Genomic DNA, 57,671 nt, shown 5'->3' on the forward strand with positions numbered 1-57,671 from the left:
GGTTTAGCCGCCGGGCTCAAGATTGATGATTTCGCGCCACAACTGTCGTTCTTTTTTAACGCGCACATTGATTTCTTCGAAGAGATCGCTAAGTATCGGGCAGCACGTCGTATCTGGGCGCGCTGGATGCGCGAGCATTACCATGCAGAGGATCCCCGATCTTGGCTACTTCGATTTCATACCCAGACTGCTGGCGTCTCTTTGACTGCCCAGCAACCTGAGCTCAATATCGTTCGCACGGCGATTGAGGCGTTAGCGGGAACACTTGGAGGCACGCAGAGCCTTCACACCAACTCGATGGATGAGGTGCTCTCGTTGCCTACGCAAAAGGCGGCCCGGATCGCACTTCGCACCCAGCAGATCTTGGCCTATGAGACCGGCGTGACGAACGTGGTCGACCCATTGGGTGGATCTTATTTCGTCGAAGAGTTAACCCGAGAGATGGAGCGACAGGCCGAGGAGATTTTTGCCGAGATTGCTGAGTTGGGTGATGGGTCCATGCTCGAGGGCGCGCTACTTGGCATTGATACGTTCTATCACGTGAACCGGATCGCTGACTCCGCGTATGAGCTTGAAAAAAAGATCTCTGCTGGAGATCGCATTGTGGTCGGCGTGAATAACTTCGTCCTTGAGAACGAGGAGCCCATCGATACCTTGGTGATCGGTCCAGAGGTAGAGAGACTCCAGGTACAGCGGCTCCACGATGTCCGCCAGCGGCGAGACTCTGATGAGGTCGCTCGCGCGCTTGCCGAATTGCAGGCCAATGCACGAGACCCTGAGGTGAACCTGATGGAGCCGTTGATCCGTGCGTCACGGGCGCGGGTCTCGGTTGGAGAGGTCATGGAGGCGCTCGCCGAAGTCTTTGGTTATTACGAGGAGCCTGGCATCTAAGCCATCCCTCGCTCTTTGTTCACGGCTGAGCATGGGTCGGTACCGAGCGGGAGAGGTTGTGTGGGAGAGGCTGTGGTCGAGCGCGAGCCTGCCAGAATCGATTACTCTCGCGTCGCCATGTCTTCGAGCAGAAGATAGCTCCTTTAGCTAGGGAATTCGATCTGGTTACGTGATAATCGGAACGGATTCCATAGCAATGCTGCTGGTGCTTGCTGGCTACATCCGCGTACTGAGCCTTGACGGTCCGACCGATAGGAGTGTCAGATCATCATGCGGACTCGTCGTTGAGCGCGAGATGCGACTATCGAGCATGCAACCGATTCGGCAGAGCGCCGGCGGGTGCACCAGTTCAGTGTGAGGGTGGTTAGCCCTTTGGAATGAAGGCATCGACAACGGCTAATGCGCGTCGTACCGTAGCCTTGGCGTCGATCACCTTGTCGGCAATATCCTGGGTGGCGCTCAACATGGTGAACAAAAGCACGGCTGTGCTCTCCGGGTCGGTGAGCTTGAGTAGCTTGAGCGGTTCGACCAAGGGACGCGACAACTCGAGATAGTACTCCTTGACCTTGCTGGCAATCTCAGGAGTGCGATCTCGGTTCTCAAGGTTCCGAAGCACCTCATGGGCGAGACGCGCATCCGATGCCGTGACGACCTTGGCAAAACCAGTGATCTGCTCACGCGGCTCACGGTGCCGTTTCATCGCAGCGACGAGTTGTTCTTGGTATCCTGGCAAAACATCCTCTGCGAGTTCAAGCGCCAGATGGTTTTCCGATGGAAAGTACAGATAGACACTGTTGCGCCTCAAGCCGGCTCGAGGTCCTACGGCCTCGAAGTTTACCGACCTGATGGTTGGATTAAGCAACGACTCCTTGGCGGCATCAAGCAGCGCCTGTCGTCGTTGAGCGTGATGTTCCTTAACTGTGGGGGCCATGATCTTGGGCATTGATCAAAGTATATAGCTGTTTTGCTTCCGTCTACCCGAATATCAAATTTCTCTGTCAGAGTCTCGAACTACAGTTCGCTTATGATACAAATGCGAACCGCCCCCATGGTGGCCGATCGATCTCGAGCCTATGAACGCCCACGTCAAGTGCTATTGCGGTTGTTGATCTTGACGATCGTTGTGCTTGCGGTAATGGTGGTTCTCACCCGGGTTGTTGGTCCACTAGTCGATAGTTCGCATGCCTCTTCCGAGGTTTTCGTCGTTCGTCGAGGTGATACGCTGGTTTCAATCGCTGAGCGAGTAGATCCGAATATGAATCCGTATCCAATCGTGGCACAGATGGAGGTACAGACACACGGTACTTTCCTCGTGCCCGGAGAACGAATCGTCGTCCCTATAGCAGCACCATAATGACCTTAGGCGAAGTACCTGTTGGGTTGGGAGGTATCGTTGGGTGCCATGGCCGCCAGGCTGTGACACGGTTCGAAGGGCGCTCTCGGTGTTGTTCTCGCTAGTCGGTCGTTAGGATGAGTTTTCCGAATTTCCCAGGTTGGCGGAAACGTTCATAGGCGGTTTCCCCCTCGGCGAGATCGAACTGGTGCTCGACGATAATCCGATACGCGCCGGTGGCAAGGTGTCCGAGAAGGTGGTGCTCGACGTCGGCTGCAAGCAGTGACTTCTGCTCCCAGCTGCGTGCACGAAGTGTTGATGCACGTAGCGTCCCACGCTTGCTCATCAAGAGGCGGAGATCGATCTCTGGTTTGGCCGAGCTACCGACGCCGATCATGACAATCCTGCCCCCAAGGGCAAGCGATTCGAGGTTGGTTGGAAGATTCTCGCCGGAGACGAGTTCGATGATGACGTCATAGGGCCCGAAGTCGACGATCTCGTCGGGAGTCACGCTCGTGTGGCAGCCCAGCGAGAAGACTTGTGCGTCGCTCTCGTGACTGCGCACCACGGCGGTGACATGAGCGCCGAGCAATGCACCAATCTGTACCGCTGCGTTGCCGACTCCGCCGAGGGCACCATGCACTAGCAGTCGATCGCCGATACTGAGGTGCACCTGACGTATCAACGCGTCGAAGGCGGTGAATGCTGCCTCTGGGTAGCCACCGGCGATTTTGGGATCGATGCCGTCCGGGACCGGAATGCATGCGCTTGCTGGTATGGTCAGGAAGTCGGCGTGAGCTCCCCCTCCGGTGATCCCCATCACGAGTTGACCAGGTTGTCGTGTGGTGACCGTGGAGCCGACCTCTACGACTTCTCCGGCGAATTCCAGCCCAAGCCGTTCAGGGTCAAAGCCTGCTGGGGGAGGGTAGTGGCCGCGCGCTTGGAGCAGATCGGCAGCATTGATACCAGCACTTCTTACCCGCACGAGGACTTCGTGAGGGTCAGGTTGTGGTGTTGGCACCTCTGCTACCCTAACGGATCCGTTCTTTGCAATGAGTGCGCGCATCGCTTCTCCCTCTGTTGGTGCATCATCGGCGATCACCGTCAAAACTAAGCCTAGTGTCGGTGAACAACGGGTGGGGAGCACGCTGTTCGAGCGGGTGTCAAGTGGATTTTGGAGACCTACTCCGGTAGCGTGGTGGATGCAACAGCTGTTCTAACCAGGGAGGTACTGATGACGGAAGAGATGCGAATCGAACACGACTCGATGGGCGAGGTTGAGGTCCCAGCTGCTGCGCTATGGGGCGCGCAGACGCAACGTGCTGTCAACAATTTTCCGATTTCGGGACAGCGGCTCCCAATGTCGCTCATCAGAGGTCTTGTTTGGATCAAGTGGGCTGCTGCGAGCACCAACGTAGATTTAGGTATCCTTGACTCCGCGATTGGGGACGCCATCGTCAAGGCCTGCCAGGAGGTGCTCGAAGGCGATCACGACGATCAGTTTCCTATCGATATTTACCAGACGGGATCTGGAACCTCGTCGAATATGAATGTGAACGAGGTGATCGCCCGCCTTGCTAGTGGTCACTTGGGTGCGCCAGTGTTACCCAACGATCATGTCAACGCATCGCAGTCGTCCAACGATGTCTTCCCAACGGCGATGCACCTGGGAATCCTCCTTGAACTCTCGGGATCGCTGCTTCCTTCGCTTCATCGACTCGCCGATGGCCTTGATGCGAAGGCATCGGAGTTCTCCGAAGTGGTGAAATCGGGCCGTACCCATCTCATGGATGCAACCCCGATCACGCTTGGCCAGGAGTTCTCTGGTTACGCAGCGGCGGTTCGCAAGGGGATCGGTCGCATCGAGCTTGCGAGAGATGATGTTGGCGAAGTTCCTCTAGGAGGAACCGCCGTTGGCACCGGACTCAATGCGCCCCCAGGATTTGCGGGGGGTGTGCTGGCGCGGCTGCAGGACCGGCTTGGGGTACCTATCCGAGAGGCAACGAATCACTTCGAGGCCCATGGTGCACGAGATGCTGTTGTCTTCCTCTCCGGCGCACTCAAGACGTTGGCGATGGCCTACTACAAACTAGCCAATGACCTCCGATGGATGTCATCAGGACCACGCTGCGGCCTCGGCGAGATCCATTTGCCTGATCTCCAACCTGGTTCATCGATTATGCCTGGCAAGGTGAATCCGGTGGTGCCCGAAGCGATGGGTCAAGTCGTCGCCAAGGTCATCGGCAACGATGCGACGATCGCCTTTGGGGGAGCGGCCGGAAACTTCGAACTCAACGTCATGCAGCCAATTATCGGAGTCGCTATCTTGGATTCGATTCACATTATGAGTACTATTGCGGAATCGATGCTCACCAAATGTATTCTTGGCATCGAGGCCAATGTCGAGCGCTGTCGCATGTATGCACTCTCCTCGCCGTCAATCGGAACTTCCTTGAACCCCTATATCGGATATGAACAGGCGGCAAAGGTGATTAAGGAAGCGCTCGCGAGCGACAAAGACTTGCGAACCGTGGTGCTTGAGAAGGGTCTCCTCTCCGAAGCAGAGGTCGATGTCGCACTTGACGTCATGGCAATGACTAAAGGAGGTATTGTCCGCTAGTGCTCGGAGTCGCTATGGGACAATAGCGCGACCATGTGATGTGTATCTACAGCGTCGGTAGCCATGTGTTGGAGTGGCCACGGCTGCGGTTTGTCCAACCGCAGCCGTGACACCCGGGTTTAGCGAAGATATCAGGCGACTCGTTTGAGGTCGCTGCGCTCGAGTTGGACAGCTTGATCTTCAATTTTGCGATGTAACCCAGCGAAGAACCCTACGATCGCATCAAAGAAGAAGGCGATCCCACCAAGCGCCAGACCGGTGATGGTGACGCCTACCCAGTCGGCTCGTAGATGGCCGATGGCGAATCCAGTCCATAGATTGAGGTTGGCGATCCAAGCGAGTGCGACTCCCAAAATGAGTTGCACAAGTGGTTTGAGTTCTCGGGTGTGCCCATAGGCGCGCTCCCCAAGGAGACTCAACCCGTAGATACCAAGGCCGAACAGGATGACAAGCCCAAAGAAGTGCATTTGATCCTCCTTTCAACTTCTGTTGGTTCGTAGGCGTCAACACGCGGACCGCAAGGTTGTATGCCAGCCACATTTCAGGTATTTTTTAGCTTGTGGCTTCGGTCATAGTACTGGGAGGGTGTGCCTAAACGAACAACGCGGGTGGTGTGCGAATGCGTCTGGCTGGAATCTCGTACCTAGGCACGGCATAGGCGGCCTAAAGGCACACACTCCGTTCCCTGACCCTTGGAGGTGTATGGGCGGGAGACGACGGCTGTCGGCCGAAGGAAGGCTGTGAGTTCGTCATGTGAGAGGGCAAGAATGAACAAGCGCGAGAGTTGGTGCCAAAATCGCCGCTGGAGCGAGAGGTCGAGCAAGACGAACAGCCGCTCGTAGACTCTTTGGTATGGCACTTTTGGAGCACTTTCGGTACCTGGCACGCTACGCGATGTTCGATGATCCCGATATCGTGACCGAGTTTGGCTATCTTCTGGCGGAAGGAGCAGACGACCCCGCCGAGCTTAGTCCCGCATTAGTTCAGTTGTTGAAGGGAATGCCTCAAGCGATCGAGATTTGGAGTGTCACGAATGCGCTGCTCGGGGCCGTTGACCTCGCGGGCGCTGCCGCCGAGCTTGGCTGGGCACTGATCACACACGTCAGCGGGTGCGAACTTCATCGATCCCCGATCATGCCGCTCGCGGTCAGCGCGCGGTCCGCGCTTCAGATTGGTGCCCTGCAGGAGTGTCGGACGTGTCGCTTTCGACTGCTCCCTGATGCCTTACTCCACCGATATGCGACGCATTATGGATACCCTGTGGAGGCACTGGGATCCCGTCCGGTCTATGTTGATGGCGTCAGAGTTCTCTCAAAACAGTATGAGTGGCCGAGCCTGGCTCCAATATTGGCCGATCATTAACTGGTCCACCTGGTTAAATTGGTAAGGGTCAGCACAGATTGATAGAATTAGCCCTCGTCTCATCCGAGTCACTACTTGTGTGAGCGCCAAGATGAAGCTATGAAGTCTCTATCTCTGGAGTATCTCTGGAGTATCTCTGGAGTATCTCTGGAGTCGCTTTCTCATCCGGCATAGATCAGGTCAGTAATCGCGGTCCGTTTTGTGGTGGTTCGGACACGATTAGTGAGGCTATATCGCACTATAAGGATGCACTCTTCTGGGCATGAGGAGCACATAGACTTTTTGTCACCCCAAAACGGTATGCAGCGGAGCAAGCTGCAAAAATTATTTGGTGGTGATATTTTCGTGATGAACTGGTGTTTCTTCGCGATTGTGCTGCATACTAATACAATGGATAGCACATTATACGGTAGATCTTGCTAGCATCCTTAGAAGGGGCATAGCAAAATCTAACGTACCTAGGGGGTGCTCATGGCTCAAACAACGGATAGTTCGACGGATAATTCGGGAGAGGCTGGTGGATCTCTTCGCAAGGGAATCTCGCTTCTACCGATGATTATTCTTGGTGTTGGAGGCGCAGTCGGAACGGGGGCCCTCTTTAGCGGTATTGGAATGGCAGCAGTCGCCGGACCCGCAATGATCGTCTCATGGGTGATCGGGTGTGTGATATATACCTTCATCGGTATTACCTATGTGGACATGAGCGTTCGTTTTCCTGAGGCAGGTGGACCTGCACGCTACTCGCTCTACACCCATGGTTGGGTGGCAAATCTGGTGAATTCAGTGGGCAGTCTTGTGTGGTACCTCCTCATCCCGCCGATCGAGGCGATCGCTACTGTTACAGCACTCAGCTACTTCGATTCGGGGCTTTTGAATGCGAAGGGCGATCCCACGCTCTCGGGTGCGCTCGTTGCACTGGTACTCCTCGTGGTCTACATCCCAGTGAACTTCTACGGTGTGAAGATCCTGGCTCGCATCAACAATGCGCTTGGGGGTGTCAAGATCGTACTGTACTTGCTGTTGGCGGTCGGTTTTATCCTTGTCATGGGGAGAGCCTCGAACTTCAGTGCTTTTGGCGGCTTTGCGCCGTACGGGATTGGTCCAATCTTTGCCGCTGTGCCAATCGCGATGTTTGCCTTCGGTGCGATCCGAGTGATTCCTGATTTTGCCGAAGAGGCAAAAGATGGCCGCACCCTGAAGGTAGGAATCATCTACACCTTGATCGTGCAGTTCGTCATCTACGTACTCTTTAGTGTTGCACTGATAGCTGGACTCAGCTGGGGCACCCTCTCTACCAAGGTTGGCGAGTGGACCGCTCTCACCAAAGTGACGGCGAACCCATTTATTGCCCTCACCACCAACCGGGGCGTGGATTGGCTCCTCGTTGTGGCCGTCATCGTTGGCATCCTTGGTCCAGGGGTAGCTGGCTATGTCTACCAGGGCGCGGGATCGCGGGTCCTTCTGGCGATGGCTCGTACCGGTTATGTCCCCAAGCGTTTCAAGGAGATCCACGCACGTCACAAGACGCCAGCGCTTTCCTTGATCGTAGTCGCGTTGATTGGTGCGGCACTTGCCCTGCTTGCGGCGCCAGTTCCGCGCATCATTAGTCTGATCGATGATGCGGTGGTCGGAGGCTATATATCCTTTGGAGCGGTTCCCGCAGCGATGTTGGCAGTGCGTAAACAACGCGGTGAATCATTCAGTGTCGGTTCCACCATTATCGCAGCGTTGGGCTTTGGTGGGGCCTCGCTTGTGGTGTATTGGTCCGGTTGGCCTGCCGTTCCCTATGCGGTGATTCTCATCGCTATTGGCTCTGTGCTGCTTGGATTTGCGCAGAACTTTAAGCAGCTGCTCCATTCGTTGTGGTACATCGTCTGGATTCTTTTCCTGACGGTGATGGCCGCGATTGGAAGTGTCGGGAAGGGCAATGAAATCTCCTTCGATCTCTCTTCGGTGCTGGTAGCGATCGTCTCGGTCTTTGTGATCTTGCCTTGGGCGGTCCACAGCAGGTTATCGGTTGATGAGGTTGAGCAGCTGGAAGCCTCCTAAAACGTCCGGCCTATCCGTACACACTTTGGGCGGCCCACGGTTGGATGCTAAGCTGGGACCAGTCTAAGGTGCACTGGTCGGGCATTTGGCTAGCGCCGAATCGTTCCCTCGGCTAGCGGGTGAGGGTAGTCGGTGGTCCTCTGGTTCTGTCTTGCAAACCGTGCACGCGAAACCAGGTGCGTGGGCGTTGGGGGAGCGTCCATGTCGATTGACCCAGCACGCGTCGCCGGGACGTTTGGGAGATCGAACGAAAGGAGGGTGGGCATGGGAAACCGTCGCTCGTCAATCACCATGACGGATGCTGAGCGCGAAGCCTTTCTGCGTACCGGTCGGACGTTAAACTTGGCGTCGATTGGCCTTGATGGTCGTCCTCATCTAGTCGCGATGTGGTATTGCCTCATCGAGGAGACGATCTGGTGTTGGACGTATGCCAAATCGCAGAAGGCGTTCAATTTGAGGAGGGATCCTCGCGTCACAGGCTTGGTCGAAGCAGGAGAACACTACGAGGAACTCCGAGGTGTGACGCTGTATGCACGCGCTCGTATCACTGAAGATCTGGAACAGATACAACGGGTAGGCGCTAGCCTCTTCGCTCGCTACCAGTCTGGGGACTCGACGGTGACAGAGGAGACATTCTTGGGTTCTGCTCCGAAGCGCATTGCGTTTGCTTTGGTGGTTGAGGAGTTCGTGAGTTGGGACCATCGTAAGCTACACGGTGGGTACTGAAGTGTTGAGAACCGCAGATTCGTACTCTGTAGTATGGTTCGCGGCTATCGTCTGGCGACTTGCTAGGATTTGACCATGGGCGAAATGATTACTTTTCCTAGCAATGGACATGAAGCATCCGGATATCTAGCCATACCGGAGGCAGGTGTTGGACCTGGCGTTATTGTTATCCAGGAGTGGTGGGGTATCAACAGTCATATCAAGGATGTCTGTGATCGCTTCGCGGCGCAGGGATTTCTCGCGCTGGCTCCAGACCTCTACAATGGGCGCGTCGTCGCCGAGCCCGATGAGGCTGCGAAGGCGATGATGGCGTTACAGCTTCAGGATGCCTCCAAACAAATGAAGGGAGCGGTCAAGGAACTCCTGCGGCGCTCAGGGGGCAGTGGCGTAGGCGTCGTCGGGTTTTGCATGGGCGGGGGATTGGCCTATGTGCTTGCGGCGAACCAACCGGAACTGGTGAAGGCTCTGGTCCCCTTCTATGGCGTGATCCCTTGGCCTGACGCGGAGCCCGATTATGCCTTGATTCAGGCCCCGATCCAGGGTCACTATGCCGAGCACGATGATGCGTCGTCTCCCGAGATCGTCCGCCAACTTGAGCAACGCTTGCGATCGATGGGCAAGTCGGTAGAGTTCTTCATCTATCCAGGTACTGAGCATGCCTTCTTTAATGACGATCGACCTGAGGTCTACCATGCACAGTCCGCAATGCAGGCGTGGGACCGAACCACACAGTTTCTGAGGGATACGCTGGACGCCTAAGCCTGTGTCGGGAGCTGTTCCTCTCGCGTACAGCTCGCTAGCTGATGGTATGTCGCTTAGTTATCAACCTTGCGGCTAGGCTGGTGGACTGTGGTGCCCTCTGATTACGTGCGTCGATTGCGAGCACACGTCGGACACGATTGGTTATTATTACCAAGTGCGGTAGCGCTCGTTGAACGCCATTCTGGTGAACTACTCCTTGTTCGGCAGGCTGATATGGCCGATTGGTCGCTCCCGGGCGGTGCGATAGAGCTTGGTGAAACGCCGACGCAGGCAGTCGTCCGTGAGGTCGCCGAGGAGACCGGTTTGGATATTGAAGAGGTCGAACTCGTGACGGTCGTTGGCGGTCCGCGTTACCGGGTGGTCTATGCCAGTGGTGACCAGGTAGAGTACACCTCGGCGATCTATCGCAGTCGATGTCGAGCCGACCAAGAACCCGTTCCCGATGGGGTTGAGCTGGCGGAACTCTGCTGGTGTCCACCAGAACGGCTGGACGAATACTCGATGATTCCCTACGTGCAGAACCTTCTTGTTGATCTTGGCCTGTTGGCGGATACGACAGGACACCGTCAAGGACCAGCAGCTAGCTCCGAGGGTGCATGATCTTCGGGTCCACCTATCGGGGTATATGGTCGCGTCGCGAGGCCCAAGAGGGATGAGGAGGTGAACCACGTGTCTTGACCCAAGTCCCACCATACGAAGGGCATCCAACGCCTCGCGATTGGCGCGAGCACGTTCTTGTTCTCCTTGTTCGACCTGACGACTCGGTTGTTCTGCATTTGGAGTTGCTCCTCTAGGAACATCGAGCATCTCTTGCTGTAGTGATCGATGCAAAACGTTTGCGTTGCTATCTTGTCTGTGGTCCGCTGCGAACGGGTATGAGCGAGCAGAGGAGCGCAATGCCCCATAATGGTCCAAAATGGTCCAAAATGGTCCACTTCACCTCCATCGTTGAACGTTGGTGTGAGCCACTGCCACGCACTCGTGGCACGGGCAGCGACTATCTCCTGGCGCTACGATCGCAACTAACATGGGTCGTTGGAGTGTTGCAAAGGAGGACGTCATGCGGGCCTATCGTATTGAGCACTGTGTGGGCCTCGACGGCAGCCTTGCTGTACAGGGTGCAAAGAACTCGGTGCTCAAGCTCATGGCAGCAACCATTCTGGCCTCTGGCGTGCATGTGCTCGACAATGTGCCGAGGATCACCGATGTGGAAATTATGCGTCGGATTCTTGACTCGCTTGGTGTAACGAGCGCTTGGCGAGGACCTCATCGACTTGAGGTCCGGGTCCCGGAGTCACAGGATCTTTCCAGTCGGCCTGATCACGAACTCGTCAAAAGCATTCGCGCATCGGTCGTGCTGTTGGGGCCGATCCTTGCCCGAACCGGCGAGGTAGTCCTGGCGACACCCGGTGGTGATGATTTTGGCGACCGACCAGTTGATATCCACGAGCTCGCCCTCACGGCATTGGGGGCAGTGGTGGAGGCGGTTGACGGACAGTTAATCGCCAAAGCTGATCATCTTGTCGGCTGCGACCTTGTCCTTGAATTTCCTTCGCACACGGCAACGGACAACGTTTTGATGGCGGCGACCACCGCGAACGGTGTGACGACCATCGACAATGCGGCGAGGGAGCCAGAGGTCATTGATCTGGCAAATGCCCTGATTGAGATGGGTGCCCATATCGAAGGAGTGGGCACTTCTCGTATCGTGATAGAAGGCGTGGAGCGGCTTACCCCGATGCATCATCGTGTCATCGGCGATCGAGTGGTGGCAGCGACGTACCTCACGGCAGTGGGGGCAGTCGGAGGTCGAGTTCGGATCGAGGGTATTGCGCCGTCGAACATGTTGATTCTCCTCCGCAAGCTGGTGAGCGTCGGACTGACTATCGAGGTTGGGGATGAATGGATCGAGGTTGCCGGTGATGGGCATCTTCGGGCGGTAGATATTCAAACCCTTCCATACCCCGGGGTGGCAACGGACTATAAGCCAATGTTGGTGGCGATGCTCTCCATCGCCGATGGCGCCAGCGTGGTGAGCGAGAATCTCTTTGCTGGCAGATTTCGCTACCTGGACGAACTGCGTCGATATGGCGCGAATCTGCGCGCTGAAGGACACCATATTATCATCCGTGGTGTTCCTAGACTCCTCGGAACTGAGGTAACGGCCCATGACATTCGTGCCGGCGCAGCGTTGGTGGTCGCCTCGCTGGCAGCGTGGGGAGAGAGTCAGATCAACGCGGTGGCGCACATCGAACGGGGCTACGATGCGCTTGCTGAGACGCTGGTGACTTTGGGGGCAACGATAGAAACGATAGAGGTATAGGTGGACAATTCCAAGGAGCTCATTGCGAGGGTGCTAGACGATGACGATAAGGGTGCAATCGCGAGGTTGATCTCCATCGTCGAGCGGCCAGCGTCTAGGGAGCGTGAGGAACTTGAGCTATGGCTTGCGGGTCAGGCTGAGACAGGTTTCGTAGTCGGTATGACCGGTGCCCCTGGTAGTGGAAAGTCGACGCTAGTCGATCGTCTCATCAGCCAGATTCGCACGAGCGATGAACGTGTCGCCGTTCTGGCGGTCGATCCTTCATCGCCATTTAGTGGTGGTGCCATACTCGGTGATCGGGTGCGTATGCAGAACCACACCCAGGATGCGGGGGTCTATATCCGATCGTTGGCGACTCGAGGCCACCTCGGCGGTCTCACCGTGGCGGTACCGAGGATCGTTCGTCTCCTCGAAGCGCTGAGGTTTCCTTGGGTGGTGATTGAGACCGTTGGGGTTGGTCAGGTGGAGATTGAGATCACTGGGGAGGCCGATGCGACAGTGGTGGTCATCAACCCAGGCTGGGGCGATTCCATCCAGGCGAATAAGGCTGGGCTCATGGAGATCGCTGATATTTTTGTGATCAACAAGGCGGATCGGGCGGGTGTTCGCGACACGCGTCGGGATCTGGAAAATATGTTGGAGTTGGGTGCTCATGACCGTCGTCCACCGATTGTGGAGACCGTCGCAACGGGAGGGGATGGAGTTGAAGCCCTGTTCGAAGCGTTGGTGCAATTGAAGGTAAGGCTCCAGGAGAGTGGTGAGCTCTCGAACCGTCGCGCGACACGACGCTTGGCAGAGTTTGATCGACTGGTGATGTCAACGCTTCGGAGCACCGTGGAATCCGTAGCAGAACGGACTAATCTGCGTGATCGTGTACGCGAGGGTTCCATGACCCCGGTGACGGCGGCAGCCGAGCTTATCGAGATGATCAAGATATCCTCGAATGAGGAAGAAGGAGGGCGATAATGGAGGAGTTTCTTATTCGGGAGGAGACCGAGGACAATGTCGTCATACTGCGTCTCAACCGGCCAAAGGCGAACGCGCTCTCCAAGGGGCTCCTTGAGGAGTTGTGGACCTATGCCAATGCGATGGCCTTGGATCCGCCGGCCGCGGTGGTGATCACCGGGTCGAAGCGCATCTTCGCGGCTGGTGCCGAAATCGGTGAGTTTGGCGGCATGGCGGTCGGGCGTGAGATGGGGCAGTACTTTCATTGGGCGCTCAATGCGCTCAGCACGCTACCACGAGTGGTGATTGCAGCCATCGAGGGCTATGCCCTTGGTGGTGGGCTCGAGCTCGCACTGTCTTGTGATTTTCGGGTTGCAGGCAGCGGTGCGAAACTCGGACAACCCGAGATCGCTCTTGGCATCATCCCCGGCGGTGGAGGGACGCAGCGTTTGCCACGTCTCATCGGAGCATCGAGGGCAAAGGAGATGATCCTCGGTGGTCAATCGGTCGATGCTGATCGGGCGTTGGCGTGGGGTTTGGTCGACCGTGTCGTCGCTGATGGTCAAGCCGAAGCGGCCGCGGTCGCCTGGGCGACGGAGTTCGCTCGAGGCCCACTCGTGGCGCAGTCGTTTGCAAAGCGAGCCATTGACGCCGGACTCTCTGGCAGCCTAGCTGAAGGTTTAGAGCTCGAGAAGTCCTTCTTTGGTCAAGTCTTTGGGACAAGGGATGCAGAGATTGGCATTCAGTCGTTCTTCGAGAATGGGCCCGGCAAGGCCCAATTTGAGGGTCGTTAGGTGCCTGATCCTTCCCGAAGGATCCTTGCTGGTGGGGATGAGCGGACGTGGTTCCAGCGAGCGGTGTTCTATGAGGTCTATATCCGTGGATTCTATGATGCCTCCGGTGATGGTCAAGGCGACGTCCGCGGAGTAACCTCGAAGCTCGATTATCTGGAGTGGTTGGGTATCGACTGCCTATGGTTGTTGCCCTTCTATCCCTCCCCCTGGAAGGATGGGGGTTACGACGTCTCTGATTACTTCAGCGTTCATCCCGCCTACGGCAACGTGACCGATATCGAAGAACTCTTGAACCAAGCGCATCTCCGGGGTATCAGGGTGATCGCTGATCTCGTCCTCAATCACACCAGTGACCAACATCCCTGGTTTGTGGAGTCCAAGGCGTCTCGCGATAATCAGATGGCTGACTGGTATGTCTGGGCTGACGATGATACCGGTTATCAGTCGGCACCAGTGATCTTCGTGGATTCGCAGAGCTCAAATTGGACCTACTGTCCGGAGCGTGATCAGTACTATTGGCATCGCTTCTTCGCGCATCAGCCTGATCTGAACTACGAGAACCCCCAAGTCCAGGAGGCGATGCTCCAAGTCGTCCGCTACTGGTTGGGACTGGGGTTTGATGGATTCCGGCTCGATGCCGCCGCATATCTCTTTCAGCAGGAGGGGACACGATGTGAGAACCTGCCCGAGACACACGCCTTCCTCAAGCGGATTCGGGCCCTTGTTGACACGGAGTTTCCAGAGGCAGTGCTACTCGCCGAGGTGAATCAGTCTCCAGCTGAGGTGGTGAGCTATTTCGGTGCTGGTGATGAGTGTCATATGTGCTACGACTTCCCGTTGATGCCTCGACTGTTTTTGAGCGTGAAGACTGAGAGTGCGCTCCCCACCGCGGAGGCGTTGCGGCAGACCCCCGCCATCCCTGAAGGTTGTCAATGGGGTATTTTTCTCCGTAACCATGATGAGTTAACACTGGAGATGGTGACGGAACAGGAGCGCGAGTTCCTGTACAGTGCCTTTGCAAGCGACCCCATCTCCCGTCGGAATGTAGGGATAGGTCGTCGTCTTGCCCCACTGATCGACAATGATCGTCGGGTGGCCGAGCTATTGCAAGCGCTGATTCTTTCGCTCCCTGGGTCACCCATTCTTTACTATGGTGACGAGATTTTGATGGGCGACAACATCTACCTCGGTGATCGGGACTCGGTTCGCACCCCGATGCAGTGGTCGCCAGATCGTAACGGGGGTTTCTCACGTGCTGATCCTGCGCGCCTGTACTCCGGGCTCATCATCGACCCGGTCTATGGGTACCAGGTGGTCAACGTCGAATCACAGATGAATAACCCCTCTTCGTTCCTGCGATGGACACGGGAGATGTTGTCGGTCCGACATCGAGAGTCGGTCCTTGGCGATGGTGACTTTCGACTCCTGTCGGTTGACAATGATGCCATCCTGGCTTTTGCACGATTTGTCGCGAGAGAGGAACGGGTGGTGCTCTGCGTCTTTAACTTCGCTTCGAAGGTCCAGCCAGTCACGGTCGATCTTCGGGACTGGGATGGTCGTGTCCCTGTTGAGTTGCTTGGCATGACACCCTTTCCGGCTATCGATGCCAGCGGTGCGTATGGGTTGACGCTCGCTCCCTATGGCTTTCTTTGGTTTGAGCTCTGCGTGGCGTAAGCCGCCTTGCGGCGACAGCAAGCGGCTTGGGGGGACCCCCAAGGAGGGGCCTGAAGAGGGTACGCGGTGATGGGCTTCACGTGCGTTGTGGCGGAAAGGCTTGACCATCGAGTGATCTCTGGTGGTGAGAGCGACTAGCTTATGTCCATCGCGTAAGATGGAGCCATGTCACTTCGCTCTCGTTCGTTGTTACGTCGTTCGTGTCTCTCTGTTCCTGGATCAAGTGAGCGCTTTATCGCTAAAGCCCGCGAGATCGAGGCTGATATGACTTTCTTGGATCTTGAGGACTCGGTAGCTCCATCGGAAAAGCTCACTGCGCGTTCCAACATCGCTCGGGCGATCGCTGCTGGAGGATGGGATGAGCGGGTGCTGTGCGTGCGCGTCAATGCGTGGGATACGGCGCTGACGTTCCGAGACATCCTGGAGGTGGTGGGGGGCTCAGGAGAGCGCCTCGACGAGATTATGCTTCCCAAGGTACAAAATGCCGCCCAGGTTGTCGCCACTGACCTCCTGTTGACCCAGATTGAGGCAGAGGCCGGTTTGCCACGCGGTCATGTGGGGCTAGAGGTTCAGATCGAGACAACTACCGGACTTATCAATGTGGAGGAGATCTGTTTGGCATCGCCACGGATCGAAACCGTTGTCTTTGGCCCGGCCGATTTTGCGGCCTCGATGGAGATGCCGGTACTCACGGGTGGTGTCGAGGTGCCGGAGTATCCTGGCGATCACTTTCACTATGTTTTCTCCAAGATTTTGATGGCGGCCCGTGCTGCTGGTATCCAAGTGATCGATGGACCCTATCTGAAAATCGCAGATCTTGAGGGATTGCGCAACTATGCGACGCGTTCGGCGATGCTTGGTTACGACGGCAAGTGGGCCATTCATCCGACGCAGGTAGAGGTCCTCAATGACGTCTATCGTCCGACGCAGGAACTCTTTGATAAAGCCTGCGATCTACTTGATGCCTACACCGTCGCAACAAGCGACGACGGACGTGGAGCGGTGATGTTTGGTGATGAGATGATCGATGAGGCGAGTCGAAAGATGGCGATGAAGTTCCGAGCCCGCGGTGAGAAGGCACGGATGGTGAGGACCCCGAAAGGCGAGGTACACACCTAGACCAGCTTGGAGGCGACCTTTGACAACAGGTAGAGGATGACGCCGGAGATCGCGAGCTCGAGGTAGAAGACCGTAACTCCCTGTCCGGTGGCTTTAAGGACGACAGAGGCGATGAGTGCCCAGCTCAGGTGGATGCGGGGCAGGAGATAGGTCGGGATCGCCCAGAAGAGTAAGACCGCAAAAAGAGACATAGCGATCAGCCACTTGCCGATCCTTGCAATCACCGCTGAACGCGCCTTGTGGATGATGAGCGCGAGGAGAAAGAGGACGATCGCGATCTCAGTGGCGATCGGAACGGCCGTCGTAGCGGCGCGAGCGAGGAACCCAAGGTTGGGGAGATCGGCGCCAGGAATCGCGATCCTCAAGTCAGTCTGTTGAACGGAGTTGCCCAGCGAAGTGGAGTACTGTGAAATCCCTGCTGCGATAAACTCGGTAAGCCCGGGACCCCCAATGGTAATCGGAGCATGGTTGGTGCCGAGAAGATGACCGTCAGCTTGACGGATCGCATTGACGAACTCCTGCTTGACCGCAGGTTGGGCGAGCGCTGCGGCGATGATTCCTTGCAGCTCTGCGTGAGAGATGGAGATACCTGATACCCCGGTGATGGGGGCAAGCGAGTTGGTGAGGCCATCGGCCATCGCAGATTGAATGGTCTTGCTGGTACTAAGGGTCTGCGCATCGTTGGCGAGGCGGTTGGGGTTAAAGATTGTCAACAAGGAGAGATGGGCAAGGATGGCGATGGTCCCTGCCAACAGACCGAGGCTGAGCAAGACATTACCGAGCAACCTACGCAGTGCAATCACTCCCTTCTACTATTCGATTCATCAGAGGGTCACCGCGAGAAGTTTCGGCACAACAGTGCGTTTCCTTGATCGGGAAGCATTGAGGCATTTTCACTGATGCCCTTGGCTAGTGTAGTGTGTACGAGACCTAGCGACGCGCGAGACCTTTGGCGATGACCTTTAATGCAAGCGTCTCTTCTGCACCCTCAAAAATGGAGAGCACACGGGCGTCGACAAAATAACGACTGACTGGGTACTCCTCGGCGTAACCCATGCCACCATGTAACTGCATCGCCTCCCTTGTGACCCACTCAGCCGCCCGGCAGGTGTACGCTTTGGCCATTGATGCCTCGAGCGAGCCTTGATGTTGGGCGAGCAGCCGGGCAGTGGCGTAGGTCACCTGGCGGCTGGCCTGCAGGGTCGCGGCCATGCGTGCAAGTTTTGCGCGACTCAGTCGATAATTGACGAGTGGTTGTCCAAAGACTGACCGTGACTGTGCGTACGTGCACGCTGCCCCGTAGGCGGCACCCATGACGCCAACGGCGCGGGCAGCTGTCTGGATTCTCCCATTTTCGAATCCTGCCATCTGAAGGTAGAATCCGCGCCCCTGACCACTTGATTCGCCGATGAGTTGGGAAGCAGGGACGAAGACGTTAGCAAAACTCACCTCAAAAGAGTGCATACCTCGATAGCCAAGAGTGGCGATCGCCCGGCCTTCGATGACCCCACCGTTGGACTCGAAGCGAAAACTCTCACCATCGGCTCGTGCTTTGTCGACGAGAAAGAGTGAGAGTCCTCGATGCCCGAGCCGTCGATCGGGATCGGTGCGCGCAAGCACCGCGAGGACTTCGGCGCGTCCCGCGAAGGTGCACCAGGTCTTGGTGCCGTTGATGCGCCAGCCCCCTTCGGTGGGTGTGGCCGTGGTGGTGATATTGGCGACATCAGAGCCAAAGTCTGGTTCGGTGACGGCAACGGCACCCATGAGTTCGCCGCTCGCGAGAGCGGGTAGAAAACGCTGCTTCTGTTCCTCGGTGCCGCCGGCGAGAATTGCCTTGGCGAGGATCTCGGGACGGGTGATCAATGATCCTCCAGCGCCAAGCGAGGCTCGTGAGAGTTCCTCCGTTGCGATGAGCATGGCGATCAGGTCGTCGGCGGTCTCATTCGACGAGCCACCAAACTCCTCAGGAATCGAGAGACCAAAGGCGCCCATCTGGGCCAGCTGGTCGATGATTGTGTCGGGAATGTCAAGGTTGTCGCGATGGATTTCGTCGGCGAGAGGGGCAATCTTCTCACCTGCCACGCGGCGGAAAGTCTCAGCAACTAGCTCAAGATCGTCGCCCAGGTGGGCAGGTCCTGGGTCCAGGGCGATCGTGTCGATCAACGTATCGGTGACTTGGAATTCGTCGCCGAAGATGACCTGGACGGCCGCTGGATCGATGAGACCTGAGGTCAGCAGGTCTGCAGCAGTCTCGCGAAGAGTCTGCAGGCAAAAGACGGTGGCAACCGCACCCTCTTGGTGGCCATAGTTGGCATACTCGAGCATGGTTGGTATCGCCAGCAGCGCTGATGCGGCGGTAGCGAGTTGGTAGACCTCCACCTGTGCAGACTCGAGTTGGCCCGAGTCCGCCAGTTGAGCGATCTGCTCATGAATGTGCCCGTTGAGGAGGTCAAACGCCGATCGAATATGGCGGAACAGGGTCTCGGTCATCTCTTGATCTTACCGGGCGGACCGCTGGAACCTGGTGCCTGGGATCAGATGATGGCGGCCGTAGCAACGGGTGCTCCGGTCGGTTGAGCCACGCCACTGGCCGGTTCAACGGTAATTGCAAACTCGAAGGCGTGGTGGCCGCCCGTGTGGAAGACGGAGACGGTTGGATGACTACCAAGGAGCCCAAGCGATATCGGTTTCTCATCGACGATCGCCCAGACTTGGTAGGTGGAGTTCGTGGCCAGCGGATGCATCAGGAATGACGTGAGGACGACCTCGCCCGAGCGAAGTGCAACCACGCTGCCAACGGTGTGGCCTTGGGGGTTGTCGAGGGCAAAGCGCTTAGCACCCGGCTGCAGCAGCGCAGCGGTGGCGATGGCCCTCGTGGCGGACGCCGTCACCTGTGTGCTGAGCTCCGTGACTTGGTCGTGGAGGCTATGGATCGCGATGCCAAAGATGAGCGTCAAAGCAGCAGCCACAGCGAGCGCGGTCGATGCAATGATGGTCGGGATCCGCAGTCGCGAGCGTTGGGGAGGGCGAAAGGCAACGACGTCGCCACTTCCGTTGATCTCGTCCTCGATCCTCTCCCAGATGCCAGCAGGCGCTGGGCCGCCCTCGTTGGCAAGCATACCAAGTGTTGATCGGAGGGCGTCCACCTCTCCTCGGCAGGTGATGCAATGGCTCAGATGTGCCTCAACTGTGGCCCGTTCCTCAGGGTCGACTGCGTCAATAATATAGGCACCGAGTAGCTCTGCGGCGTCTTGGTGTTCTGTCTGATCTGCGGGATTGGGTCGTTCCATCATGCCTCCACCGTCTTCCACTGTGCAAGTGCTTCGTTCATGCGTTTGAGCCCCGATCGGATGCGCGTCTTGACGGTACCCTCAGGCTGTTCCAGACGTTGAGCGACCTCGCGATAGGTGAGCCCATGGAAGAAGGCGAGTTCGATAGCTCTGCGTTCGTCTTGGGGGAGGGTCTGGAGCGCCTCGCGCACCGCCTCGCGATCGGCAAGGTCACCGAACTCATGGTCGATATCATAGGAGGTGGCAGCGATGGCCGCGGTGTCGTTCTGCTCACGGCGCTTCCGGGCCTCTTCGGATCGAATGACGTCCACTGATCGACGGTGAGTCTGCATCAATAAAAAGGTACGTAATGTGCCTCGTGCGGAGTCGTAGCGCTCAGGTTCGTTCCAGAGCCGTACAAACAGTTCCTGGGTGACCTCCTCGGCCAGCGCTTGATCGCGGGTGACACGCTTGGCAAGCGCGTGCACCGCACCTCCGTGCCGCCGGAAGATCTCTGCCAAGGCATCTTGGTTGTAGCGCGCTACTGCGACAACAAGTGCGGCATCACTGATTTCGTGTAGTTGTGGTTCTATGACCTTACTTCGGCGCGGACGGCCAGGTTGGATGGAAGCATCATTCATTTGGACTCACTCGATGAGCTTGAGGAGAAAGAGGCTGACATCGTTGGCGCGATCGAGCGTGTCATCAATCGCCTCCTCACCCTCGGTGATCTTGGTGAGGGAGACGGATCGTCTGGCTGTCACGCTGATGGCCCTCTCTGGAGTGGCTGCTGGCGATCCGTAGCTGTCGGTCGCCGCCACCTCGAGAGGGAGCGACATGCCGGTGAGGCCAGCGAGGTTGAGTGCCAAATTCAGCAGGTCGATGGAGCCAGCGGGGAGCGTCCATGTGAGGGTCAACGGGAAGAAGAACTCATCCGGAACCGAGTTCGGCTCGGAGGCGGTGGCGAAGGCATCGTCGAAGGCGAGCAGTACACGAGGATCGACGTCCAAAGCGAGGTGGAGCTCCATCGGGGAGCCGCAACCGGATTCGGGATGGAGATCGACCTCCCACCACTGGCGGAGTGAATAGGTCTCCATGAAGTGGCGTTCGTCATGAACATGAAAGCCGTGATGAATGGCTTGGCCCTTGACTTCTGTGATGAACCCTGCGAGATCGATGGTAGACACGGTTAAAGCCTATGGTCTTCTCGTTGGATCCAATGACAGGTACGCGCTTGACGGCAATGACGGCAGCTCGCGGCTCGGTCTGGTCGAGGTCCACACGGACATTCAGAGCGTTCACGAAGCAATGATGGTAGCTCGCGCTCAATCTGGCCCAGCTCGGCGGAGGAGAGCCAGTGAATCCGTGATTGCGTGAGGTAGAGGATGCCTGCCCGTAGTCCAGGGTGTTCGGCGTGAGCAAGGCTCAGGCCGATCAAATCTCCCTCGGACAGGGTAAAGTCGATGACCGAATCTTCGTCGGAGAGAAAAGGACCCCACTGGAGAGACCAGGAGGAGACCGTCGCTGTTCCGTAGCGTAGCGCTGGAGAGGTCCGCAGATGGGAGGTGAGGAGTTCCTGAGAGTAGCCGACCTGTTGGATCAGTTCCTCAGCCAGCGAGGTCGGTAACCAGTCAAGATCGCTGGTGAGAAGGGTTCGTCCCTCGATCGCACGCTCCAGCAGGAGGCGCCTGAGTCGATCGTTCCTCCCCATTGGCGTCTCTGTCGTCGCTAACAAAAGCGGACAGCGTCGAAAGTCTGTGAGATCCCGACTTGGCAAGGTATGGTGAACGTGTCGCGAGGGGGCGGATAAATCGACGCTTGGGCGGCGATAGCGTGGAGCCTCGGTGCCTGCGACGACTCGGGGGACCGGGGGAGCCAAATCCGTAGGCAGTTGCAGGATCTCGGCGTATTCACCGATCTGGTCGAGTAGTGAGCCCACTCGATCTCGGGAAGCGAGAGCGAGGATCAGGTGGTCGCGAGCCCGTGTAGTGGCGACGTACCAACGTCGACGTTCTTCGAGCAACTCCTCCTCGCGTTGGAGTTCGTTAATCCACGAGAGATGACCAGAGTGTTCGTCTTGGAGCTTGAAGGCGATGCCACGGTGCGGGTCGATGGCGAGCGAAGGTGCTGGGCGAGGGCTTCGATCGAGGTCGATCACGATCGTGATCGGCCATTCCAGACCCTTAGAGGCATGTACTGTCACCAGGGAGATCGAATCCTCTGCCTCGACGGGTGGGCGGGCGATTCGCGCACCATCGCGGATGGCAAAACGCAGGTAGCGGACGATATCGTTGGTGTCAAAACCCTTACTCGCACGCTCGTCGACGAGGTCAAGCAGGGCAATCCAATCGGCACGGCGTCGCTGCGGATGGTTTAAGCCTGCAAGAATCTCGGGGTAGAGAAGGATGTCGCTGGCGAGCGCGAGCTGGTCGCTTGGGGAGAGGTTGGTGGGTGAGAAGGGAAGGCGAGCGATGGGTTCGATCCGCGGGTCATCTCGGAGGTGGCCAAGGAGAAAACGGAACCACGAACTCGATTGCTCCTTTGCTCTGCCCAACTCCGCGAGTTCCACGTCGCTGAACCCAACCATCGGGGAACGCATGAGCGCGAGGCAGGAGAGATCCTCATGAGGGTTCGCACAGAACGAGAGCATCGTCACGACGTCCATCGCCTCCTGGCTAGCGAGGAGCCGACCGCCACCGACGATATTCGCGGGCAGCTGGAGCCGCTGGAGCTCCTCAGCGACTCGGTCCAACATGTCCCAACTGGCGGAGATGATGGCGATGTCGTGGGGCTTGGCCTGGCGAAGGTTACCGGTGGTTGGGTCGGCGATCACAAAGGGCTCTTCGAGTAGATTGAGAATTCGATCACCGATACGTTCGGAGAGAATCCGCCGCCGTTCGGCCATGGTGGCTTCGCTCGTCTCATCAACCACCATGACTTCGACCGGGGGACGCGCGTACTCGGTGGTGCGCATGGGACGGAGTGCCTCATAGCCTGGAATGAGCGTTGCAAAGGTGTCGTTGACGAGCTCTACGAGCGCAGGGACGGTACGGTAGTTCTCGTCGAGCGTTACATGCTCCTGGCTCAGGGCAATCTGTTGTGCAAAGAGCTCCGGGTCCGCGCCCCGGAAGCGATAGAGTGACTGTTTGGCGTCACCGACCGCGGAGAGGGTGGCATGACGACGAAGGCGTTCGAGTAGCTGGTACTGAATCGGACTGATATCTTGTACCTCGTCGACCAGAATGGCTCGCCACCGATTGGCGAGTTCCTCACGGACCAACTCGTTATTAAGCGCTTTGAGCGCATGCGTCTCCAGGTCAGCAAAGTCGACGATACCCTTGGCTACCTTGATCTCGTTGAGCTGGGTCGCCACGATCTCTACAGCTGTACGAACGGCCTCTACGATGACTTGGTTGCGGTCGTCAGTCTCATTCCAACCGATACGGACATAGTCGGGCAATCCCTTGATCTGCTCCTGGAGGACCCTGAGATCCTCTTTGACCAGGTCGTATTCTCCTGGAAGCCAGTTTCTAGCCGAGCCGCCTCGGCGATTCAGCGCCGACAGTACCATCCAGCCTTCACGATCTCCTTCGCGCAACAACCGTAATCCTCGTAGCGCTGTGCGTCTGGTCTGTTCGATGAGGTCGCCTTCGTGCAGAGCCTGGTGCTGGGCTAACGCTGCCTCGAGCTCTGCCCAGGGCCCAGTAGTGATGGCTGCTTGTTGGGCGTCGTGAATGGCCGCTTTGATCGTAGCGATATCCACGGCGCCAGCACTCCGGAAGCGCTCAAGATCCTTGAGACTGGTCGTGACGAAGGACTTTAAGGTGGAGTAATCGATCAGTTCGTAGGTGATCGAAGGGATCCGTTCGAGGAGGTGAGGCAGCTCAAGTGCGAGTAGCTGGCGGTAACTGGTCTCGTCAATGACCTCGAAGTCGAAGTCGAGTTCGGACTCGACCGGAAACTCGGTGCAGAGGTGTTGACAGAGGGAGTCGATGGTACCGATCGGTGCAACCTCGACCTCAAGTACCCTTGGGTCATTGGCACGGTACCGTTCGCGCATTTGACTCAGAATACGATGGCGAAGCTCAGCCGCAGCTCGGACAGTGAAGGTGACTGCGACGATGGAGAGAGGTCGCAGTCCCGCTTCAACATGAGCGAGGTAGCGGGCAGCCATCGTCTGAGTCTTTCCGGTCCCGGCTCCAGCTGAGATCGCGACGTCCCCACCGCTGGTCACCGCTTGGCGTTGACGATCGCTCAGCCCCATGATCGCCTCGGTGGACGCCAGGAGGTGGCGAAATCGTTCTGGTCGATCCGCTTTCGTGAAGCGATACGCCAAAGAGGTTGGAGATTAGCCAGCATTTCGACTCGCGATGCGACAGGTTTGAGCGAAGTCGCAGTAGGTGCAGGCCTTGCGATCGATGTCAGGAGCAACCGCAAAATCTCCACTCCCGAGACGCGTGAGTAAGCGGGCCGCCGCCGCCTTCGCAGGTTCCTCGCCCTTGCTGATCCCTGGTGCCTTGACAAATGTGCCACGTTTGACCAGGCAGTACTTCGCACCGACGACGTGCTTGCCTTGGCCCTCTACTAAATGGGTATAGATAGAGAGCTGTACATCGACGTTGAGACGACCCTCGACATCTTGGATGCCCGTCGGTACTGACCTTGAAAACTTATAATCGATGATCGCGTAGTCGTTGGGTCCGACGTGATCGAGGCGGTCGATTCGACCTTGTACCGGGATCTCATGCCAATAGCCATCGAGTTCGAGTTCGACTTGGGTCCCCAAGGCGCCTTGCGAGAACTCCGGATTTGTGAGCAGCGTCTCGAGTTGCTTGGCGATCTCGGCCCGAATCGGTAACCAGTTCGGTGTGAACTTCGTCAACGTTGTTGGGGCGTGTTGCTCAAGCATCTCCTCAAGGACGTGACGAGATGCTGGGTCGGGTGTCTTGACCAACGTTTCAAGGAGCGTATGCACGAGCTGCCCGAGTGTTCGAGGGTCGGGTTCATTTGTCTCGTTGTCCGGGGGCCGAACCCGGAGGTGGTGTTTGACAAACCATCGGAACGGGCACTGGCCGAGATCTTCGAGCTGGGTTGCTGAGAGTTGCCCGAGGGCAGGCGGACCAACCTTGCCAGAGAAGTCTGAGGATTCGACGTTACGAATACGTGAGCGCTCGATCGCTAGCGCATGGTCGCGTCGGACGCTGATCTCGGACTGGTTGGTGTCAAACGCCACCCGCTCCATGGGGAGTACGCCATAGGGGGGTGGTGCATTTTTGGGTTGTAGTCCAAGTTCCTCGAGGAGCAGACTTGCAAGGGTGCGTTCATTCTCGATCCGCTGGGGTGCGGTGATGATGAGCTCTTCGGTGGCGGCGCGGAACATGCCGATCGCTTGTGCACGCTGCCACTGGACGAGTTCTGCAGTGGTGGGCAGCCCATCGACACGATCGCGCACCGCAAGCGGGAGGAGTGGATTGTTGGAGAGTTCAGGGGGAAGATGGCGGTCGACACTACCCAGGACAAAGACGATTCGGTGCTGGCCGATGGGCTGACCGGTATTGGCTACCGTGATCCCTTCTGTCTGTGCTCCCTCCGCGAGAGCCATGGCGCCAAGACGGTCACGAACAGCGTTGAGGAACTGGGACAAGGTGTCCACCGACGCGGTAGTTGGCGGAGACGGTTGTAGGCGAGCGAAGAGCTCCGCTCTTAGCGTTTGATCCATGGAGTTGATCTGCGCACTCGCCTTTGGATCAGCCATCATCTCGTCGAGCAGCCCCAAGAGCCATTCGAGAAAACGATCCCAGGTGTCGGGTGGTGCTTGGTCGGCGATGAGGTTGGAGAGCAACCGACTTCGGTGGACTGATCCAATCACATGACCGACCTCAAGAAGATCCAAGAGCTCGAGGAGGTGGTGTCCAAGAGTCGTTTGCGCCGCCTGGCGCTGTTGGTGGAGGGTGAGGGGAAGGTGATAGGCGCGGCTGTAGTGCCGAAGGGCGCGGTGGTAGTGCCGGCTGTTGGGGAGGTAGATGACAATATCTTGCATCCTGAAGGCTCCAGTATGGAGCCGAGCCAGGATCTCGGCGATCGTCCACGCCACCTCTTGATCGGGATCCGTGAAATGATAGACCTGCGTGGCGCTGTTGGCCTGTGGATGGTCATCGACATGACCACGGAGATCAAAACCGTGTTGGGTGAGGCCTTTGATCACTCTTACGACCGCAGGATCGAGCTCAGGTGAGCGCCACTTGGCTATTGTGAGGAGGGCATGGTCCGCTCCAGCCGACGCGAGGTCGCCGATTTCGGCCTCTGACAGGAGATCGAAACCTAGCCTTGCTCGTGTCCAATGCGGCTCGTCGACGATCGATTCAGTTCGGGTCGCTGAGGGATAGTGATGTTGAAAATCGCTGAGGAGGCCGGCCATCGTCTTGCCGTGATAACCGGCTTGGGCGAGGGCTGTGACCGTGACACCGAATCGATCGAGTTCGAGGAGCGTCGCTTTGACCCGTTCTCGATGGGTGCTACGGACATCGGTTCGTGTGAGGAGCCATTGATCGAGTTGTTGCAACCTCGCCTGGGTCCCAGCGAGCCGATTGATCAGCGTCCCGGTGCTTGTCCCAACGCTTGCATCCTCGTCGACGAAAGCAATGGTCCCGAGTCGCTTCGCGGTATTGGCCACCTCGTTCACCTCTGTCAGTGTAGGGTGGTACGCATCTTCTTGGGCGTACGCCTCCGCATGGGCTACAGCATCCAAACCCGGAACGACGCAGCCTGACCTTTCCGCGACGACGCGGTCCCCGCGCTCATGGCTCGGCGCTCATCAAAGGTGGTTCATCAACCGGGGCGACCACCAACTGGCAATTGGTCGTTAAGGGTTTCAAGAGGTCGGTAGCTAATCGACGATGGCGGCCCCGGCCGCTGGATCCATCTTGCCATTCGTTATGCGTGCATTAGCCTTGGGCAAGTTCTTGTTCCCCGTAGGCGGTTGCGTGATCTCCATTGCATTACGGGTCGCCTGCCCCATCGTCGCGAGCAAACCTGTCAACTCAGCGGGGATGACGAACTTGGTGGATGGCGATTGGGCGAGTTGGCGTAGCGTCTCGAGATATTGGAGCGTCAAAACGTTGGCGTCGGATCGCGACGCGTTCGTGTTGACCGCCTCTAGGGCATCAGAGAGACCCTGAGCCCGCAACTTGGCCGACTCTCGTTCAGCCTCTGCCGCTAGGATCGTTGCCTGCTTCTGCCCCTCCGCAGCGAGTACGGAGGCTTGCTTCTGCCCCTCGGCGACGGTGATGGCGGCCTGCTTCTGCCCCTCAGACTCGGTGACTACTGCTCGTCGGGTCCGTTCTGCTGACATTTGGCGAGTCATCGCATCCTGCACTGCCGGAGGAGGATTGATCTCACGGACCTCGACGTTTGAGACCTTGACGCCCCATCGTTCGGTGACCTCATCGAGTCGTAGGCGCAGCAGCGAGTTCATATCCTCACGGCGAGAAAGAACATCATCGAGTGACATGTCACCCACGACACTACGCAGCGTCGTGGCGGCCACGTTCAGAGCGGCTCCTGAGAAGTTCTGGACGGCAACGACCGACTGTACCGGATCGACCACTTGATAGAACATGATGAAGTCGATCGAGATCGGGGCATTGTCCTTGGTGATGGCCGTCTGATGGGGGATTTCGAAGTACTGCTCGCGAAGATCGACGAGATTTAAGCGGTCGATGACGGGGTTGATCAGGAGCAATCCTGGACCCTTGGAACCGATCGAACGACCGAGTCGAAAGATCACCACCCGCTGATACTCCTTCAGAATCTTGATCGTCCGGGTGAGGACGAGGAGGAGAATAACCAGAACGATCAGGATGATGATGCCTGCGGTAATCATGATGTTTCCTTTCGGTTTGCCCCTTGGGGGGCCTCTGGGATGACGTGCAGCTTCAGGCCGTCGATCCGGGTCACGAAGACGGTAGTTCCGATCTCGATAGGGTCGTCAGAATCATTCTCAGCGGACCAACCTTTGCCAGCGATTTGGATGGTACCAATCGGGTCGAGCCGAGAGGTGGCAACTCCCGCGGAGTCAAGCAGCTTTACCAATCCTGGGACAGCCTCTTTCGAATGGTACTGTGTCGACCGCAGGCCCCGAACCCCGGCTAACCCGACGGCGATGACGGCTACAAAGAGCAGGACCACCAAACTCCATAGGATGGCTGCCAGCGAGGAGTGCGAATGGCTTAACATGAGGGTGAGCAGTACACCAGCACCCATGCCGATTGATGCGGTGACAATCGATCCATGTGGCCCAACGTGCATGCCGACTAGGACAAGCAACCCGACTGCGATGACAACTACGATGACAGTGACAACCATAGAACCTCGATCTACTTGATAACTAGTTTACCACAGGCGCAAATCTATGTTGAGTCAACGTGCGTGGTTGGAGGTTGCTGGCGCTCGCGATCCGATCGAGATCGAGAACGGGCCCGGCGGCTCCTCTTCGCTGAGCGGGTCGCGCAATCTCGCAGGACAGTGGTCGACGCGGATGCGAAGGACACGGACAAGGTGGCTATTGGCGAGTCTTTTTGCCCTTCGCAGGGTACGGGCTCCGGATTCGTGCTAACTTCGATTTGGTAGGCAGAGTCTGGTCGGCACGGATGTGCCTGCTCGACTGCACGACGAAATCCCGGCGAAGGAGGAGATGAGTGCGCGTAGCAGTAACGGTAAACGAACAACAGAGGGTGGCCGACGTCGAACCCAGGACGCTTTTGGTTCACCTCCTGCGAGAGGATTTTGGATTGACGGGCACCAACGTTGGCTGTGACACCTCGTCCTGTGGAGCTTGTACGGTGCTGCTTGATGGTGAATCGGTCAAATCCTGCACGGTTTTGGCAGCCCAGGCAGATGGACGACGGGTAACGACAATCGAAGGGTTGGCCGCCGCTGATGGCACACTCCATCCACTTCAGCGGGCTTTTCAGGAAAACCATGCTCTCCAGTGTGGCTACTGCACCCCTGGCATGGTCATGGTCTCGATGTCCATCTTGGCTGAGAATGACACCCTCGATGAGGCGACGGTGCGTGAGGGGCTCGAGGGGAACCTCTGTCGTTGCACCGGTTACCACAACATTGTGAAGGCGGTACTCGCCGCTAAAGAAGAGATGGGGGCACAATCATGACGATGACCGATCCAACCCAACAGGAGCACATCATTGGTAAGCGTCGGGTTCGTCGAGAGGATCCTGAGCTTCTCTCTGGTGAGAAGCGCTTCGCCGATGATCTGGTGATTCCAGGAGCTCTCCACCTCGTCCTCGTTCGTTCGCCGCATGCGCATGCTCGTATCCGCGCGATCGATGCTAGCACCGCACAGGCGATGCCAGGGGTTGTCGGGATCTATACCGGTGAGGATCTTCAAGCGGAGTGGGCCGCTCCAATGCCGTGTGCCTGGCCCGTTACCCCAGAGATGAAGAGTCCGGCGCACTATCCGCTGGCGAAGGAGTATGTGCACTACGCAGGTGAAGGTGTCGTCGCGGTGGTCGCACGTTCGCGGGTCGAAGCGGTCGATGCCGCGGGTGCCGTGGTCGTGGAGTACGAGGAGTTGGCACCGGTGCTCGATCTCGAGGACGCGGTAAAGGATGCGACGTTGGCGCATGAGGAGCTTGAGAGCAACGCAAGTTTTGTGTGGGCATTGGAACCAAATCCCGAGGCGGTCGACGCGGCCTTTCGAGAGGCTGCCGTCACCGTAAGCGAGCGCTATGTGCAACAGCGTCTCATCCCCGCTGCGATGGAGCCGAGGGCTATGGCGGTCGTCCCCTCGCCAATGGGTGGCGATTTTACGGTCTACTCATCGACACAGATCCCCCACGTTCTGCGCGTGATGTTGGCGCTCACTGCTGGGATCTCTGAGACCAAACTCAGGGTGGTGGCTCCTGCAGTTGGAGGTGGTTTCGGGTCAAAACTCGATGTCTATGCTGAGGAGCTTTTGTGCCTGGCGCTTGCGCGTCGTCTGCGCCAGCCAGTTCGCTTCACTGAGGAGCGAGGCGAGGGTACGATGGCGACCATCCATGGTCGCGGCCAGGTCCAGTACATGGAGCTGGCGGCGGATGCCGAGGGCAAAGTGACTGCGATTCGCGTCAAGCTCCTCGCTGACATGGGTGCCTACTTACAGCTTGTTACCCCTGGTGTTCCTCTTCTTGGTGCGTTCCTCTATCACGGCGTCTATGACGTCGGTGCCTATTCGTTCACCTGCACCGGCTTGTTCACGAACAAGACGCCGACCGATGCCTATCGTGGTGCTGGACGTCCTGAGGCCACCTACGCGATCGAGCGAGCGATGGATTCCCTCGCCCGCAAGCTCGAGATGGACCCGGCTGAACTGCGGCGTCGGAACTTCATCGCCGCGGAGAAGTTTCCCTATGAGTCGGTGGCGGGCCTGGTGTTCGATTCCGGTTCGTACGAGGAGAATCTTGCGAAAGCACTTGACACGGCTGGTTACACGCAGCTGCGCCAGGAGCAGCAACAACGCCGCATGGATCGGCATCCACGCCGACTCGGCATTGGTGTATCCTGCTATGTCGAGATGTGTGGACTCGCTCCATCGCGTGTGCTTGCGAGTCTCAATTACGGAGCCGGAGGCTGGGAGGCGGCGACCGTTCGCATCTTGCCGACCTCGAAGGTCCAGGTCGTCACCGGCACGGCTCCTCACGGCCAGGGACACGAGACGAGCTGGTCGATGATCGTGGCGGACAAGCTTGGAATCTCGCCTGACGATGTGGAGGTACTGCACTCCGACACCTCGATCGCGCCCTATGGGATGGATACCTACGGCAGTCGGTCTCTTTCGGTTGGAGGGACGGCGGTGTACTTGGCGACGGAGCGAGTCATTGAGAAGGCGATGAAGATTGCGGCACATCAGATGGAGGTTGCCGAAGAGGATCTTGAGTATGTTGGGGCGACGTTCCGTGTAAAGGGTTCGCCAGAGCAGCAGCTACCCCTTGCAGCGATCGCCTTCGAGGCATTTACCGCCCATAATCTGCCCGACGGAGTCGAACCGAACCTGGAGGCGTCCATCAGTTGGGATCCTCCGAACTTTACTTTTCCGAACGGTACCCACATCGCGGTCGTTGAGGTTGACGAGGAGACCGGTCGAGTTGAACTCATCCGCTACATCGCGGTCGACGACTGTGGAAACCAGATTAACCCCTTGATTGTGGAGGGGCAGATCCACGGCGGTATCACCCAGGGTGTCGCACAGGCGCTGTATGAGGAGGCACTCTATGATGGATCCGGGCAGCTTCTTAACGCATCACTCGCCGATTATCTCGTACCGTCCGCCTGCGAGATGCCGAGCTTTGAACTTGCCTCGACGGTGACGCCATCGCCGACCAACCCGCTCGGAGTCAAGGGCGTTGGAGAGGCCGGTACGATTGGTTCGGCACCAGCGGTGATCAATGCGGTGGTAGACGCCTTGTCGGACCTTGGGGTCACCGATTGCCCGATGCCGGCGACTCCAGAGCGGGTCTATCAGCTCATCCAACAGGCAACGTCTAAGTAACAACGAACAGCAATAGAAGGGAAAAACATGTACCCATCAACTTTCGATTATGCGAGAGCGACAACCGTTGCAGAGGCGATCACGATGCTCGCTGATGATGAGGATGCGAAGGTACTCGCGGGGGGCCACTCGTTGTTGCCACTCATGAAGCTAAGGTTGGCTACGCCATCGACGCTGGTTGACATCGGACGCATCACTGAGCTCTCCTATATCCGTAAGGATGGCGGCGAGGTGGCGATCGGGGCGCTGACCCGGCATCGCGACGTGGAGACCTCGGAACTGCTCGCACGGGAGGTTCCTGTTTTGGTCAGGGTAGCTGGTCAAATCGGTGATCCCTCAGTTCGCCATGTCGGCACGATTGGCGGTTCGACCGCGCACGGAGACGGCGCTGCTGACCTTCCCGCCGCGCTTCTTGCGCTAGGCGCAACCATGGTGGCCGAGGGCCCATCTGGACGCCGCACGATAGCGGCCGGCGACTTCTTCAAAGGTTTCTTAGAGACGGCGCTGGCCCCGGATGAGATTCTGACTGAGATTCGCGTGCCGACCGGCTTTACAAAGTTTGCGTATCAGAAGTTCAATCGGCGTGCCCAGGACTGGGCGATCGTTGGGGTTGTTGCCGTACGCAATGAGCGCACCAACGTTGGCTTTGTCAACATGGGGGCGACTCCCTTGCGCGCGACGGCAGTCGAGGAGCGCCTAGCGGCAGGGGCAAGCCTTGAAGAGGCCGCTGCGGTGGCCGATGAGGGGACCTCCCCCTCGGCCGACATCAACGCAAGTGTTGAGTACCGACGCCACCTCGCACGGGTTCTGGTGCGTCGAGCTCTGGTCGAACTTGGCTGAGTCTCGGACGGATCAACTTGGCGTAGCGACACCCGAAAAACTGGCGCAAGGGCTGTCGAGCGTCGACTATCTCGCTGATTTGAAGATCGCGACAGCGTCGTTTTTGGCGCTGGCGCTTGAGAAGCCGCTGCTGCTCGAGGGGGATGCGGGAGTCGGTAAAACCGAGCTCGCACTGGCCTTGTCACGGCTTTTCGGGAGTGATCTTATCCGACTGCAGTGTTATGAGGGAATCGATGCCACCCAGGCCGTCTACGACTGGGACTATGCCAAGCAACTCCTGCATCTGCGAGCCACTGAGGCCGTTGGCGTGCAGGCGGATCGCACCTCACTGGAGGCTGAGCTCTACGAGGACCGTTACCTCATCGAGCGACCGTTGTTGCGATCCCTCGGTTATGCCGATCCAACGCGTCCACCGGTCCTGTTGATCGACGAGTTGGATCGAGCCGATGACGAGTTTGAGGCATTTCTACTGGAACTGCTCTCGACCTTTGAAATCACGATTCCAGAACTTGGCACGCGAAGAGCGCTCGTCAAGCCAGTGGTGATTTTGACCTCTAATCGGACTCGAGATCTTCACGATGCTCTCAAGCGTCGGTGTCTCTATCTCTGGGTAGATCACCCGAGTTTTGAACGCGAAGTTGAGATCATCCGTCTACGGGTCCCGGAGGCAAGCGCGTCGCTCGCTGCGCAGATCGGAGCGATCGTTCAAGAGTTCCGGCGTCAGGGACTGGTGAAACCACCTGGAATTGCCGAGGCGATCGATTGGGCGAGTGCCTTGACCCGATTGACGGCTGTTGAGGTTACCCCGGCATGGCTCGAGATGACCCTCGGCACCGTGATCAAATATCGCGAGGATGAGGAGCGAATCGATTCCGTTGGTTTGACGACGCTCATCGAGCGGGCATTTGCTCGGTTTGGTGCATGAAGCCTGAGGAGTTGGTGACGGGGTTCGTCGAGCTTCTTCGGGTGCGTGGACTACGAGTTCCTCTGTCGAGTGCACGAGATTTTTTTCAGGCGTTGGAGATGGTTGGCATCGGCGACCCAGCGTGCGTGCGGGAGATGGCACGAGCCACGTTGGTCAAGTCACACCAGGACGATGAACTCTTCAACCGAGTCTTTGATGAGTATTTTTTTGGTGAAGGAGTCCAAGAGGTGGCTCCGCGACAGGTCACCGTTGGCTTCGACTCCCAAGAGGCCCCCGAGGGTGAACAGGGGATCGACGATGAGGTTGAACGTGTCGTGCGCTATTCCGCTGCCGAGCGTCTCCGGAAGGTTGATCTACGGTCACTGGAGCCTGCACAACGTCGCGAGGCCTTCGATCTGATCGATCGGTTTCGATTTGCACCTCCGTTACGCAGGAGCTATCGGCTCGTCAAGAGTCACAAACCCCAACGGCTGGACCTTGCACAAACACTGCGCCTAGCCATCGGGACCGATGGTGAGCCGGTGCGTCGGCGCTTCAGAAGCAAGGGATGGCGATGCCGCCGACTCCTGTTTCTCGTTGATATCTCTGGCTCCATGCACGCCTACGCAGAGGGGCTTTTGCACTTCGCATGGGCATCCCAACGCGCCTTGGGCGATGTTGCTGTCTTTACCCTCGGCACGCGTCTCAACAATATCACCCGGGCCCTTGGCGCGAACGATCCTGACCGAGCGATGGCCAGGGTCTCGGCGGTGGTGGAGGATTATGCGGGAGGTACCAGATTGGGTGAGTCATTGGCGATGTTCAACACAGAGCATGGAGGACGAGCACTGGCACGGGGGGCGATCGTCGTGGTCTTCTCGGATGGCTGGGATCGTGGCGACCCTCAGGTCATGGAGGAGGCGATGGCACGGTTATGTCGCCTCGCCAAGACAATTCTTTGGGTGAATCCGCTGGCTGCAGCGGCGGACTACGCCCCGTTGGCACGTGGGATGGCCACTGCATTGCCCTACATCGACGCCCTTCTCCCTGGCGAGAGCGTACGATCCTTCGAACACCTCGCGAAAGTAATCTGTAGTGAAGGGGTTCCAACAGTTGTCAGAGCGACGCACCATAATGATTAGTAATGAACTCGGCCGATTGGGCGCTGTCCCAAGGTATACAGCCTCAAACAGCATATAGATGGTATCGGACATCGAAGATGCCCGTCCCAGCACCCAAAGTTGGCCAGCTCATGCTGGTTGGAGATTTAGAATCGGAAGATCCAAAACATGGATCGTCGGTTATCTACGCGCGAGTATCCTCCTCTGACCAAAAACCAGATCTAGATAGGCAGGTGGCAAGAGTACTGGCTTTCGCTGCCGAACACCGATATTCGCTAGAGCGCGTAGTGACCGAAGTCGGTTCCGCTCTCAATGGACATAGACGCAAGTTTCTGTCACTCTTGAGCGACCCCGAAGCCGAGACCATTCTGGTTGAGCACCGAGACCGGTTCTGTCGCTTTGGTGCCGAATACGTGGAGGCTGCCCTCTGTAAAACCCTGGGCGGTGTACTCAGTGCTCAATCGAGAGGATTGATCGTGCTTGATACCGCCGAGGTGGACGACGACCTTGTCCACGACGTCACAGAGTTACTCACATCGTTGTGTGCCCGACTACATGGACCTAGGTCGGCCTCCAACAGAGCACAAAAAGCTATTGAAGCGGCGTGCTCATGATTGTAATGATGCGAACCAAGGCACAGGCTCAGAGGGTAGCTGACATCACCGGTGGTGTGATCGTTGTCAAAAATGGCAAACCAACACCAAAGGTGCAGTTGCAAGGCGACTTCGAACAGCATCGAGCTGCGGTGGAATCAATAAGTGTATTGTTTAAGCTATGCGAAGACGCTGGTGAGCAAGTCCCGAGCGGCTGGACTGTCACGGGGGCATCCTTTGAGGTCGAGTGGCCAAAAGATCCACGTAAGGCATCGCTCATACGGTCTCACTTCGGAGCCAGAAGAGTTGCCTACAATTGGGCGCTAGCCAAGGTCAAGTCCGACATGGATGCCAAACAGCAGAACGAAGACCACCTCTCTACGCCGTGGACGCTCGAGGCACTACGCAAACAATGGAATATCGAGAAGAACGAAATAGCCCCTTGGTGGGGAGAGAACTCCAAAGAGGCATACTCGTCCGGCATAGCCGATCTGGTACAGGCACTCTCCAACTGGTCAGACTCCAAGAACGGTAGACGACGAGGCAGAAAGGTCGGCTTCCCAAAGTTCAAGTCAAAGAGAAAAGACCAAAACAGGGTGCGTTTTACTACCGGAGCTATGCGTCTTGAGGATGACCGTCGTACCATTGTGTTGCCAATGATCGGCGCACTACGTTCTAAAGAGAACACGCGCAGAATACAGCGCCACCTAGCCAAGAACAATGCCCGTCTGCTCAACTGCACTCTCTCAGAGAGATGGGGGAGACTGTTCGTCTCTTGTCAGCTTGCAGTGAGAACTAACGTCACTTCCAGTCGAACTCCATCAAAGCCAAACGTTCGCGCTGGTGTCGATCTCGGACTGCGATCGTTAGCCACGATAGCGGATGGCGATGGCAACATCAAGGTCTTTCCCAACCCAGCACCACTGCGCACGACGCTCACAGAGCGCCGTAGGGTTGGGCGCAACCTTTCACGACGGATACCCGGTTCAAACGGTTACAGGCGAGCGAAAGCCAAGCTCGCCAAGTTAGACCGTAAGTGCGTATACATCCGTCGTGAAAGCATCCACCAGCTGACTCGTTATTTGGTGGGCAACTACGGCGAAGTTAGGATTGAAGACCTTAACATCGCCGCCATGAGGCAGAGCATGGGAAGACGAGCCTTTCGACGTTCGGTATCAGATGCCGGGCTCGGGAGCTTTCGACCAACACTCACCTACAAGGCTGAACGAGCCGGAGTTAAGATGGTCGTTGTGGATCGCTTCTTCCCCTCATCACAAATCCATCACAACTGTACGGGCAGACTCACAGGCGCAAAGCTCGCCAAGAGACGTAGCCGTGAGACCTGTGACGTTGAGGTGGATCGAGATGACAATGCTGCGCTCAATATCCGCGACTGGTCGGTTACCAGTCCTGGTCTAGTTGAGGCCAGTGCCCTGTCCGTTCCCAGGCCCTTATCGGGTACAGGCGACAGTTCAGATGATGGGATGACTCATCACCTGGAGAGAGGATGTAAGACCAGTAGCAATACTGGCCGTACTCAGAGAGGCAAGAACAACTCTCGGACAAGTGAGCATGAAGTCCGAGACGAGAACCTTGTGAAAGGTGCGTCATTATGAGCGGACTCACTATTAATCACTCAGATGCAACGGTGCTTAGATGATCGAGGTAGTCGAACGAGTTCTGCAGTGGAGGGCACAGGGCAAACGTTGCGCCCTCGCTACAGTTGTGGCGGTTGAAGGCTCGGGGCCGAGAGAGCCTGGTGCCCTGATGGCGGTGAACGAGGATGGTGAAGTCGCTGGGTCAGTGTCAGGAGGGTGTGTTGAGGGAGCCGTTGTCACCGAGGCGTTGTTGCGGCTCGATGCTCCGGAGCCCATACTGCGGAGTTTTGGTATTCTCGGGACCGAGACCCCCAAGGAGGCGACCACCTTGGCTTTTGGATTCTCGGATGACGAGGCGGTAGCCGTTGGCTTGACCTGTGGCGGTACGTTCCATATCTTGGTACAGCCGGAGCTACCCAGCTATCTCAATCGTCTTGCTGAAGCCCTGCAACAAGGTACTCCCTTCGTCATCGCTACGGTCTACTCGGTGAATGAGGATTTGGACTCCTACTTTGTCGAAGAGAACCGTGAGGTTGCCCCACCTGTGGTTGGTGCATCGATGTTGATCCTTGGAGATGGCGAGGTGCTAGGCAGCCTCGGCAACGCGGATCTCGATCGGGTGGTGGCAAGGGATGCTGCCGGGGTAGTGCAGCAGGCCCAGGGGACGAGACGCTCCTATGGTCGAAGAGGTCAGTCGCGCTCCAGGGAGGTTGCTGTGGTGATGGCGGTGTCAGCGCCGCCGCCAACCATGCTGATTTTCGGTGCTGTGGACTTCAGTGATGCACTAGCGCAAGCGGCCAAACTGCTTGGTTATCGAGTGGTGGTAGTCGACGCTCGGGCCGTCTTTGCGACTGAGGCACGTTTCCCGAAGGCGGATGAGGTCGTTGTGGCGTGGCCGAACGATTACCTCACCACATGGGGCGCATCGCTCAGCGAGCGTGATGCCATCTGTATCCTCACCCATGATCCAAAGTTTGATGTGCCAGCCATCGAGGCGGCACTCGCGACTCGCGCAGGCTATATCGGCGTGATGGGATCCCGGCGAACGCAGGCCGACCGAGTCGGCCGACTGGTGGCCCAAGGAATCGCAGCAGAGGAGATTCGTCAACGGGTCTGTGGTCCGATCGGTCTCGATATCGGCGCAAGGACTCCGCAGGAGACCGCTGTTTCGATACTCGCTGAGATTATCGCTCGGCGTGAGCGTCGCCTCGCTGGTTCACTCTCGGAGGCTGCGGGTCCAATTCATACCGAAGGGGCGATGACTTGGTAAACACGGCAGATCAAGAGCTGGGTTCGACGGGGATAGTCGTTCTTGCCGCCGGTTTCGGGAGCCGTTTTGACTCTTCTGTTCATAAGTTGCTCGTTGACCTTCATGGTCGTCCACTAGTGAGCTGGGCCCTCGATGCAGCCGCCGGGGTCCCTGCCGCAGCACATTTTGTGGTCACACGGGATGCAAGTATTGCGTCGTTGTTGCCAGACAACTTTGTGGAGCTTCGGAATCCGCGACCACAGGATGGCCTCGCGAGCTCACTGGCGTTGGCCCTGGATCGGGCAAAGGCCATAGGGTTGGGGGCCGTGACGGTTGGCCTTGGTGATCAGCCGTGCATTCCCAAGGAAGCGTGGAGCAGGGTTGCACGTGCTCGAACTAACGGTGTGGCCATCGCGACCTATGCGGGGGTGAGGGCGAACCCTGTTAAGCTGACACTATCGGTCTTTGGCCTGCTTGAGCGCTTTGGTGATGTCGGTGCGAGATCGATTTTTGATCGTGTCGAGGCCGTAGAGGTCCCTTGTCCGGGAGATCCCTTCGATGTCGATACTCGCCAGGATCTTGAGCATGTACAAGCCGTAGAGAGGAATTGACATGGAGATTGTAAACGAGTTCATCGTACCAGTTGGAGTTGATCGAGCATGGGAGATCCTGACCGATCTCGAGCAGATCGCACCCTGTCTCCCTGGTGCGTCACTCTCCTCGGTCGAGGGTGACGAGCATAAAGGATCCGTGAAGATCAAGGTTGGTCCTATCACTGCGAACTACGCCGGTGTCGCACGCTTTGAGTCCAAGGATCGAGAGCACTATATCGCTGTGCTGCGTGCAGAGGGTCGCGAGACCAAGGGCCAGGGTAACGCCAGTGCGGTCGTTACGGCTCGCCTGATTCCCGAGGGGGACGAGTCGACTCGGGTGACGGTTGACGTGGATCTCACGATCGCTGGCCGGGTTGCTCAGTTTGGACGTGGTGTGCTGAACGAAGTCTCCGAAAAACTCATGGGTGAGTTTGCCCAACGACTGGCCGCCTTGATTGGCCAGAGCGAGTCTGGGGAGGTTGAGGAGATAGACACCGCTGGAGAAGAACACGAGGTTCGTGTCGAGGAGGAACCCCAAGAACTCAATGCCCTTCGTGTCTTGGCAAAGCCCGTCATCAAGCGCCTTGCCCCGGTGGCGGCCGTTTTGATCGTCACCGCGGTTCTGGTGCGTAGACGTGGGCGCCAGCACGTCTGAATCGGCGTGGAATCCTGATGCGGATGATCGCATTTGGGTAGAGGAACAGCTTGGTCGGATCGCAGAGATTCCGTTTCGCACCGCCGTGAGGTCCGCTACTGGACGTCCAATCGTTATCGAGCTTGCGCCCTTTGATCGCAAGGGTACTCCCCAGTCCAACTGGTTCTGGTTGGTTGACCGTTCGTTGGTTGCTGCCGTCTCGCGGTTGGAATCACATGGAGGTGTGCGTCAGGCTGGCGCTTCGGTGAGCCTGGAGGCGCTGGATCTAGCCAATACGACCTACCGTAGCGGCCGACCAGCACTTGCCCATATGCAGGGTCGCGGTGTTGGTGGTGCCCGTGCTGGTGTAAAGTGTCTCCATGCACACGTCGCCTTTTATTTGGCCGGAGGGTTTACTCCTGTCGGGGTATGGGCGACTTGGAGACTCTACCAGTCGGATCGTGAACTACTTGAGGGTCTCCTGGTAGGTATGGCATCGAGTAGGTGACGAGCGCCCGGATGGCGGAATGGTAGACGCAGGGGGCTTAAACCCCCCGGGCCCTTGGGCCATGCGGGTTCGACTCCCGCTCCGGGTACGGTAACGCTGGAATACCAGTGGGGGTATAATTGTTAGTGTCGTTATCGAGGAAGGAAAGAGATGACAACACGTAATTTGACGGCAGCGGACTTCAACGAGACGGTCGAGAGTAACGGGATCGTACTGGTCGACTTTTGGGCAGCCTGGTGTGGGCCGTGTCGGGCGTTTGCTCCGGTCTACGATGAACTCTCTCAAGAACACCCAGATATCGTCTTTGGCAAGGTTGATACAGAGGCAGAGCGAGAGCTTGCTCAGGCGTTTCAGATCATGTCGATTCCGACGTTGATGGCCTTTCGTGACCAGGTGTTGCTCTATGCTCAGCCCGGTGCGTTGCCTCGCCAAGCTCTTGCCGAGATCATCTCCCAGATTGAGGCGCTTGACATGGATGAGGTCCGGCGACAGATCGCCGAACAAGAGGCAGCAGCCGAGTAAGGCTTGCATTGAGCCAGGCAGCGACGAGCAAAGTGGCGATGGGCGCTGCCGTACGGCAGGCTCTGCGCCCAGGTGAGGATCTCGCCTACGGGTACGTCGGCGCCCAGGAGCTCGTGGTGCGGCATCAGAGCCAAGGCCCTACTGCACGGCCTTGGGCCTCGGTCTCGAAGCTGGTCACTGCGCTCGCAGTGCATGTGGCTATCGAGGAGGCGTCCCTGCAGCGAAGCACGCCCCTGGGGGACCAGCAACTCGTTGTGGAGGATCTCCTGTCGCATGCGTCGGGTCTTCCTACTGGCGAGGTAGCCGATGCGTCCATGAGTACACCTTGGCAGGTTCGACCGATTTGCGCGCCTCATGAACGGCGCATATACTCCAACCTCGGCTATGAACTGCTGGGTTATGGAATCGCGCAGTACTGTACAATGCCCTTTCATCAGTACGCGAGGGAAGCTGTCTTGGAGCCTGCTGGCATGACGCAAGCTAGCTATCCTGCAAGCGTACTTGCTACAGGACCAGTGACAGGGGCCGCCTTTGGGCTCATTGGGACAATCGCTGATCTCGTCAGTTTGGTGAGGGTGCTTTGCTATCCTTCGCTTGTCACTGCCGGGACCCTCATGGCGATTCGTACCCCCTTCGCCTCTGAACTAGTCGGTGTTTTGCCAGGCTACGGTCGCCAAGACCCAAACCAGTGGGGCCTCGGACCCGAGATCCGGGGCACGAAAGCGCCGCATTGGATGGGATCAGCGGTATCGGAGCAGAGCTATGGTCATTTTGGACAGAGCGGCTCTTTTCTGTGGATCGATCCCGTTCAGCGGTTTTTCGCTGTCTTTCTCGGCACAAAACCCTTTGGAGCGTGGGCAAAGAATCGGTGGCCAGTGCTCAACAATGCTATTGTCGAGGAGCTTGCCTCCTCGTAGCACTCAGTGATCACAAAGGGGCGTCTGCTATCCTTGGTCCAAGGAGGATACGACGATGACTCGACTCAGTGGCGGCCACAATTCCAACAAGGTGTCTGATGGCATACGGGTAAACCCTATGTACGCCGACGGACCCGATCATGAAATACCAAAGTACCAAATTCCCCCCGTTGGGATGAGCGCCCAGGCAGCTTACCAGTTGATCAGTGACGAGATCGACCTCGACGGTTCTGCACGACTGAATCTTGCTACGTTTGTGACGACCTGGATGGAGCCTGAAGCTGATCAGCTGTATCTCGAGGCAGTCGACAAGAATATCGTCGACAAGGATGAGTACCCACAGACCGCCGCAATTGAAGATCGGTGTATCGCCATTATCGGTGACCTATGGCATGCACCAGACCCAGAAAATGTGATTGGAACTTCAACGACCGGCTCATCTGAGGCATGTATGCTTGCCGGCTTGGCCCTGAAACGAAGGTGGATGGCCAAACGACGAGCTGAGGGTAAGGATGTCGATCGACCCAATATCGTCTTTAGCTCATCGGTGCAGGTCGTGTGGGAGAAGTTTGCGAACTACTTTGAGGTAGAGCCGCGCTACGTCCCTATTACCCATGAGGAGCCGTACCTCACCGCCCGTGGAGTCCTTGAAGCAGTCGATGAGCGAACCATTGGTGTGGTTCCTATTCTCGGCGTGACCTACACCGGCATCTACGAGCCTATCGCGGAGATCACTCGAGCACTGGATGATCTCGCCTCACGGACAGAACTCGATATCCCGGTCCACGTCGACGCGGCATCGGGTGGGTTTGTTGCACCTTTTCTCCAACCAGAATTGGTGTGGGATTTCTCCCTTGAGCGCGTGCACTCGATCAACACTTCGGGTCACAAGTATGGTTTGGTCTACCCGGGTCTTGGCTGGGTATTGTGGCGGACCAAAGATCTGTTGCCTGACGAGTTGATCTTCAAAGTGTCCTACCTTGGGGGCGAGATGCCAACCTTCGGACTCAATTTTTCTCGTCCCGGCGCACAGGTACTGCTCCAGTACTACAACCTGATCCGTTTAGGTTTTGAGGGTTACACACGGGTGCAACGCGAGACTCAACACACCGCCGCCATCATCGCTGCGGGAGTCGATGATCTCGCATCGATGTCGGTCATCGCTCGGGGTGACGCGCTGCCGGTGGTTGCGTGGACCAAAACTGCCGATGCAAACCCCAACTGGAACCTCCACCATCTCTCTTCGAAGCTGCGGGAGCGTGGATGGCAGGTACCAGTCTATCCAATGCCCGATAATTTGTCGGATGAACTCATCATGAGAGCGGTCTTGCGTAACGGCTTCCGAAGTGACATGGCCGCGTTGTTTGTCGATGATATCAAGCGAGCCGTCCAGGAACTCGAGGACCTTGACGCTCCTATGCCAACGTCGTCGCATGTCAACGGCTTCCATCACTAGCGCCTCAGGATTGCACCGCAAGGAGGATGGGCACGCACGACGTTGCCCTTAGGATGCTGTGTCATACTGGAGTGGCAGGGGATCGCGATAAGCATGGAGATTGTGTAGCCTCGTTGCTCCTCGTGGAGGATGTATGCCAAACGAAGATAGTAGCCCACCAACGATGCAACATGAGTCCCTACCGACCCGAGTGCTCGCAGATGTCGGCTCAATCAAGGCGCTCGCGCATCCGCTACGACTTGCGCTGATCGATCTACTGGGGCAGCACGAGAGTATCACGGCGGCCGATGCCGCTCGCATTCTGGGAACGACGGCAGCGAACTGCTCGTTCCATCTTCGACAGCTGGCAAAGTACGACTTTGTGGAAGCGGTTGAGGTTCCCAGTCGACGGGAACACCCTTGGCGTCTCAAGTATCTTGGCATCACCGTTGCCGATGATGCTGGTGAGCTCACGAGCGGCTTCAATGCGCTTGCAGAGCAGATGATTGCAACCGTCGTCGAGCGCTTTAGGGCGTATCGGAGATTTGTCAGCGACCTCAGCCTGGATTGGCGTGAGGTGAGCGGTATCCATGAAGGCACCGGTTGGCTGACCGTTGATGAATTACGAGCACTCGATCGCTCGTTTGGTCATTTCGCTACTCTGGCAGCCGCACGGACTCATGGTTATGAGACGATTCCCCCAGAGGCGCGCAGGGTGGATATTGCGAAGCTCGTCTCTCCCCTTGATTCCCCTCATGAGGATGACTGAGCCGAGGGATAGGGGTGCCGGTGTCCGTATCGACTACGTCTGTGCGGTAAGGCATACCCCGGAGTGTTCGCACCTGCCGTCCGGGCGGTGGACCGCAATCCACGAACGGGTGGACTAGTACGTTGTCATGCATCTATCGGGGTGGGTGCACCTCCTGCCGGTGGTATCAGAAGGCAAAGCTGCCGCTTCCTGTTCGGTGGGTCGAAAAGCTCATTCTCGTCAACGGTTTCGACGAAGAAGACTCCAGCGGCGGCGCTTCACGCGAGTGTCGTTCAATGACCAATGGGCAGATCTGGGTCAGCGGATGGCTCGACCTCCATCGTGGGTGGCAGTGAGCGCAGTGGTCACACAAATCGGAGCTGGGATGAGCAACAAGCGGCGCGAAGCGCTAGCGTGTCCCCGTTGATTCGACAACTTCGCGTGCCATCGTCGAACACCGGCTGGCGAGGTTTGGCGTCGAGTAGCTAGTGACGGCCCCGTCGACTCAAAGGGCCAGCGGGTAGCCGTAGTGGACCCCGACGAGACGGACGAGGACCGTGTCGTTGAGCTGCGACCGAGGTTGCAGCGGGCTTCCGTGCCCATCCAGGGGTAACGAGACGGTTGGAGCTCTGCGAGTGTGGCCCTCGGGTGCGCGAACAGCGATCTACGGGGCTGTTGTGGCCGGCAACCCCCTTGAGGAGAGGATCGTTGTTGCTGGTGTGCAGATTCGGAGCTCCACCCCGAACGTGTGTACAGGGCCACTGCGGTGTGGGCAGTTGCCTGAGGATCGGTCCCGGAGGATTGCCCGGCGAGGTTGACGTCGGCTACAGCCATCGAGGTCGAGTACGCGGCGAACCGTTCCTATTTTGGTACCCGTTGCGGTGAGGCGAGAACTGAACCTGGAGGGCCCGTGGTCGAAGCGCCTTGCACGAGGTGCGGCATGGGTCATAGAACCAACACACGGGGTTGCAATGGTTAGCTCGTCAGAGCAGGTATCAACATTCGGTGAATTTCGTGCCCAAAGGCGTAAGCGCTTGACGGGATTAACTGGGTCATGAAAATGACGCTGAGCTGATCGCGAGGAGCGATAAAAAAGTTTGTACTTGCCATCCCGCCCCACCCAAATTCGCCGTCCAAGCTGAAGTTCTTTGCGGCAGCTGCATTAGTGACCACAGAGACTCCGAGGCCAAAACCTTTGCCTGGTTCGTCAATCGGCTGGGGATGATACCGGCACAGGTCGATCGCGTCGGCACCTCCGGGCAGGTGATTGGTCGTCATCAGATCGACGGTTCGAGGTCCGAGAATTCTGCTACCGTCCAAGGATCCCCGGTGTAGCAACATCAATGCAAAGCGTAGGTAGTCGTCGATTGTAGAGTAAAGTCCACCACCGCCCATATCGACGGGAAAGACTCGTCGTTCCGGGACTGGCCCACCGAGACGATGCATTCCATCGCCTTCAGTCCGTAGGTATAGCCCACCGACCCTGCCAAGTTGATCAGCATCGACCTCGAAGGTGGTATCCATCATTCCGAGAGGTTCGAAGATTTCGGTTCGAAGATACTCTGAGAGCCGCCTACCGCTAATGACTTCAATCAGGCGGCCGACGACGTCGGTGGCTACCGAGTAGTTCCAACCGTGACCTGGGTCAAAAAGAAGCCCAAGTTGCGCGTAGCGATCGACCAGGTCCCCAAGTGTGAGGTCAGCGGGGAGGTTCAGCTCAGAGGCATGCTGGCGATAGAGTGTATCGAGGATTGTTTGATTGTGAAAGCCGTAGGTTAACCCGGCGGTGTGGGTGAGCAAATGCCACACCCGAACAGGTTCGATGGCAGGCCGATATAAGGGTTCTAAGGTTGACCCCCCAGCGAGCACCTGGATGTTGCGAAACGAGGGGATGTAGTCGCCGACTAGGTCTTGGAGATCGACCAGTCCGGCCTCGGCAAGCTGTAATAGCGCGACCGAAGTGATCGGTTTAGACATCGAGTAGATGCGATAAAGAGTTGCGTCGGTGATTGGGGTCTGGGCGACCGGATCAGCTAGTCCATAGTAATGGCGGAGCGCAATCGCGTCATCCCGAGCGATGAGAAGGGCAAACCCCGGGATTTTGCCGGCATCAACATAGGCTTCGATATGCCGTAGCAGGGCTTCAATTTGGGGTCGATGGAGTCCAGCCTCCTCAAGCGATGTCATCTCGATGGTCATAGGAGATTCCTTTCAGATAGGCGTAGGAGTCGTGAACGCTAGACCTTCACCGTTCCTGGACCAAGGTAATGGCACTGCAGCAGCGGCGCTGTGGCGGAGAGCAGATCTTCATAGGATCCGAGCTCCTCGAGCGACTCCTGATGGAGCCGTCGCCAGTGTTCAAGATTGTCATCGATAACCCTCTCGCCCTTAACGATCACTGGAACCTGCAACGGCCGCAACGCATCCGCAGACGTTGAGGAGATGATGGCCTCGGGATCGATTGAGAACTCGTCGATAGCGTGCTGTTCGCGTATGCGTCGGTACGCGGTCTTGGCGCCGCCATCGGAGGTCTTGGCCTCTGACTGTTTGGCGACGGCAATCGGTTCTCCTCCGCGCTCGATGGAGACGAGCTTATAGACGAAACCCGCTGTCGGGATGCCAGAACCGGTCACAAGCTTGGTGCCGACGCCAAAGCCATCGATGGGGGCATCGTGTAGCCGGTGGATCGCTGCCTCGTCGAGATCTCCTGAGACGAGGATCTGTGTTTTTGTCGCCCCAAGGCTATCGAGCAGCTGTCGAGCGGCGATCGAGGTAGCAAAGGGATCGCCTGAATCGATGCGAATAGCGGCAAGTGAGGGTCCGAAAACATCGATAGCCGTGCGGATACCGTTGAGCGTATCGTACGTATCGACGAGTGCCGTTGTCGCTTCTCCCGCGATGGTCCGTTGGGCGCGAAAGGCGGCTGCCTCGCTGTCATGAGCGAGGACGATTGCGTGCCCCATGGTACCGGCCGTTGGAATCGCGTATTGTTGCCCAGCGGCGAGGTTGGAGGTCGCTGCAAAACCCGCAATGTAGGCGGCTCTCGCCGCGACGACACCAGCATTCTCATTGGTACGCCGAGTCCCCATCTCGATCAATGTTCTCCCACGAGCGGCGAGCGCCATTCGTGAGGCCGCAGTGGCGATGGCCGAGTCGAAGTTGAGCGCTGAGAGTAGGAGCGTCTCGAGTATCAGTCCCTCGGCGAAGCTCGCCTCGAGTCGCAGGACGGGAGAGAAGGGGAAATAGAGCTCCCCGTCAGGGTAGGCGTAGATTGAACCCGCAAAGCGGAAGTTGGCCAGATAGTCGAGCGTCTCCTTGGAGCAGATGGAGTTGCGTCCGAGATAGTCGAGATCAGCTTCGTCAAAGGTAAACCCTTCGAGAAGCGTACCGACTCGCGCGGCGCCGGCGGTGACCCCATAGGCTCGCCCCCCCAGCCCACGTCCAAAAATCTCAAAGGTCGCTCGCTTTGTACCGATCCCACTCTGGAGCGATGCTTCGAGCATGGTGAGCTCATACCTATCTGTGAAGAGAGAGGTATGTTCAGCCATGTGCATCGGCGGCTGCAAGGGGTTGTGGTGGCGGCGCGAGCACCGGGGTGTCCTTGCCTCTTCTGGAAAGCAATACGAGCATTAGTACGATCGACCCCGCCAGACTGATCAGCGCGAAGACCTCGACGGCATCCCATACACGGGGCACCGCGAGCCAAAGGTACTCATCGAAGAAGCGTCCGATCGACCAGATACCGTAGGCGGTAACGGCGAGTGAGAGTGCTGGCATCTTCCATTGTGGGTAGAGTCGGGAGAGCCCCAGTACGATCGAAAACGTGATGATCGTTTCGATTGACTGAAAAATAGGCACCGGTATCCGATAGCCAACCTCGCCGGCATACTTCATGCCATACCAAGCGGTGGTCGGATGACCACCACCTGCGAACATGAGCTGGGGACCGAGCAATCGGCCCATGGCCCAGGCGGCCAACAACACCGGAGCTGTTACGTCAGCAGCTGTCCGAAAAGATATTTCTGGGTTGTACTTATGTAGTGCATACAGAGCAACGATCAGACCGCCCGCGATCCCCCCATAGGAGGAGAGACCGCCTTGCCAGACCGCGAACACCAGGATTGGGTGAGCGAGATAGTAGCTGATATTGGCGATGCAGTGTACCGTTCGCGCACCTACCACGGCCATGACGATGATCCATATGAAGGACTTTTCTAGCCACCTTGTCGATAGACCGTAGTGTTGGAACCGGCGGCTCAAGTACCAGTAGGCGAACCAAAACGTGATACCTAGGCCGAAACCATAGGTGTGGAGCACGAGTGGTCCGATGTGGAAAGCAACAGGTATCGGTCGCACTGCGCTTTACCTCCAATCGCTTTGGGTAGTCATTATTCTAAACCAGTCAGGATGGTATTCGTAGACGATGGTGCTCATAGTTGCAGATAGGTCAGAGGGATATCGCTTGCTTGTACGAGGACGGAGGCGATCCATCCGGTGAGCTGGCTGATCGCTACCTGTACCAGTTCGTCGTCATCGATCACCTGCTCATCGATGACACAAGTTGTCTCGTAGACGACCTCAGCACTGAGTTCAGTGTCGTCGGTCGTGATGTCATAGCTCGTCTCGATGGTGACGCGTTGGAGTTCCATCGGTGCATTGAGAATGCTCTGCGATGAGTGGCGTGGCAGGTGGGTCAGAAGCTGTTGAGGCGTCATCGGAAGGGCGCTTAGCCCAGTGAAACGAAGAGCTACTTCAATGACGATCTCGATCGGGTCTTCAATACCATCGCCGAGTGTCCAGCTACGGTAGGAGCCTTGGCTCCAGGTGGGCCACTCGACCGTAAGGTCGGCACGCACGTGGGGTGGGGAGGCCTCTCCCGGTAGGCTGTAGGAGGTCTCGAAGGTTAGATCTCCAAGCATGAGGTCGTTATGGAGCTGCTCTTCTAAACCTGCGCGCTCGAGCATCGAGGAGCTGAGGGAGGTTTTGAGCGAGGCTATGAAGCGAAGAAAAAGATGATCGAGCATTCGCCTACGATTGTAGTCGCTCCAGGAGGGTTGACATGACCGCTGCACCAAGGCTTCAGTGTCCACACATCGCCGCTCATCGTGGAGGTATGGGCGAGGGGGTTGCGTCATCGATGGCTGCCTTTCGTCGTGCTGCGATCGACCTGGGTGTGGCTTTAGAGCTCGATATTCATCCCACGAAGGACCACGAACTTGTCGTGTTCCATGACGACCACCTTGAACCCACGACAAACCTTGTCGGTGCCATTCATGACTATTCGCTCAAGGCCCTGCGCACCACGCTTGATCTGAGCAATGGTAGCGCTTCCAGTCGCGTCGGGATCGTAACGCTCGGAGAGGTGCTCGCCATCAGTGGAGATGTCGAGGTCTCAATCGACATCAAGGAGGATCTAGGGGCCGACTCATGGGTAGAGGAGGCGGTTGGCGAACTTTTGCAAGAGTATGCAATGGGCAAAAGGGTGGTTGTCGCTTCATTTCTTGATCCACCGCTGACTCGATTTCGGCAACGTTTCCCAGCAGTACGCACTGCTGCATCGAGTGCTGAGGCGGTTCGATGGTATCAAGATTTTCATAATCAAGTGATCTCTGAACCCGCCTTCGAAGTGCTTTCACTTCCGCTTACCCTTATGGGTAGTGAGTATCTGAGTGTGCAACTCGTTGACTGGGCGCACCATCAAGGACTTGAAGTTTGGGTCTGGACCGTGAACGAAGAGGAGGATCTACGGCGTGTGCAAACGATGGGTGTTGATGTCGTGGTGACCGACTATCCAGCGAGAGTGTTGGAGTTCTATCATGGCTAAAGTCATGGTGGCGATGTCAGGGGGTGTTGACTCCTCGGTGGCTGCTGCGTTAGCGGTGCAAGAGGGCCACGAGGTGGTTGGTGTTACCCTCAAACTCTGGGGTGGAGCCTCGGACTCAGGCTGTTGTTCAGTGGCCGACGTCGAGGATGCCCGTTATGTGGCGCATCAACTCGGTATCAAACACCTGGTGTTCAACCTCACTGAGGAGTTTGAAACCAGTGTCGTCGATCCTTACGTGTGGGGCTACCTCGGAGGAGAGACTCCCAACCCCTGCATTGAATGCAACCGGAGCATCAAATTTGCTGCGCTAGTTGACCGGGCGGCTCAACTCGGGTTCGAGTACCTCGCCACTGGCCATCACGCAAGGATCAGTTTTGATCGAGGTGTTCCGCTGATCCGAAGAGGGGTAGACGTCGCGAAAGATCAGTCCTACGTGCTCTCAGTGATTCCGAAGCGTTCATTAGCGAAGTTACTGTTCCCTGTCGGGGAGATGACTAAAGACGACGTCCGTCGTATTGCCGCCGAGCTTGAGCTGCGCACAGCCGCTAAGCCGGATTCGCTTGAGGTCTGTTTTATCTCTCGGCACGCTGGTAAAGAGAGTTTTCTTTCCTCGAGAGGAACGCTGCATGCGACCAAAGTGATCGACACGGTGACGGGACACGAGTACGAGGACGCGAGTCCTTTTGAGACGGTGACCGTCGGGCAGCGTCGCAGGATCGGTGGCCTTGGCGATGGAATGCGTCGCTATGTATTGGCCAAAGACCCGACGACGCGGGTGATCCAGGTGGGAACCATCGACCGACTGCAGACCGACAGACTTGTCGTTACCACCGCCATGGACTATCTGGGTGACGGCTGGCCGAAGGAGGGTCAGATTCAGGGGAGCGCTCATGGAACCACAGTCCCGGCGGTGCTCAGCGAGACGGCGTTGGAGTTCGCAACTCCAACTCGGCGTATCGCACCCGGCCAGACGATTGCGCTCTATCAGGAGGACCTCGTGGTAGGGTCAGCGATGGTGGCGATGCCGGCACGGGTCACTGCTGATGAGTGATCGGATTGATGACCTCCGGTCGTTGCTCGATCGAGCGAGTTATGCGTACTATGCGCTTGATGCGCCGGTCCTGACCGACGCTGAGTACGATGTGCTCTATCGTGAACTGGTCGAGCTCGAGCAGCAGTACCCTGAACGCGTGGTGGCGAGTTCGCCAACCCAGCGAGTAGGTGCGCCGCCAGTGCAACTCTTCGCACCGGTAGTACACGAGACTCCAATGCTGAGCATCGATAATGTTTTTGCGATCGAGGACCTGAACGCGTGGGTCGATCGACTTGCGAGGCTCTTGGGTGGAGAACCGGCGCTCTTTGGGGAGCTCAAAATCGATGGATTAGCCCTGAGCCTGCGCTATGAGCATGGGATCCTGCTGCAAGCAGCGACTCGTGGCGACGGGAGAACAGGTGAGGATGTTACGGCGAATATTTACGCGGTTGATTCGATACCCAAACGCATCGCCCATGATGCTCCGCTTGAGGTTCGTGGAGAGATCTATCTGCCCCGGTCGGCGTTCCAGTTGTTGAACCAAGATCCGGAGCTCAAGGTTCCATTTGCGAATCCCCGGAACGCGGCGGCTGGGAGTCTCCGTCAGAAGAATCCTCGGATCACTGCGAGTCGCGGCCTCGCTTTTTTTGCCTATCAGCTTGAGGAGCCCATTGAGGCCGCGACCCATCATGAGGCGCTCGCGCTACTTGGATCTCTCGGTTTCGCCGTTGAAGAGCACGCCGCGTTGGTCGAGCGGGAACAGCTTGCTACCCGTATACAGGAACTCGATCAGGCTCGCACCCAGCTTGATTATGATACCGACGGTGTGGTGATCAAATTAGATCGCATCGAGGATCGTAGGCGAGTGGGCGCGACTTCACGAGCGCCGCGCTGGTCGATTGCCTACAAGTTTGCCCCCGAGGAGCAGCTGACCCGGCTGCTTGCGATAGAGATCTCCGTCGGTAAAACCGGTAAGATAACCCCCTTTGCGGAGCTTGAACCTGTGGTCGTTGCAGGCTCAACGGTTTCCCGCGCAACGTTGCACAATGCAGAGCAGATCGAGCGCAAGGACGTTCGAGTAGGAGACCTTGTAGTTGTGCGAAAAGCAGGCGAGATCATCCCCGAGGTGGTGGGCCCAGTGCTTGGAGCACGGGTTGGGGAACTAGCCCGCTACCAGTTTCCTGCGTTCTGTCCGAGCTGTGGAACGCGTCTCATCCGTGTACTTGATGAGGTTGACTTTCATTGTCCAAATCGTTTCTGCCCAGAGCAGCTTGTCCAGCGTCTGATGCATTTTGGATCTCGTGATGCCATGGATATCGATGGTCTTGGTGAAGTACGGGCACGTCAGCTCGTTGAACTCGGGTTGGCGAGGATCCCCTCGGATCTATTCAGTCTTGGACCCCACGAGTTGGGTCAACTTCCTGGCGTCGGTGAAAAGATGATCCAACGTTTTATGGTGGGTATTGCAACCGCCCGCCAACGTCCGCTCCATCGAATTCTTTTTGGACTCGCCATCGATAATGTCGGTGTCCACGTTGCCCAGGTAGTTGCATCATCGATGGGCGCACTTGATGACCTCCTCACCATTACCGTTGAGGCGTTGGTTGCCTTGGATGGTGTTGGTGAGACGGTAGCCAGGTCTGTCGTCCATTTCCGAGATGATCCGTACGGGTCACAGGTTTTGGCGGGGCTTATCGATGCTGGCGTGCGTGGACAAAGAGCTGCCGACCTTGCTCCTACGACATCGGACCAGTTGATGGGGCTCAGTTTCGTTATCACCGGGAGTTTCCCGGATGGCCCTCGTGAGCAGATCCGTGATTTCATCGTCGAGCATGGAGGTCGCGTGATAGAGGCGGTCTCTAAAAGAACCGATTATCTCGTAGCAGGCGAGCGTGCGGGATCCAAACTCGCCAAAGCGATCGAGCTCGGCATCCCAGTCATCGATTTACCTGGACTCTCTGCGATCGTTGCGTCTCGAGGGCAGCAGACAGTGACATGAGCCTGATGGCAGGCAGTATGGCGCATGGTGCGACAACGCGCCTGTAACGCATGGTGCGACAACGCGCCTGTAACACGGGGTGCGACAACGCGCCTGTAACACGGGGTGCGACAACGCGCCTGTAACGCATGGTGCGATAACGCGCCTGTAACACGGGGTGCGATAAGGCGTTAGTAACACGGGGTGCGACAACTCGCCCACAACGCTTGGGGAAACAATCCCGTGGGACTTGGCATACAATCCTGTCCCCGGGTCGGAGCGAACGATCTTGCTGAGACTTCGGCGAAGCCCGGCAGGAGAGGTGCGAATGCTTCAGTGCGCCTTGGTGTAGGCTATAGCTGGATTTGTGGAGCTGACCGCTAGGTCAGGCGGTCGTCATAAGGTAGGTAACGAGCTGGCGAAGGCGGCAGGTACGGACGAGAACATTGGTCGGGTCCTGAGTAACCGATATCGGGTGGTGGCTCGAAGAGGTTCGGGTGGTGCTGGTATTGTCTACCGGGCGGTTGATGATCGGTTAGGGCGCACCGTGGCGATCAAGCTGTTGCAGCGCGGGCTTGCCGACGACCCTATTTTTCTGCGAAGATTCCGTGACGAGGCACAGGCAGCCGCACAGCTGAACCATCCCAACATCATGAAGGTCTTTGACTGGGGCTCTGACGAGGGTGAGCCGTATCTGGTGATGGAATACCTCTCGAACGGCTCACTGCGGGAGCTTTATGCCAGAGGCGTCGAGCTCACCACGCCCCAGGTGGTACAGATCGGCGCCGCGACGGCCTCGGCACTCGGGTACTCGCACAATCGCAACTTTTTACACCGAGATATCAAACCTGCCAACCTCCTCTTCGACGATGGAGGTCGTGTCAGAATTGCAGACTTCGGACTCGTGCGTGCCCTGTCGGAGAGCTCAGCGACGGAGACCGGTGGCGGCATTCTGGGAACCCCTCGATACATGGCACCAGAACAGGTCGAAGGGAAGCGTTCGGTTCCCGGTAGTGACGTCTATTCGCTCGGGCTTGTATTGTATGAGGCGCTCTTTGGCGCTATCCCCTTCCAGGGAGATACTCAACTGGCCCTAGCGTTTGCGCGGCTTCGTGAGCCAGTGGTCAATCCCAATCCAGAGGATCCGGTCGCGAGTTCCATCGTTTCGATGCTGGACCGCGAACCGGACCGCCGTCCAAGTGCGGCGGAGATCGAACACCTTTGGAACGCCTTTGCTCGGGATCTCACGAACCCAGAGCCACTCTTCGTCGGCGGGCAAGTACTGACCGCAATGACCCCCGAGGCGGTGATGGACGACAGTTTGCAGTGGCTTGGTGACGGGGCGACGGTCGCTGGTGACCTGACGGAGCATCTTGCCTCGGATCGAGGTGATGGTGCTACCGCCGTACTTGTGGCACCAATAGGAGACGAGGGTGATGAGCCAACCTCAGTGCTCGAGGTGGCCAAGCCGGTGCACGTGGAACCCTTCCCCCCCGAGACCGAGGAGGTGGGTGGTCGCCGACCTTGGTGGCTCCTGTTCTTCTTGTTGCCGATTCTGGTTGCCGCGGCGCTCGGTGCGGCCGTGCTTTACCAACACTTTCGGGAGATCAAGGTCGACAATGTTGCGAACTTGACGGCGGTGGCTGCGACCCAACGCCTGCGAGGTGAGGGGATTGCTCATGTGAGCGTCCAAGACCGTTACTCGACGGGCGTACCGTTGGGACGGGTGATTGGGTCCAGTCCGTCGGTAGGGGCGAATGTGCACCCCGATGGTGATGTCGTGCTCTACGTATCCAAGGGCCACGCACCGGTCTACGTGGCCTCCTACCAATCGGCGCAGTTCGCCATGGCACAACGTGCATTGTTGGCCAAGGGTTTCCGGGTTGACCCCAAGTATGAATACTCTCCAGACGTCCCGGCCGGGGTTGTGATGGGAGAGACGCCAGTCAATCAGCGGGTTCCCTACCACTCCATCGTGAGGTTCGTGGTATCGAAGGGTCCTGCACCCCGGCCGGTACCGAACGTTGTCGGCGCCTCGCTTGCGACTGCAGAGGGGGATCTCACGAACCAGGGTTTCGTCTACCAGGTCCAAAAGCGGTACTCGAACTCGGTAGCTAGCGGCGACGTGCTATCGCAGTCGGTGAGCGCCGGGACCGTGTTGGGGGTTGGGTCGAGCGTGACGATCGTCTCGTCACTTGGTCCGCACTACGTCCAGGTGCCCAACGTCGTTGGTGATGCCCTTGGATCGGCTGAGTCGACCTTGCAGAGCCAGGGTTTTGCCATTGGTACCGTATCTGCTCCCTTTGGTGGCTCCATTGTTCAATACCAGAGCCCTGGAGCTGGCCAGACGGTGCTCTATGGCGCGAGTATCAATCTGTTAGTCATTCCGTGAGCAGATCGGATGGTTGGAATGTTCCCGATCATTACGAGCTTGTAGAGTGATACGAAGAGAAAAGGCGGTTTGACGTATGGCAGATTTCGACATTTCGATGCTCGATGGGCTGAGTCAGTATGAGTTCTTGAGTCCCCAATGGCTTGACGAGTTTCGAGGGATCACAGAGCGACTTGGTATCGAACCGATGCGAGTCGATGTCGCACTCAGAATGAACCAGATTATCTCCGGTTGTCCATTCCAGGAGGAACCTTTGAAGGCGTATCTCGACACGTCTTCAGGGGTCGTCGAGCTCGACCTAGGGGAGCTCGACGAGGCGGACCTTACCGTATCGCTCGACTACGAGACGGCAAAGGCTCTTTTTGTAGAGTTCAATCCCCAGCGAGCCATTGAGTCGTTCATCGCTGGAAAAATACTCGTGACGGGCGATATGACGAAACTCCTTGGTTTAACACAAGTTTTCGCGGGGAGAACGGATGACGATCCGATGTCGACGTTGATGAAGGCGATCACGAGCTAGCTGCTTTTCCTCTGTGGTGCCTCGTGATTGGCTGACTCGCCTACGACGAGGTCTAGGCTCTGGAGGATGACAAAACGGATCGACCAAGCGGATGTCGCCCATATCGCGCAGCTGGCGCGGCTGTCGTTGAGCGATGGGGAACTTCGGGAGTATGAAGATACGCTTTCCCGGATTCTCGACGTTATTGAGGTGATGAACTCCGAGGATCTATCTGAGTACCCTCCGATGGATCATCCACTGGAGACGGTCAACCTCCTTCGAGATGATGTTGTCCAGCCAGGGATCGATCGGGATGTCGTCCTCGGCATGGCTCCAAGCGCCGAAGAGGACTATTTTCGCGTACCTCGTATCTTAGGAGCACAATGAACGACGAGATTCTCGATTGGGGGATCGCTGAACTGCAGCGTCGGTTGGAGGAACGCGAGATCACCACTGTTGAGGTGATTGACGCCTATGAGGAACAGATCGCGATCCAAGAGCCGGAGATCGATGCCTTTCTCTCGCTTGACCTCGATGCTGCGCGGAGTAGGGCCGCCGCTCAGGATGCTCGGCGCGCGCGAGGAGAGAAACTCGGCAGATTGGCAGGGGTGCCGGTCGCGCTAAAGGATAACCTCTGTACGACGACATTTCCGACTACCGCTGCATCAAAAATCCTCCAGGGTTGGATTCCTCCCTATAATGCAACGGTCGTCGACCGCATCACCGATCAGGATGGCATTGTCCTTGGTAAGACCAACCTTGACGAGTTTGCTATGGGCTCTTCAACGGAGAACTCTGCCTACAAGATCACCAAGAACCCCTATGACCTTGAACGGGTACCTGGTGGATCCTCAGGCGGCTCTGCTGCCGCCGTTGCAAGCAGGATGGCGCTCGTTGGACTCGGGTCGGATACGGGAGGCTCAATCCGTCAACCTGCCGCGTTGACTGGGATCGTTGGGTTCAAGCCGACCTATGGTCGAGTCTCCCGGTACGGCCTCCTCGCTTTTGCCTCCTCGCTCGATCAGATCGGTCCGCTCACCGCGTCCGTTGAGGATGCCGCGCTCGTTGCCGAGTGCATCATGGGTCATGACCCAAGGGATGCGACCTCGCTCCAAGAGATAGCGCCAACGCTCCTGTCCTCGCTAGCCGAAGGGGTACGCGGTGTGCGTATTGGTGTGGTGACGAACCTTGTCGAGATCGCAAGCCCCGAAGTCCAGGCTGCACTGGTACGAGCGGTCGATGCCCTGCAACAGGCGGGTGCGACGGTCACCGAGATCAGACTTGACGAGCTTGCCTTCGGTCTTGCGGCCTACTACGTTGTGGCTCCAGCTGAGGCCTCGTCCAATCTGGCCCGTTATGACGGTGTCCGTTATGGACTCCGTGAGTCGGGAGCCACTGTAGAGGAGATGATGATTGCGACTCGGACGAAGGGTTTTGGACCTGAGGTCAAGCGTCGAATCATGTTGGGAACCTATGCATTATCGGCTGGATACTACGATGCATTTTACGTCACCGCCCAGCGGGTACGCTCGCTGGTTCGCGCCGCATTCGATCGTGCATATACGAGTGTTGATCTGCTTTTGAGCCCTACTTCGCCGACAACGGCCTTTCGTATCGGCGAGCGCGCGGCGGATCCGGTGGAGATGTATCGATCAGACATCTGCACGATACCTTCCAACCTATCGGGTGATCCCGCCCTCTCCATTCCGGCTGGGGTCGACTCCGATGGCCTACCGATCGGCGTGCAACTGCTTGGTCCTGCTCGTTCAGAGCAGCTACTGTTTCGTGGAGCCTACGCCGTCGAGGAGGGATTACGTTGACCCAGCGAGCGACAACCGGGCCGGCCGAGGGTTGGGAGTATGTGATCGGTCTAGAGGTCCATACGGAGCTCAAGACCAAGAGTAAGTTATTTTGTGGATGTCCGAACGCCTTTGGTGAGGAACCCAATACGTCGATCTGTCCCGTCTGTCTCGGGTTGCCCGGGAGTCTTCCGGTCATGAACGCGCAGGCGGTTGATTTTGCCATTCGAGTTGGCTTAGCACTGAACGCTACGATCCAACGCAGTCAGTTTCATCGGAAGAACTACTTCTACCCTGACATGCCCAAGGACTATCAGATCTCGCAGTACGATGTGCCTATCAATGCCAATGGACACCTCGAGCTACCCTCAGGACGCGTGATCGGTATCGAACGAGCCCACCTTGAGGAGGACACCGGCAAATTAGTCCACCGCGGGGGACATGGACGCATTGAGTCCGCTGCGTATTCGCTCATCGACTATAACCGGTCAGGCGTTCCACTGCTTGAGATCGTCTCTGCTCCCGATATTCGCGATCCGGAGGAGGCCAAGGAGTACGTGACTGAACTGCGTGCCATCCTGGTGGCGGTCGGCGCAAGCGATGGGCGTATGGAGGAGGGATCTCTACGAGTCGATGCCAACGTCTCAGTGCGTCCGATTGGTGAGACGCAATTTAGGACAAGAGTAGAGATCAAGAACCTGAACTCCCTTCGTTCGTTAGTGCGTGCGCTGACGTTTGAGGGTCGCCGCCAGGTGCAGCTCTATGAGGATGGGGGGGTGATGATCCAACAGACGCGCTTCTGGGACGAGGAGCGTTCGTTGACTGGAGCCCTACGCCTGAAGGAGGAGGCCAATGACTACCGCTACTTCCCCGAACCCGATCTACCGCCAGTAGCCCCTGACCTCACCCTGATTGAGGAGCGTCGAGCACAGCTCCCAGAACTTCCGAGCAAGCGGCGTGGTGATGTCGTGACGATCCTGCCCCAGTTGCGTGATGACCTTCGTGAGACCATCATCACCGATGAATGCTGGCCGTATTTCCGGGCTGCTATCGATGCTGGCATCACACCAAC

The 57,671-nt window shown here is 57.6% G+C and carries 52 protein-coding genes and 1 tRNA gene (2 of these 53 cut by a window edge); 37 read left to right on the forward strand and 16 right to left on the reverse strand.

Annotation, left to right across the window (positions count from 1 at the left end; genetic code table 11):
• Window positions 1-891: the 3' portion of a methylmalonyl-CoA mutase family protein gene (locus M7Q83_RS00295; protein WP_298334191.1), read on the forward strand. It extends 789 nt beyond the left edge of the window; the window shows 891 of its 1,680 coding nt (coding positions 790-1,680); the start codon falls outside the window, past its left edge; it ends in the stop codon at window positions 889-891.
• Between the two features lie 364 nt (window positions 892-1,255).
• Here the strand turns inward: M7Q83_RS00295 and M7Q83_RS00300 are convergent, their stop codons facing one another.
• Entirely contained in the window at window positions 1,256-1,834 is a 579-nt protein-coding gene (locus M7Q83_RS00300; RefSeq protein WP_298334192.1) for a TetR/AcrR family transcriptional regulator, read from the reverse strand.
• A 90-nt stretch (window positions 1,835-1,924) separates the two neighbouring features.
• Here M7Q83_RS00300 and M7Q83_RS00305 point away from each other — a divergent pair, with 90 nt between their 5' ends.
• Window positions 1,925-2,245, forward strand: coding sequence for a hypothetical protein (locus tag M7Q83_RS00305; RefSeq protein WP_298334194.1), 321 nt, complete (start codon window positions 1,925-1,927; stop codon window positions 2,243-2,245).
• Window positions 2,246-2,345: 100 nt separating this feature from the next.
• Here M7Q83_RS00305 and M7Q83_RS00310 read toward each other — a convergent pair whose 3' ends face one another.
• Complete coding sequence (locus M7Q83_RS00310; RefSeq protein ID WP_298334739.1) at window positions 2,346-3,326, reverse strand: zinc-binding dehydrogenase; 981 nt, start codon at window positions 3,324-3,326, stop codon at window positions 2,346-2,348.
• Between the two features lie 132 nt (window positions 3,327-3,458).
• Here M7Q83_RS00310 and M7Q83_RS00315 point away from each other — a divergent pair, with 132 nt between their 5' ends.
• Window positions 3,459-4,844: a class II fumarate hydratase gene (locus M7Q83_RS00315; RefSeq protein ID WP_298334197.1), complete on the forward strand. Its 1,386-nt coding sequence runs from the start codon at window positions 3,459-3,461 to the stop codon at window positions 4,842-4,844.
• A 131-nt stretch (window positions 4,845-4,975) separates the two neighbouring features.
• On the opposite strand, the gene M7Q83_RS00320 is transcribed toward M7Q83_RS00315, so the two are convergent.
• Window positions 4,976-5,311, reverse strand: coding sequence for a hypothetical protein (locus M7Q83_RS00320; protein ID WP_298334198.1), 336 nt, complete (start codon window positions 5,309-5,311; stop codon window positions 4,976-4,978).
• A 385-nt stretch (window positions 5,312-5,696) separates the two neighbouring features.
• Between M7Q83_RS00320 and M7Q83_RS00325 the strand changes: the two genes are divergently transcribed.
• The 10 genes from M7Q83_RS00325 (at window position 5,697) to M7Q83_RS00370 (ending at window position 16,598) form a co-directional block, all read left to right on the forward strand.
• Entirely contained in the window at window positions 5,697-6,206 is a 510-nt protein-coding gene (locus M7Q83_RS00325) for a hypothetical protein (RefSeq protein WP_298334201.1), read from the forward strand.
• Between the two features lie 471 nt (window positions 6,207-6,677).
• Window positions 6,678-8,255, forward strand: a complete 1,578-nt coding sequence (locus M7Q83_RS00330) for an APC family permease (RefSeq protein WP_298334203.1) — start codon at window positions 6,678-6,680, stop codon at window positions 8,253-8,255.
• Between the two features lie 264 nt (window positions 8,256-8,519).
• Entirely contained in the window at window positions 8,520-8,981 is a 462-nt protein-coding gene (locus tag M7Q83_RS00335; RefSeq protein ID WP_298334205.1) for a pyridoxamine 5'-phosphate oxidase family protein, read from the forward strand.
• A 75-nt stretch (window positions 8,982-9,056) separates the two neighbouring features.
• Complete coding sequence (locus M7Q83_RS00340) at window positions 9,057-9,740, forward strand: dienelactone hydrolase family protein (protein ID WP_298334207.1); 684 nt, start codon at window positions 9,057-9,059, stop codon at window positions 9,738-9,740.
• A gap of 90 nt (window positions 9,741-9,830) precedes the next feature.
• On the forward strand, window positions 9,831-10,343 hold the full coding sequence (locus M7Q83_RS00345; RefSeq protein WP_298334209.1) for an NUDIX domain-containing protein: 513 nt from the start codon (window positions 9,831-9,833) through the stop codon (window positions 10,341-10,343).
• 460 nt (window positions 10,344-10,803) lie between these two features.
• Window positions 10,804-12,066: a UDP-N-acetylglucosamine 1-carboxyvinyltransferase gene (gene murA, locus M7Q83_RS00350; RefSeq protein ID WP_298334211.1), complete on the forward strand. Its 1,263-nt coding sequence runs from the start codon at window positions 10,804-10,806 to the stop codon at window positions 12,064-12,066.
• Entirely contained in the window at window positions 12,067-13,032 is a 966-nt protein-coding gene (gene meaB / locus M7Q83_RS00355) for a methylmalonyl Co-A mutase-associated GTPase MeaB (RefSeq protein ID WP_298334213.1), read from the forward strand.
• Entirely contained in the window at window positions 13,032-13,805 is a 774-nt protein-coding gene (locus M7Q83_RS00360) for an enoyl-CoA hydratase/isomerase family protein (protein WP_298334215.1), read from the forward strand. Before meaB ends, M7Q83_RS00360 begins: the two co-directional genes overlap by 1 nt.
• The gene (gene treS, locus M7Q83_RS00365; RefSeq protein ID WP_298334217.1) at window positions 13,806-15,479 is read left to right on the forward strand and encodes a maltose alpha-D-glucosyltransferase; all 1,674 of its coding nucleotides are present in this window, start codon (window positions 13,806-13,808) and stop codon (window positions 15,477-15,479) included. It begins immediately after the preceding gene.
• A 165-nt stretch (window positions 15,480-15,644) separates the two neighbouring features.
• Window positions 15,645-16,598, forward strand: coding sequence for a CoA ester lyase (locus M7Q83_RS00370; RefSeq protein WP_298334219.1), 954 nt, complete (start codon window positions 15,645-15,647; stop codon window positions 16,596-16,598).
• Here the strand turns inward: M7Q83_RS00370 and M7Q83_RS00375 are convergent.
• The 9 genes from M7Q83_RS00375 to M7Q83_RS00415 form a co-directional block, all read right to left on the reverse strand.
• Entirely contained in the window at window positions 16,595-17,401 is an 807-nt protein-coding gene (locus M7Q83_RS00375) for a hypothetical protein (protein ID WP_298334221.1), read from the reverse strand. The genes M7Q83_RS00370 and M7Q83_RS00375 overlap by 4 nt on opposite strands.
• Before the next feature lie 127 nt (window positions 17,402-17,528).
• A complete protein-coding gene (locus tag M7Q83_RS00380; protein WP_298334223.1) occupies window positions 17,529-19,088 on the reverse strand; it encodes an acyl-CoA dehydrogenase family protein in 1,560 nt (519 codons plus the stop codon).
• Between the two features lie 44 nt (window positions 19,089-19,132).
• On the reverse strand, window positions 19,133-19,891 hold the full coding sequence (locus M7Q83_RS00385) for an anti-sigma factor (protein WP_298334225.1): 759 nt from the start codon (window positions 19,889-19,891) through the stop codon (window positions 19,133-19,135).
• The gene (locus M7Q83_RS00390) at window positions 19,888-20,508 is read right to left on the reverse strand and encodes a sigma-70 family RNA polymerase sigma factor (RefSeq protein WP_298334227.1); all 621 of its coding nucleotides are present in this window, start codon (window positions 20,506-20,508) and stop codon (window positions 19,888-19,890) included. Before M7Q83_RS00390 ends, M7Q83_RS00385 begins: the two co-directional genes overlap by 4 nt.
• A gap of 6 nt (window positions 20,509-20,514) precedes the next feature.
• Complete coding sequence (locus M7Q83_RS00395) at window positions 20,515-21,054, reverse strand: hypothetical protein (RefSeq protein WP_298334229.1); 540 nt, start codon at window positions 21,052-21,054, stop codon at window positions 20,515-20,517.
• 2 nt (window positions 21,055-21,056) lie between these two features.
• Entirely contained in the window at window positions 21,057-24,131 is a 3,075-nt protein-coding gene (locus M7Q83_RS00400; protein WP_298334231.1) for a UvrD-helicase domain-containing protein, read from the reverse strand.
• An 84-nt stretch (window positions 24,132-24,215) separates the two neighbouring features.
• Window positions 24,216-26,615 carry a PD-(D/E)XK nuclease family protein gene (locus M7Q83_RS00405; protein WP_298334233.1) on the reverse strand — a complete coding sequence of 800 codons (2,400 nt, stop codon included), beginning with the start codon at window positions 26,613-26,615 and terminating at the stop codon, window positions 24,216-24,218.
• 138 nt (window positions 26,616-26,753) lie between these two features.
• Entirely contained in the window at window positions 26,754-27,749 is a 996-nt protein-coding gene (locus M7Q83_RS00410) for an SPFH domain-containing protein (protein ID WP_298334235.1), read from the reverse strand.
• Window positions 27,746-28,231: an NfeD family protein gene (locus M7Q83_RS00415; protein ID WP_298334237.1), complete on the reverse strand. Its 486-nt coding sequence runs from the start codon at window positions 28,229-28,231 to the stop codon at window positions 27,746-27,748. The genes M7Q83_RS00410 and M7Q83_RS00415 overlap by 4 nt, the downstream gene beginning before the upstream one ends.
• Window positions 28,232-28,563: 332 nt before the next feature.
• Between M7Q83_RS00415 and M7Q83_RS00420 the strand changes: the two genes are divergently transcribed.
• From M7Q83_RS00420 to M7Q83_RS00495, 16 genes are all read left to right on the forward strand, one after another.
• Window positions 28,564-29,037 carry a (2Fe-2S)-binding protein gene (locus M7Q83_RS00420; protein ID WP_298334238.1) on the forward strand — a complete coding sequence of 158 codons (474 nt, stop codon included), beginning with the start codon at window positions 28,564-28,566 and terminating at the stop codon, window positions 29,035-29,037.
• Window positions 29,034-31,412 (forward strand): molybdopterin cofactor-binding domain-containing protein, encoded by a 2,379-nt coding sequence (locus M7Q83_RS00425; RefSeq protein ID WP_298334240.1) that lies wholly within the window; start codon window positions 29,034-29,036, stop codon window positions 31,410-31,412. The genes M7Q83_RS00420 and M7Q83_RS00425 overlap by 4 nt, the downstream gene beginning before the upstream one ends.
• A gap of 27 nt (window positions 31,413-31,439) precedes the next feature.
• Window positions 31,440-32,252 (forward strand): xanthine dehydrogenase family protein subunit M, encoded by an 813-nt coding sequence (locus M7Q83_RS00430; protein WP_298334242.1) that lies wholly within the window; start codon window positions 31,440-31,442, stop codon window positions 32,250-32,252.
• A complete protein-coding gene (locus tag M7Q83_RS00435; protein ID WP_298334244.1) occupies window positions 32,245-33,177 on the forward strand; it encodes a MoxR family ATPase in 933 nt (310 codons plus the stop codon). The genes M7Q83_RS00430 and M7Q83_RS00435 overlap by 8 nt, the downstream gene beginning before the upstream one ends.
• Window positions 33,174-34,298, forward strand: coding sequence for a VWA domain-containing protein (locus M7Q83_RS00440; protein WP_298334246.1), 1,125 nt, complete (start codon window positions 33,174-33,176; stop codon window positions 34,296-34,298). The genes M7Q83_RS00435 and M7Q83_RS00440 overlap by 4 nt, the downstream gene beginning before the upstream one ends.
• Window positions 34,299-34,300: 2 nt before the next feature.
• Complete coding sequence (locus M7Q83_RS00445; protein WP_298334248.1) at window positions 34,301-34,891, forward strand: IS607 family transposase; 591 nt, start codon at window positions 34,301-34,303, stop codon at window positions 34,889-34,891.
• On the forward strand, window positions 34,888-36,486 hold the full coding sequence (gene tnpB, locus M7Q83_RS00450) for an IS607 family element RNA-guided endonuclease TnpB (protein ID WP_298334250.1): 1,599 nt from the start codon (window positions 34,888-34,890) through the stop codon (window positions 36,484-36,486). Before M7Q83_RS00445 ends, tnpB begins: the two co-directional genes overlap by 4 nt.
• 40 nt (window positions 36,487-36,526) lie before the next feature.
• On the forward strand, window positions 36,527-37,738 hold the full coding sequence (locus tag M7Q83_RS00455; RefSeq protein WP_298334252.1) for an XdhC family protein: 1,212 nt from the start codon (window positions 36,527-36,529) through the stop codon (window positions 37,736-37,738).
• A complete protein-coding gene (locus tag M7Q83_RS00460) occupies window positions 37,732-38,328 on the forward strand; it encodes a nucleotidyltransferase family protein (RefSeq protein ID WP_298334254.1) in 597 nt (198 codons plus the stop codon). The genes M7Q83_RS00455 and M7Q83_RS00460 overlap by 7 nt, the downstream gene beginning before the upstream one ends.
• 1 nt (window position 38,329) lies before the next feature.
• The gene (locus tag M7Q83_RS00465; protein ID WP_298334256.1) at window positions 38,330-38,965 is read left to right on the forward strand and encodes an SRPBCC family protein; all 636 of its coding nucleotides are present in this window, start codon (window positions 38,330-38,332) and stop codon (window positions 38,963-38,965) included.
• Window positions 38,946-39,452, forward strand: a complete 507-nt coding sequence (locus M7Q83_RS00470) for a DUF501 domain-containing protein (RefSeq protein WP_298334258.1) — start codon at window positions 38,946-38,948, stop codon at window positions 39,450-39,452. The genes M7Q83_RS00465 and M7Q83_RS00470 overlap by 20 nt, the downstream gene beginning before the upstream one ends.
• Before the next feature lie 5 nt (window positions 39,453-39,457).
• Window positions 39,458-39,540: transfer RNA gene (locus M7Q83_RS00475), tRNA-Leu, on the forward strand.
• 62 nt (window positions 39,541-39,602) lie between these two features.
• Window positions 39,603-39,974 (forward strand): thioredoxin, encoded by a 372-nt coding sequence (trxA, locus tag M7Q83_RS00480; protein WP_298334260.1) that lies wholly within the window; start codon window positions 39,603-39,605, stop codon window positions 39,972-39,974.
• A gap of 8 nt (window positions 39,975-39,982) precedes the next feature.
• Window positions 39,983-40,891, forward strand: a complete 909-nt coding sequence (locus M7Q83_RS00485; RefSeq protein WP_298334262.1) for a serine hydrolase domain-containing protein — start codon at window positions 39,983-39,985, stop codon at window positions 40,889-40,891.
• Window positions 40,892-40,946: 55 nt separating this feature from the next.
• Entirely contained in the window at window positions 40,947-42,347 is a 1,401-nt protein-coding gene (locus tag M7Q83_RS00490; RefSeq protein WP_298334264.1) for a glutamate decarboxylase, read from the forward strand.
• Window positions 42,348-42,510: 163 nt separating this feature from the next.
• Window positions 42,511-43,095 (forward strand): helix-turn-helix domain-containing protein, encoded by a 585-nt coding sequence (locus M7Q83_RS00495; RefSeq protein WP_298334266.1) that lies wholly within the window; start codon window positions 42,511-42,513, stop codon window positions 43,093-43,095.
• A 954-nt stretch (window positions 43,096-44,049) separates the two neighbouring features.
• On the opposite strand, the gene M7Q83_RS00500 is transcribed toward M7Q83_RS00495, so the two are convergent.
• From M7Q83_RS00500 to M7Q83_RS00515, 4 genes are all read right to left on the reverse strand, one after another.
• The gene (locus M7Q83_RS00500) at window positions 44,050-45,273 is read right to left on the reverse strand and encodes a serine hydrolase domain-containing protein (RefSeq protein WP_298334268.1); all 1,224 of its coding nucleotides are present in this window, start codon (window positions 45,271-45,273) and stop codon (window positions 44,050-44,052) included.
• A 38-nt stretch (window positions 45,274-45,311) separates the two neighbouring features.
• Window positions 45,312-46,628, reverse strand: a complete 1,317-nt coding sequence (gene pncB, locus M7Q83_RS00505; protein ID WP_366526344.1) for a nicotinate phosphoribosyltransferase — start codon at window positions 46,626-46,628, stop codon at window positions 45,312-45,314.
• Complete coding sequence (locus M7Q83_RS00510; RefSeq protein WP_298334270.1) at window positions 46,615-47,430, reverse strand: prolipoprotein diacylglyceryl transferase family protein; 816 nt, start codon at window positions 47,428-47,430, stop codon at window positions 46,615-46,617. The genes pncB and M7Q83_RS00510 overlap by 14 nt, the downstream gene beginning before the upstream one ends.
• A 74-nt stretch (window positions 47,431-47,504) precedes the next feature.
• Entirely contained in the window at window positions 47,505-48,098 is a 594-nt protein-coding gene (locus M7Q83_RS00515) for a hypothetical protein (protein WP_298334272.1), read from the reverse strand.
• 35 nt (window positions 48,099-48,133) lie between these two features.
• Between M7Q83_RS00515 and M7Q83_RS00520 the strand changes: the two genes are divergently transcribed.
• The 8 genes from M7Q83_RS00520 to gatB all read left to right on the forward strand — a co-directional run.
• Window positions 48,134-48,898, forward strand: a complete 765-nt coding sequence (locus M7Q83_RS00520; RefSeq protein WP_298334273.1) for a glycerophosphodiester phosphodiesterase family protein — start codon at window positions 48,134-48,136, stop codon at window positions 48,896-48,898.
• Window positions 48,891-49,949 carry a tRNA 2-thiouridine(34) synthase MnmA gene (gene mnmA / locus M7Q83_RS00525; protein ID WP_298334275.1) on the forward strand — a complete coding sequence of 353 codons (1,059 nt, stop codon included), beginning with the start codon at window positions 48,891-48,893 and terminating at the stop codon, window positions 49,947-49,949. Before M7Q83_RS00520 ends, mnmA begins: the two co-directional genes overlap by 8 nt.
• Window positions 49,942-51,930, forward strand: a complete 1,989-nt coding sequence (gene ligA, locus M7Q83_RS00530) for an NAD-dependent DNA ligase LigA (protein ID WP_298334277.1) — start codon at window positions 49,942-49,944, stop codon at window positions 51,928-51,930. The genes mnmA and ligA overlap by 8 nt, the downstream gene beginning before the upstream one ends.
• Before the next feature lie 346 nt (window positions 51,931-52,276).
• Window positions 52,277-54,301, forward strand: a complete 2,025-nt coding sequence (locus M7Q83_RS00535; RefSeq protein ID WP_298334279.1) for a PASTA domain-containing protein — start codon at window positions 52,277-52,279, stop codon at window positions 54,299-54,301.
• A gap of 76 nt (window positions 54,302-54,377) precedes the next feature.
• Complete coding sequence (locus tag M7Q83_RS00540; RefSeq protein WP_298334281.1) at window positions 54,378-54,821, forward strand: hypothetical protein; 444 nt, start codon at window positions 54,378-54,380, stop codon at window positions 54,819-54,821.
• Between the two features lie 66 nt (window positions 54,822-54,887).
• Entirely contained in the window at window positions 54,888-55,187 is a 300-nt protein-coding gene (gene gatC, locus M7Q83_RS00545) for an Asp-tRNA(Asn)/Glu-tRNA(Gln) amidotransferase subunit GatC (RefSeq protein ID WP_298334283.1), read from the forward strand.
• Window positions 55,184-56,620 carry an Asp-tRNA(Asn)/Glu-tRNA(Gln) amidotransferase subunit GatA gene (gatA, locus tag M7Q83_RS00550; protein ID WP_298334285.1) on the forward strand — a complete coding sequence of 479 codons (1,437 nt, stop codon included), beginning with the start codon at window positions 55,184-55,186 and terminating at the stop codon, window positions 56,618-56,620. Before gatC ends, gatA begins: the two co-directional genes overlap by 4 nt.
• On the forward strand, window positions 56,617-57,671 hold the 5' portion of the coding sequence (gatB, locus tag M7Q83_RS00555; RefSeq protein WP_298334287.1) for an Asp-tRNA(Asn)/Glu-tRNA(Gln) amidotransferase subunit GatB. 409 nt of this gene lie beyond the right edge of the window; only the first 1,055 of its 1,464 coding nucleotides appear in the window; it begins with the start codon at window positions 56,617-56,619; its stop codon lies off the right edge, out of view. The genes gatA and gatB overlap by 4 nt, the downstream gene beginning before the upstream one ends.

It is taken from the genome of Ferrimicrobium sp., from assembly GCF_027364955.1.
GTDB lineage: Bacteria > Actinomycetota > Acidimicrobiia > Acidimicrobiales > Acidimicrobiaceae > Ferrimicrobium.

Bases quoted from the DNA above. Each gene is read 5' to 3' on its own strand.
- M7Q83_RS00300 (WP_298334192.1), bottom strand. From the start codon at position 1,834: ATGCCCAAGATCATGGCCCCCACAGTTAAGGAACATCACGCTCAACGA.
- M7Q83_RS00305 (WP_298334194.1), top strand. From the start codon at position 1,925: ATGCGAACCGCCCCCATGGTGGCCGATCGATCTCGAGCCTATGAACGC.
- M7Q83_RS00315 (WP_298334197.1), top strand. From the start codon at position 3,459: ATGACGGAAGAGATGCGAATCGAACACGACTCGATGGGCGAGGTTGAG.
- M7Q83_RS00320 (WP_298334198.1), bottom strand. From the start codon at position 5,311: ATGCACTTCTTTGGGCTTGTCATCCTGTTCGGCCTTGGTATCTACGGG.
- M7Q83_RS00325 (WP_298334201.1), top strand. From the start codon at position 5,697: ATGGCACTTTTGGAGCACTTTCGGTACCTGGCACGCTACGCGATGTTC.
- M7Q83_RS00330 (WP_298334203.1), top strand. From the start codon at position 6,678: ATGGCTCAAACAACGGATAGTTCGACGGATAATTCGGGAGAGGCTGGT.
- M7Q83_RS00335 (WP_298334205.1), top strand. From the start codon at position 8,520: ATGGGAAACCGTCGCTCGTCAATCACCATGACGGATGCTGAGCGCGAA.
- M7Q83_RS00340 (WP_298334207.1), top strand. From the start codon at position 9,057: ATGGGCGAAATGATTACTTTTCCTAGCAATGGACATGAAGCATCCGGA.
- murA (WP_298334211.1), top strand. From the start codon at position 10,804: ATGCGGGCCTATCGTATTGAGCACTGTGTGGGCCTCGACGGCAGCCTT.
- M7Q83_RS00360 (WP_298334215.1), top strand. From the start codon at position 13,032: ATGGAGGAGTTTCTTATTCGGGAGGAGACCGAGGACAATGTCGTCATA.
- M7Q83_RS00370 (WP_298334219.1), top strand. From the start codon at position 15,645: ATGTCACTTCGCTCTCGTTCGTTGTTACGTCGTTCGTGTCTCTCTGTT.
- M7Q83_RS00380 (WP_298334223.1), bottom strand. From the start codon at position 19,088: ATGACCGAGACCCTGTTCCGCCATATTCGATCGGCGTTTGACCTCCTC.
- M7Q83_RS00385 (WP_298334225.1), bottom strand. From the start codon at position 19,891: ATGATGGAACGACCCAATCCCGCAGATCAGACAGAACACCAAGACGCC.
- M7Q83_RS00390 (WP_298334227.1), bottom strand. From the start codon at position 20,508: ATGAATGATGCTTCCATCCAACCTGGCCGTCCGCGCCGAAGTAAGGTC.
- M7Q83_RS00400 (WP_298334231.1), bottom strand. From the start codon at position 24,131: ATGGGGCTGAGCGATCGTCAACGCCAAGCGGTGACCAGCGGTGGGGAC.
- M7Q83_RS00410 (WP_298334235.1), bottom strand. From the start codon at position 27,749: ATGATTACCGCAGGCATCATCATCCTGATCGTTCTGGTTATTCTCCTC.
- M7Q83_RS00415 (WP_298334237.1), bottom strand. From the start codon at position 28,231: ATGGTTGTCACTGTCATCGTAGTTGTCATCGCAGTCGGGTTGCTTGTC.
- M7Q83_RS00425 (WP_298334240.1), top strand. From the start codon at position 29,034: ATGACGATGACCGATCCAACCCAACAGGAGCACATCATTGGTAAGCGT.
- M7Q83_RS00430 (WP_298334242.1), top strand. From the start codon at position 31,440: ATGTACCCATCAACTTTCGATTATGCGAGAGCGACAACCGTTGCAGAG.
- M7Q83_RS00440 (WP_298334246.1), top strand. From the start codon at position 33,174: ATGAAGCCTGAGGAGTTGGTGACGGGGTTCGTCGAGCTTCTTCGGGTG.
- M7Q83_RS00445 (WP_298334248.1), top strand. From the start codon at position 34,301: ATGAACTCGGCCGATTGGGCGCTGTCCCAAGGTATACAGCCTCAAACA.
- tnpB (WP_298334250.1), top strand. From the start codon at position 34,888: ATGATTGTAATGATGCGAACCAAGGCACAGGCTCAGAGGGTAGCTGAC.
- M7Q83_RS00455 (WP_298334252.1), top strand. From the start codon at position 36,527: ATGATCGAGGTAGTCGAACGAGTTCTGCAGTGGAGGGCACAGGGCAAA.
- M7Q83_RS00465 (WP_298334256.1), top strand. From the start codon at position 38,330: ATGGAGATTGTAAACGAGTTCATCGTACCAGTTGGAGTTGATCGAGCA.
- trxA (WP_298334260.1), top strand. From the start codon at position 39,603: ATGACAACACGTAATTTGACGGCAGCGGACTTCAACGAGACGGTCGAG.
- M7Q83_RS00490 (WP_298334264.1), top strand. From the start codon at position 40,947: ATGACTCGACTCAGTGGCGGCCACAATTCCAACAAGGTGTCTGATGGC.
- M7Q83_RS00495 (WP_298334266.1), top strand. From the start codon at position 42,511: ATGCAACATGAGTCCCTACCGACCCGAGTGCTCGCAGATGTCGGCTCA.
- M7Q83_RS00500 (WP_298334268.1), bottom strand. From the start codon at position 45,273: ATGACCATCGAGATGACATCGCTTGAGGAGGCTGGACTCCATCGACCC.
- pncB (WP_366526344.1), bottom strand. From the start codon at position 46,628: ATGCACATGGCTGAACATACCTCTCTCTTCACAGATAGGTATGAGCTC.
- M7Q83_RS00515 (WP_298334272.1), bottom strand. From the start codon at position 48,098: ATGCTCGATCATCTTTTTCTTCGCTTCATAGCCTCGCTCAAAACCTCC.
- M7Q83_RS00520 (WP_298334273.1), top strand. From the start codon at position 48,134: ATGACCGCTGCACCAAGGCTTCAGTGTCCACACATCGCCGCTCATCGT.
- mnmA (WP_298334275.1), top strand. From the start codon at position 48,891: ATGGCTAAAGTCATGGTGGCGATGTCAGGGGGTGTTGACTCCTCGGTG.
- ligA (WP_298334277.1), top strand. From the start codon at position 49,942: ATGAGTGATCGGATTGATGACCTCCGGTCGTTGCTCGATCGAGCGAGT.
- M7Q83_RS00540 (WP_298334281.1), top strand. From the start codon at position 54,378: ATGGCAGATTTCGACATTTCGATGCTCGATGGGCTGAGTCAGTATGAG.
- gatC (WP_298334283.1), top strand. From the start codon at position 54,888: ATGACAAAACGGATCGACCAAGCGGATGTCGCCCATATCGCGCAGCTG.
- gatA (WP_298334285.1), top strand. From the start codon at position 55,184: ATGAACGACGAGATTCTCGATTGGGGGATCGCTGAACTGCAGCGTCGG.